This window comes from Streptomyces sp. NPDC039462 (assembly GCF_055639375.1).
Genome location: NZ_JBVKAO010000001.1, coordinates 798258 through 855150 on the forward strand (window position 1 = coordinate 798258; position 56893 = coordinate 855150).

Consider the following 56893-nt stretch of genomic DNA (forward strand, 5'->3'; position numbering starts at 1 on the left):
GTAGTCGCGGACGAACCAGTCGTCGCCGCCCGAGTCGATGCCGTTGAGCCGGGCGTCCAGCTTCACCTTGGTGCCGGACTTCCAGTACTCCTTGGGACGCCAGTCGACGCGGTCCTTGCCGTCGTAGTTCTTGATCCAGCCCCAGGAACCCGTCGTGTTGTTCGAGGTCGTCACCTTCAGGTGCTTCTCGACCTCGGCCTTGTTCCGCACCGGGTGGTCGAAGGTGATCGACAGGGGCTGGGCGACGCCGACGGTGCTGCCCTTGCCCGGGGTGAGCGTCACCTTGTTGACCTGCTCGGGCGCGGCCGTCTTGAAGGACGCCTTCGCGCTGCCGCCCTTGTCGGTGCTCGCCTCGACCCGGTACGCCGTGCCGGGCGCCGCCTTGCGCTCCGAGGTCCAGGTGGAGCCGTTCGCCGACACCTTGCCGGGCAGCTTCGTGCCCTTGTCGTCGGCGACGGTGACCTGCTTCAGGCGGCCGTCGGCCAGGCTGACCTTCACGGGCTTGCCCGCCTCCGCCTGCTGACCCGAGAGGTTCACCGAGATCTTCGGCTTCTCGGCGGCCTCGGCGGCGCCGGACGAGCCGCTGCCGCCCGAGCAGGCGGTGAGTGCGGCGGCGAGCACCGCGAGGCCCGCGGTCGCCGCGTGGCGGGTGCGAAGGGGGCGTCGGCGGCTCGAAGAGCTCTGGGGGGTCAAGGAACGTACCTCCGTGCGAATGTGGACTGCACGGTGAGAGGGGCGATCGGTCGGACGGGTTGCCTGTTGTCCGGAAATTCCCCGCTAGATCACATAAGACCCCGGATCGTGTCGGCGCACGGTGAGGGGCAGGTCACTTGGCGCGATGGGAGGTGCGGGCCGACGGGGTGGGGAGCGGGGTCCGCGCCGCGCGCGTCACGTCTCCGACGAGCTCGACGACGTCGGGTCCGTACGCCTGCGAATTGACGATCTTCAGGAGCAGCACGAAGGAGTCGTTGCCGTGCTTGCGCGCCAGCTTCTCGTGGTGGCGGGCCAGATAGCGGGTGGCCGCCTGGCTGGTGACCGCGCGCTGGCCGCAGAAGAGGAAGACGGGCCGCGCGTCCTGGTCCTGGTCGGCGGTGAGGCGGGCGAGGATCACGTACTCCGTGAGCCCGGGCTCCAGGCGGTAGCGCTCGGAGCCGATCTGGAAGGCGCCGCGGTCGGGCGCCGGCTCGGGCTCGGTGTTCACGCGGACGCCCGGCAGCAGGGAGTGCATGTGCGCGGCCATCCGGCGGTTCGCCACCGGGTTGCCCACGCAGAACTCGGTGCGCTCGCCGAAGCCCTGCTGGGCCGTGTCGTGCGCGACGAGCTGGGCGTGCGCGCCGCACTCCTTGACGACCGCGGCCAGCTCCAGGAGCGCGAACACGTCCTGGCGCACCACGGTCGGCTCGGGGCCGCCCGCGTCCCGGTTCACCACGAGCAGCGACTCGGCGTTGTCGGGCAGCCCGAAGAAGGTCTGCTTGCGGCGGAGCCTGCTCTTCGACAGCCGGCCGCGGGCCAGCCAGCCCAGCGCGGCACCGATCGCGACCGCGAGCAGGCCGGCGCTCAGGCCGAGAACGATGGTGCGCACGTCGTCACTCATGGGGGCGCATGCTAGCGGCCCGCCGGACCCGTGTTCGAGGAGGTCCTGTCGCGACGGTGCATCCGAAGTTACGCTGCGCAGACCGTTGTTGACAGGAGGTACGAATGCGTCGCGCTGTCGTACGGAATCTGACGCTATGGGCGGTCGGAGGGGTGCTGGTGTCGGTGGGTGCGGCCGCGCCCCCTTCGCCCACGCGCTCGGCGGAACCGGCCGCACCGGAGAAGACGCCCGTCGCCGTCGGCCACGGCGGAGCCGTCGCCAGCGTCGACCCTGACGCCTCGGCGGCCGGCATCGAGGTCCTGCGGAAGGGCGGCAACGCCGTGGACGCGGCCGTCGCCACCGCCGCCGCGCTCGGCGTCACCGAGCCGTACTCGGCGGGCGTCGGAGGCGGCGGGTACTTCGTCCACTACGACGCCAAGACCCGCAAGGTCAGCACCATCGACGGCCGCGAGACGGCCCCGCGCACCGCCGACTCCGGGCTCTTCCTGGAGAACGGCAAGCCGATCCCCTTCCAGGAGGCGGTCACCAGCGGCCTCGGCGTCGGCACCCCCGGCACCCCCGCCACCTGGCAGTCGGCGCTCGACCGGTGGGGCACCAAGCGCCTCGGCACGCTCCTGAAGCCCGCCGAGCGCCTCGCCCGCGACGGCTTCACGGTCGACCCGACCTTCCGCGCGCAGACCGCGTCGAACGAGCAGCGGTTCAAGGACTTCCCCGCCTCGGCGAAGCTGTTCCTGCCCGGCGGCGAGCTGCCGGTGGTCGGCTCGACGTTCAAGAATCCCGACCTGGCGCGAACCTACCGGGAGCTGGCCCGCGAGGGTATCGGCGCGCTCTACCGCGGCGACCTCGCCGAGGACTTCGTACGCACGGTGAACAAGCCGCCGGTCGACCCGGACTCGGACCGCGTCGTGCGCCCCGGCGACCTCTCCCTCAAGGACCTCAAGGCGTACGCGGTCAAACGCCAGGCCCCGACGAAGACCACCTACCGCGGCCTCGACGTCTACTCCATGGCGCCCTCGTCCTCCGGCGGCACCACCGTCGGCGAGGCGCTGAACATCCTGGAGCGCACCGACCTCTCCAAGGCGTCGAAGACCGCGTACCTGCACCGCTTCATCGAGGCGAGCCGTGTCGCTTTCGCCGACCGGGGGCGCTGGGTGGGCGACCCGGCCTTCGAGGACGTACCGACGAAGCAGCTCCTCTCGCAGAGGTTCGCCGACTCGCGGGAGTGCCTGATCAAGGACGACGCCGTCCTCAAGAGCCCGCTCGCGCCCGGTGACCCGCGGAACCCGCGGCCGTGCGCCACGGGCGGCAAGGCGGCCCCGACGACGTACGAGGGAGAGAACACCACGCACCTGACCGCCGCCGACAAGTGGGGCAACGTCGTGGCGTACACCCTCACCATCGAGTCGACGGGCGGCAGCGGCATCACCGTCCCGGGCCGGGGCTTCCTGCTCAACAACGAACTGACCGACTTCTCCTTCGCGCCCGCCAACCCGGCCGTGCACGACCCGAACCTGCCGGGCCCCGGCAAGCGGCCGCGCTCCTCGATCTCCCCGACCATCGTGCTCAAGCACGGCAAGCCGGTGGTGGCGCTCGGCTCGCCCGGTGGCGCGACCATCGTCACGACCGTCCTCCAGACCCTGACGGGCTTCCTCGACCGGGACCTGCCCCTGGTCGACGCGATCGCCGCGCCGCGCGCCAGCCAGCGCAACGCCGCGCAGACCGAGCTCGAACCGGGGCTCTGGAACAGCCGGACGAGGCAGTCACTGGAGTCGATCGGGCACTCCTTCAAGCAGAACCCGGAGATCGGCGCGGCCACGGGCGTGCAGCGGCTGCCGGACGGCAGGTGGCTCGCGGCGGCGGAGAAGGTCCGCAGGGGCGGCGGCTCGGCGATGGTGGTCCGCCCCACGGAATGACGTCCGGCTAGGCGGCGGGTGAGGCCGCGCAGTTCTGCTCCAGCTCGTTCGCCGCCCAGCGGATCGACGACTCCGGGTCGTCGTGCAGGTACCGCAGCGCGGGCAGCGCCTCGCGGACGGCGGCGAGCTGGGCGTCGCCCCGGCCGCCGCGCGCCCGGCGGACGTCGGCGAGGTCCGCGATGAGCAGCAGGAGCGTGGAGCGGGCCTGGTTGTCCGGGTCGGTCATCAGCTCGACGAGGAACGGGATGGCGGGGACCGCGGCGGTCGAGGAGGCCTCCTTGGAGACCAGGAGCCGGTAGAGGTCGTGGACCGCGTCCATGGCGGTCTTCTTGTCGTCGGACGCGACCTTGCCGATCAGGTCGGGGATCATGCGGCCGGGGCCGCGCGCGGTCCACAGGGAGCCCCAGTCGACGCCGTCCAGGCGCAGCTGGAGGTCGCGGTGCGGCCACAGCTTCGCGAGGTCGAGGCGGAGCACGGACGTGCCGTCCGCGTCCGTGACGCGCAGGGTGCCGTCCGCGTCGAGGCCGAGGAACGTGATGCCGGTGCCGAGGCGCAGGCCGGCCACCGCGTCGGAGCCCAGGTCCCAGACGCGGACCAGGCCGTCCGCCCATGCCGCGGCGAGCGCGGGCCCGGTCTCCAGCTGTGCGGCGGCGAGCGCCCTGACGGGTGTGCGGCGCCGTGCGAAGGGGGCCCGCCGCGGCTTGCGGCGGGTGCTCCAGTAGCGGATCACGCCGTTCTCGTCGCCGCTCAGCACGAGGCGTCTGCCGCTGTCGAGCCTGACGCAGGCGAGAGCGGTGACCGGGGCGCGGTGCAGGGTGAGGCTGATGGTCTCGGGGGACTCGTCGTCGGTCTCCAGGACGTGCACGGAGCCGTCCGCGTCGCCCGCCACGAGGGTCGTCGCGTCCTGGTCGGCGGCGACCGACCGCAGGCTCTCCGGCGCCTCGACGAGCGCGGCGGCGGCGCCGGGCACCGACGGCGGCGCGCCGGGCCCGCGCGAGAGGACGGTCCAGCGCCCGCGCGGATCGGTGTCGCCCGCCGCGAGGGAGACAGGACCGAGGTCCTCCAGGGGCGCGGGCACCTTGGCGGGCGGGCTGATCGCCTTGTCGCCCGACCAGTCGACGCCGAGGGTCTCGGCGACCGCGACGAGCGCCTCGCGCGTCCGGGCGTTGATGACGATCGCGAAGTCGGCGCCGGGCCCGCGGCCATGACGTACGACGGCGTCCGGCGCGCCGTACGACAGGGCGTCCGTGCCCATTTCCTGCCAGGGCAGGAGCCCCAGTTCGCGGTACGAGGACGTCAGGCGCCGGACGATCTCCGGGTCGGCGTCGACGGCCGCCCTGCGGACCCGCAGCGTCCAGCCGTAGTGCGCAGGCAGCCGCTCGAAGGCCAACTGCAGCAGGAACTCGGAGAGCGACCGGCTCTGCACGACCCACTCGCCGCGCAGGCTCACGACGACGCGGGGGTCGGGCAGTTCGGCCTCGGCGGCGAGGTAGCCCCACTCGTGGCTGTAGTGGTACTCCGACATGAAGACACAGACACGACGGTCGCCGCCGGGACCCACGAGGCCGCTGTCCGCGGCCGGTTCGAGCTCCGAGATCCTCGGCGGCCACTGGGTGTGGACCCAGTACAGACGCGGATCGAAGGCGAAGGAGTTGACGGGGGAGTCCCACCACTCGGTCAGGGCGGCGGGGACGGGCAGCTCCCAGTCGATGCCGTCCGTGCGGTTCTCCCCGCCCCACCGGGAGTGGCCGGGCTCGCCGCCCGGGTCCTCGTAGCCCCACTCGCGCTGGACCGCGTCGAGCAACTCCCAGCGGGGGCGGCCCTGTTGGCGCTCTCTCAGCCGGTCCGCGAACTGTCCGTAGTCAATGATCTCTGGTGTCACCGGGGAATCGTACGGATGATCTACGTCGGGGTATGTCCCCGCCGGGTCACAGTGCCGTGAGGATCCTGGGACCGTCCTCGGTGATCGCGACGGTGTGCTCGGCGTGCGCCGCGCGGCTGCCGTCGTTCGTCCGCAGGGTCCAGCCGTCCGGCGCGGGGTGGTAGCCGTCGCCGCCGCCCGCGATCACCATCGGCTCGATGGCCAGGACCATGCCGGGGCGCAGCGGCATGCCGCGGCCCGGGCGGCCCTCGTTCGGGACGCCGGGGTCCTCGTGCATCTGGCGGCCGATGCCGTGGCCGCCGAAGTCCTCCGGGATGCCGTACCCCGCCTTTCTGCACACGGTGCCGATGGCGTGCGCGATGTCGCCGATGCGGTTGCCGACGACCGCCGCCGCGATGCCCGCCTCCAGGGCGCGCTCCGCCGTACCGATGAGGCGGACGTCCGCGGGGCGCGGGGTGCCGACGGTGAAGCTGATGGCCGAGTCGCCGGCCCAGCCGTCGAGGTGGGCGCCGCAGTCGATGGAGACGAGGTCGCCGTCGCGCAGCCGGTAGGCGTCGGGGATGCCGTGCACGATCGCGTCGTTGACCGAGGCGCAGATGACGGCGGGGAAGGGGGTCGGGGCGAAGTGCGGCCGGTAGCCGAGGAAGGGGGAGGAGGCGCCGGCCTCGCGGAGCACGCCGCGCGCCACCGCGTCCAGGTCGAGCAGGGAGACGCCCACGGCCGCGGCCTCGCGGACGGCGGTGAGGGCCTGCGCCACGACGCGGCCCGCCTCGCGCATCGCTTCGATCGATTTCTCTGTCTTGAGTTCCACCATGCCAATTACTATACCGGTATTTGAATGCCGGTATAAAAATCGGGGGTCGGGTAGGGTGGGGGCATGGTTCGGACTCCTTTGACCCCGGAAGAGCGTGAGCGCGGCGAGCGTCTCGGGGTGCTCCTGCGGGAGGCCCGGGGCGAGCGGAGCATGGTGTCGGTCGCGGCGGAGGCCGGTCTCTCCGCGGAGACGCTGCGGAAGATCGAGACGGGGCGGGCGCCGACGCCCGCGCTGTTCACCGTGGCGGCGCTCGCTTCCGTGCTGGGGCTCTCGCTGGACGAGCTGGTGGTCCGGTGTGAGCTGACCCCCGTCTGAGCGCTCCGTCCCACGCCGCCGGAAAACTGCATGTAGTCGTCCCGTAACACGTCTGGTGTTATCTTCCGGACCGGAAGACTCCAGTCTCCATGGGGCGGTGCCGGTCGGATGGTAGTGGAACAACTCCCGCAGCAGGTAAGGGAGTTCGCGAGGTACTTGAGGGACCTGCTGGGACGTTTGGACCAGGAAGCAGGCTGGTGCGGCGTGTTCTGGCAGCGCGACCCGGACGGCATGCGTGCCTGTCTGGACGGCGCCGAGGTCCCGCCCTGGGACGTGGTGCAGGCGCTGCTCCACGACCTCGCGGCGGACCGCGGCCTCCCGGAGGCCGAGCGCGAGGCGGCCGTGGCGCGCGCCCTGCACCGCGCGTCGATCGCCGCGTACGACGCGAGGCCCGGCGGCCGGGAACTGCTCAGCGACCGGCTCGACATGATGCTCACGGAGCAGCGCATCGCCCTGGAGCGGCAGGCCGACCTGACGCACCGGCTGACCGCCGCTGCCGACGCCGACGAGGCCGACCGCATCAACCTCGACCTGGCCTGGGTGCGCGACGACCACGAGCGCGCGACCGCCCGCTGCGCCGAACTGCAGGAGCGGATGGACCGCCTGGCCGAGGCGGCACGGCCGTCGTGGGTGGACCTCGGCGCGGCGGCGGACGACGGGTTCGGGGTGTCCCCGTCCTCGGGAGGGGCGTCCCCTTCTCGGGGCGACGAGTCGCGCGTGCCCCGGCAGGGCTCCGCATCCCGCGCGGCGGAACCGGCATACCCCAGAGGCGCACGGTTCGCCGGGCTCGGCGACGGCGGGCGGCACGCCGGTGCCCCCGACACCGCGCCCGCGCAGGAACCGCCGCACTTCCCCGACGAGGACCCCGCCGAGCGCGCCACCTCCGACGCCGTGCGGAAGATCGTCGAACTCCGCCGCGAGGGTCGCAGCGGCGAGGCGCACGGCGTGCTCGTCGAGGCCGCCGGCTGGCCCGCGGCCACGCTGCCGCAGTTCGCCGTCGAACTGCACCGCGCGGGCCTCGGCGCCGACTGGGCCACGCTGCTGTGGGAGGCCGCCTCGCTGCCGCCGGACCGGCTCGTCGCCCTTGCGGACGCGCTGGCCGGCTCCGGCCGCGCCGACGACTGCAGGAAGCTGCTGCGGCAGGGCGTCGCGCGCCCCGCGCCGGAGATCGCCGAGGCGGTCGTCGCGCTGATCGACGCGGGCCGCGAGCGGGAGGCCCGCGCGCTCCTCGACTCCTACGTCCGCGTCCGCACCCCCGAGGACGTGGCCCACTGCGCGCACACGGACCCGCACCGCCTCATACCCCTGCTCCTCGACACGGCCCGGCAAGTCTCGGACGCGCACCACTGGGACCTCGTGCACGCGCTGCGCGTAGCCGGATTCAACGCCTGACCGGGATCGTCCCCGCCCGTTTCTGGCCCGCTCGGGTGCGAAACATGATCGACTCCACCGGTTGACGGCGATGGTCTTGCTCAGCCCCTCGGCGGAGGCTTACGTTTTCCTGATCCACGCAGCAGGTCTACGTGCGTAGACGCTCATCGGTGCCCTCCCACGGGCCTACGAAGGAGCAGCTCATGGCCAACGTCGTACGCGCCGCACTGGTTCAGGCCACCTGGACGGGCGACACCGAATCAATGATCGCCAAGCACGAGGAGCACGCCCGCGAGGCCGCCCGGCAGGGCGCGCAGGTGATCGGCTTCCAGGAAGTCTTCAACGCCCCCTACTTCTGCCAGGTCCAGGAGGCCGAGCACTACCGCTGGGCCGAGCCCGTCCCCGACGGGCCCACGGTCACCCGCATGCGGGAACTGGCCCGCGAGACCGGCATGGTGGTCGTCGTCCCCGTCTTCGAGGTCGAGCAGTCCGGCTTCTACTTCAACACCGCGGCCGTGATCGACGCCGACGGCAGCTACCTCGGCAAGTACCGCAAGCACCACATCCCCCAGGTCAAGGGCTTCTGGGAGAAGTACTACTTCAAGCCGGGGAACCTCGGCTGGCCCGTCTTCGACACCGCGGTCGGCAAGGTCGGCGTCTACATCTGCTACGACCGCCACTTCCCCGAAGGCTGGCGGCAGTTGGGCCTCAACGGCGCCCAGCTCGTCTACAACCCCTCCGCCACCCATCGCGGCCTGTCCGCGCACCTGTGGCAGCTCGAACAGCCCGCTGCCGCCGTCGCCAACGAGTACTTCATCGCCGCGATCAACCGCGTCGGCCAAGAGGAGTACGGCGACAACGACTTCTACGGCACGAGCTACTTCGTCGACCCGCGCGGCAAGTTCGTCGGCGAACCCGCGAGCGACAAGGCCGAAGAACTCGTCGTCAGGGACCTCGACTTCGGCCTCATCGAGGAAGTACGCCAACAGTGGGCGTTCTACCGCGACCGCCGTCCCGATGCCTACGAAGGGCTGGTGCAGCCGTGACCGATCTGTACGACCGCCACCGGGCAGTGCTGCCCGACTGGCTCGCGCTCTACTACCAGCGGCCGATCGAGCTCACCCACGGCGAGGGCCGCCATGTGTGGGGCGCCGACGGCAGGAAGTACCTCGACTTCTTCGGCGGCATCCTCACCACCATGACGGCGCACGCACTGCCCGAGGTCACCAAGGCGGTGAGCGAGCAGGCGGGCCGGATCATCCACTCCTCGACCCTCTACCTCAACCGGCCGATGGTCGAACTCGCCGAGCGCATCGCGGCGTTGTCCGGCATCCCCGACGCGCGCGTCTTCTTCACCACATCGGGCACCGAGGCCAACGACGCGGCGCTGCTCCTCGCCACCGCCCACCGCCGCTCGAACCAGATCCTGGCGATGCGCAACAGCTACCACGGCCGGTCCTTCACCACCGTCGGCATCACCGGCAACCAGTCGTGGTCGCCGACCAGCCTCTCGCCCCTCCAGACGCTGTACGTCCACGGCGGCGTCCGCAGCCGCGGCCCGTACGCCGCACTGAGCGACGCCGAGTTCACCGCGGCCTGCGTCGCCGACCTGCGGGACATGCTCGGGCAGACCCGCGGGGGAGTGGCCGCGCTGATCGCCGAGCCGGTGCAGGGCGTCGGCGGCTTCACCTCGCCGCCCGACGGCCTGTACGCCGCGTTCCGCGAAGTCCTGGCCGAGCACGGCATCCTGTGGATCGCCGACGAGGTGCAGACCGGCTGGGGCCGCACCGGCGACCACTTCTGGGGCTGGCAGGCGCACGCGCAGCACGGCCCGCCGGACATCCTCACCTTCGCCAAGGGCATCGGCAACGGCATGTCGGTCGGCGGCGTCGTGGCCCGCGCCGAAGTCATGAACTCCCTCGACGCCAACTCCATCTCGACGTTCGGCGGCTCCCCGGTCACCATGGCGGCCGGCCTCGCCAACCTCACGTATCTCCTGGAGCACGACCTCCAGGGCAACGCGCGGCGCGTCGGCGGGCTCCTCATCGAGCGGCTGCGGGCCATCTGCGCCCAGCTGCCCGTCGTACGCGAGGTGCGCGGACGCGGCCTGATGATCGGCGTCGAACTGGTCGAACCGGGCACGGACCGGCCGAACCCGCAGGCGGCCGCCGCCGTCCTCGAAGCGGCCCGCGAGGGCGGCCTCCTCATCGGCAAGGGCGGCGGGCACGACACCAGCGTGCTGCGCGTCGCCCCGCCGCTCTCGCTGACCGTCGCCGAGGCGGAGGAGGGCGCCGCGATCCTCGAACGGGCGCTGCACAGCGCCTAGTCGGGGACCGCCCCGGTGCATGCGTGCAAGGACCCCGCAGGCCCGCAGGAAAGGGAGCGCACCACATGAGTACCCGCACTCTGATCACCGGCGGCCTGGTCATCACGGCCTCCGACGAACTGCCCGTCGACGTCCTGATCGCGGACGGCCGGGTCGCGGCGCTGGCCACCCCGGGCAGCCACGGGTGGACCGCCGACCGCGTGCTCGACGCCACCGGGAAGTACGTGATCCCGGGCGGCGTCGACGCCCACACGCACATGGAGATGCCGTTCGGCGGCACCCTCGCGGCGGACACCTTCGAGACCGGCACCCGCGCCGCGGCCTGGGGCGGCACCACCACCATCGTCGACTTCGCGATCCAGCCCAAGGGCGGCACGCTCGCGGAGGGGCTCGACACCTGGCACGAGAAGGCGGCCGGGCGGTGCGCCGTCGACTACGGCTTCCACATGATCATGTCGGATGTGAACGAGTCCTCGCTCAAGGAGATGGACACCCTCGTCTCCTCCGGTGTCACCTCGTTCAAGCTGTTCACCGCCTACCCGGGCGTCTTCTTCTCCGACGACGGGCAGATCCTCCGGGCCATGCAGCGCGCCGGCGCGAACGGCGGTCTCGTGATGGCGCACGCGGAGAACGGGCTCGCCATCGACGTCCTCGTGGAACAGGCGCTGGCGCGCGGCGAACGGGACCCCCGCCACCACGGCGAGGTCAGGAAGGCACTGCTCGAGGCGGAGGCGACGCACCGGGTCATCAAGCTGAGCCAGGTGGCGGGCGCGCCGCTGTACGTGGTGCACGTGTCGGCGCGGGAGGCCGTCGCCGAACTGACCAGGGCCAGGGACGACGGACTCCCGGTCTTCGGCGAGACCTGTCCGCAGTACCTCTTCCTGTCGACCGACAACCTCGCGGAGCCCGACTTCGAAGGCGCGAAGTACGTCTGCTCGACCCCGCTGCGCCCGCGCGAGCACCAGGAGGTGCTGTGGCGCGGGCTCCGGACGAACGACCTCCAGGTGGTCTCCACGGACCACTGCCCGTTCTGCTTCAAGGGGCAGAAGGAGCTGGGCCGGGAGGACTTCTCGAAGATCCCGAACGGCCTGCCGGGCGTGGAGAACCGCATGGACCTGCTGCACCAGGCGGTCGTCGAGGGGCACATCAGCAGGCGCCGCTGGATCGAGGTCGCCTGCGCGACACCGGCCAGGATGTTCGGCCTCTACCCGAAGAAGGGCACGATCGCACCGGGCGCCGACGCCGACATCGTCATCTACGACCCGCACGCCGAACAGACCATCTCCGCGCAGACGCACCACATGAACGTCGACTACTCGGCCTACGAGGGCAAGAGGGTGACGGGACGCGTGGAGACGGTGCTGTCCCGGGGCGTGCCGGTGATCGACGACCGCGTGTACACGGGCCGCGCGGGGCACGGGTCGTTCCTGCGGAGGGACATCTGCCAGTACGTGTGAGGCGTACCGGCCGTACATCCGGGCAGTGCTGACAGTACGTCTGAGCTGCGCCGACCGGGGCCCCGCCCAACTGGCGGGGCACCGGCGCGACTTCACCCGATGTGACCCGGGTCACTTCAGAGGGGCCTTGGCTCGAAGGCGCCGCCCGTGTCACTATTTCTGCACGCCGACTCTGCCCAAAACCCGCCGCGAGGCCGTGGGTCGAGTGCCGTAGCCGCCGGTTCGTACCGGCGAGGCCGAGTCCGCGCTCGACGCAGTACCGATTCCCCTTCGCATTCCATCGCGTGATGGTGCCCCCTCCTTTTTGCTGCGATTTTCGCGGGCGGTGGGGGGATTGACGACCTTAAGTTGTGATGTAACCCGGCGAATTCGCCAAATTCGATCATTCGATCAGTGGAGGAACCATGTCGGAAAGCGCCGACCTGACCGAGCTTTACTCGATCATCGAGAAGACGGCCCAGGTGGTGGACGTCACCGCTTCGCACGACAAGGTGTGGCCCATCCTGAATGCCTTCCAGGACGTGATCGCGGATTCCGTGATTTCCTTCCGGGCTTCCACCGGCAGCAGCGCGGACGACCTCGACTGCCGCTTCACGATGCTCCCGAAGGGCCTCGACCCGTACGCCCGCGCCCTGGAGCACGGTCTCACCCCGAAGACGGACCACCCCGTCGGCAGCCTGCTGAAGGAGGTCCACGAGAACCTCCCCATCACCAGCTGCGGTGTCGACTTCGGCGTCGCCGGCGGCTTCACGAAGACCTGGTCCTTCCCCAGCGCCGAGAAGCTCGGCAAGGTCTCCGAGCTGGTGAAGCTGCCGTCCATACCGGACGCCGTGGCCGCGAACCGCGACTTCTTCGAGAAGTGGGGCATCGCCGACATGGTGAGCACGGTCGGGATCGACTACTCGAAGCGCACGATGAACCTCTACTTCGGCGGTGGCGTGGGCGACCGCGTGCCGGCCGGGGTCTTCGAGGAGAAGGGCGTCCGGGCGATCCTCGGCGAGCTCGGCCTCGCGGCGCCGAGCGAGGAGCTGCTCAAGTTCTGCGAGCGCTCGTTCGTCATCTACGTCACCCTGAGCTGGGACTCGCCGAAGATCAACCGGTTCACGTACTCCGTCATGACGCCGGAGCCGCTGGGCCTCCCGGTGGACCTCGCCCCGACGTTCGAGCGGCTCATCAAGAGCGCGCCGTACGACACCGAGGGCCGCAACTACGTCTACGGCATCGCGTCGACGCCGAAGGGCGAATACCACAAGATCGCGTCGTACTACCAGTGGCAGAAGCGCGTGGAGAAGCTGCTGCGTTCCGACGGCTGACCACGCTCCCGCCCGCCGGGGCGGGCATTCAAAAGGGCTTGCGGAGCGGCGTTTCCATGCCGCTCCGCAAGCCCTTTTTCTGGAACGGTTGGGGTTCAGACGGCACCCGGCCAGCTTCATTCCTTCCTAGAAATCTGGATGATGCGATCTCCATGCAGAAAAGACAAAGGGAGCTGAGTGCGTTGACGCCACCGACCTCGGCGGAGGGGGTGTCAGAAATCCGTCGGGCCCGCTCGGTCGGAATCGGCCGCGCCCATGCGAAGACCATTCTGCTGGGGGAGCACGCGGTGGTCTACGGCGCTCCCGCACTCGCGCTCCCAGTGCCCCAGCTGACGGTCACGGCGAGCGCCGGATGGTCGGCCAAGGCCCCGGGCGACACCGGCGACGTGTCGCTGACGATGACCGGCTCCGCCTCGCGCCCCGTCGCCACCCAGGCCTCCGACTGGCTGCGCCGACTGACCGCCGAATTCCGGACAACCATGAACGTCGCCGAGGACGTGCACCTCGACGTGATCCTCGACTGCGCCATCCCGCCGGGCCGCGGGCTCGGCTCCAGCGCGGCATGCGCGCGGGCCGTCGTCTTCGCGCTTGCCGACCTCTTCGACCGCGAGGTCACCCCGCAGACCGCCTTCGACCTGGTGCAGACCGCCGAGAACGTGGCCCACGGCCGCGCCAGCGGCGTCGACGCCACCGCCGTCGGCGCCCCCGGACCGCTGCTGTTCCAGCAGGGCCGCTCCGAGGAACTGCCCATCGGCTGCGAGGGGTTGTTCATCGTCGCCGACAGCGGCGAGGTGGGCCGCACCAAGGACGCCGTCGGCCTGCTGCGCGAGGGCTTCCAGCGCCACGAAGGGGCACAGGAGCGGTTCGTGCGCCGCGCGACCGAGCTGACCGACGAGGCCCGGCACGCCCTGGCCGACGGAAAGCCCGAAGAGCTCGGCTCCCGCATGACGGAGTATCACGAGCTGTTGCGCGCCTCCGGGTTGAGCACCGAGCGGATCGACGCACTGGTCGACGGAGCGGTCTCTGCGGGCAGCCTCGGCGCCAAGATCACCGGAGGCGGCATGGGCGGCTGCGTGCTCGCACTGACCCAGTCGGAGCAGGCGAGCGCGGTCACCCGGCAGCTGCACGAAGCCGGTGCCGTACAGACATGGGTCGTACCGCTGAGGGGGTTTGCCGGTCATGGGCGCTGAACAGCAGGCCACCGCCGTGCGCACGGCACCGACGGGCGCGACGGACACCGCGACCGCCGTGGCGCACCCGAACATCGCACTCATCAAGTACTGGGGCAAGCGCGACGAGCGGCTCATCCTGCCGCGCACCGACAGCCTGTCCATGACCCTGGACATCTTCCCCACGACCACCCGCGTCCACCTGGCCCCCGGGGCCGGCCACGACGAGGTGACGCTCGGCGGCACCCCGGCGGAAGGCGAGGCGCGGCGGCGCATCGTCACCTTCCTCGACCTGGTGCGCGAGCGGTCCGGCATCGCCGACCGGGCCGTCGTCGACACCGAGAACACCGTGCCCACCGGGGCGGGCCTCGCGTCCTCCGCGAGCGGCTTCGCCGCCCTGGCGGTGGCGGCGGCCGCCGCCTACGGCCTCGACCTCGACGCCATCGCGCTGTCGCGCCTCGCCCGGCGCGGCTCAGGATCGGCCTCCCGGTCCCTCTTCGGGGACTTCGTGGTCTGGCACGCGGGCCGGGAGACCGGCACCGACGAGGAAGCCGACCTGAGTTCGTACGCCGAGCCGGTGCCCACAGGACCCCTCGCCCCCGCCCTGGTCGTCGCCGTCGTCAACGCCGGACCCAAGGACGTGTCCAGCCGCGCCGCCATGCGACGCACCGTCGACACCTCGCCGCTCTACGAGCCGTGGGCCCTCTCCAGCAAGGACGACCTGGCCGACATGCGCCGGGCACTCGGCCGCGGCGACCTCGAAGCCGTCGGCGAGATCGCCGAACGCAACGCGCTCGGCATGCACGCCACGATGCTGGCGGCCCGCCCCGCCGTGCGCTACATGTCACCGGCCTCGCTCACCGTCCTCGACAGCGTGCTGCAGCTCAGACGCGACGGCGTGGCCGCCTACGCCACCATGGACGCCGGGCCCAACGTCAAGGTGCTCTGCCGCGCCGCCGACGCGGACCGGGTCGCCGACACCGTGCGGGCCGCCGCGCAGGGCGGCGCCGTCCACATCGCCCGCCCGGGCCCCGGCGCCCGGCTGCTGACCGAGGACGGCCGGTGACCGCTCGGCCGACGGTCGTCCGGCGCGCGCCGGGCAAACTGTTCGTCGCCGGCGAGTACGCGGTCGTGGAGCCGGGCAACCCGGCGATCCTCGTCGCCGTCGACCGGTACGTCACCGTCACCGTGTCCGACCCCGGCGAGCCCGGCGTCGCACTCTCCTCCGACCTCGCCCCGCGCACGGCACACTGCCGATGGCGCGACGGCCGGCTCGGCGGGGCGGAACCACCGGACGAACAACTGCTCCGCGAGCGCTTCGCCCACGTGGCGGCGGCCGTCGAGACCGTCGGCCGGCTGCTCGCCGAACGAGGCCTCCCCGAGCCCGCGCTCGACCTCTCGGTCAGCAGCGAACTGCACGACAACGGCACCAAGTTCGGCTTCGGGTCCAGCGGAGCGGTCGTCGTGGCGACCGTCGCCGCCGTGGCGGCCCACTGCGGCCTCCGCCTGACCCGCGACGCCCGCTACCGCCTCGCGATGCTCGCCACGGCGGCCCTCGAACCGAGAGCCTCCGGCGGTGACCTCGCCGCAGGCACCTGGGGCGGCTGGATCGCCTACCGGGCACCCGACCGGGCCGCCGTCCTCGACCTGGCCGCGAGAGCGGGCGTCGAGGAGGCCCTGCGCGTGCCCTGGCCCGGCCACGACGTACGCCCACTGCCGCAGCCCGCGACCCTCTCACTGGAAGTCGGCTGGACCGGGACCCCCGCCTCCACCTCCTCCCTCGTCTCCGGCCTGGACCGGAAGACCTGGCGGGGCAGCGCCTCCCACCGGAGGTTCGTGGAGACCAGCAACGACTTCGTGCACGCCTCGGCCGACGCACTGGACCGCGCCGACCACGACGGCCTGCTGCGCCAGATCCGCCGCGCCCGCCAGGAGCTGGCGCGCATCGACGAAGAAGCCGGGCTCGGCATCTTCACGCCCCGGCTGACCGCGCTGTGCGACGCCGCCGAAGCGGTCGGCGGCGCGGCCAAGCCCTCCGGGGCGGGCGGCGGCGACTGCGGCATCGCACTGCTCGACGCCGAAGCGGCACCGGACATCGCCCAAGTACGGAAACGGTGGACCACGGCGGGGGTGCGGCCCTTGCCGATCCGCCCCGCCATGGAAGGGAACGAAGCATGATCTCTCAACGCAAGGACGACCACGTCCGCCTCGCTGTCGAGCACCAGCGGCAGCACAGCGGACACAACCAGTTCGACGAGGTGTCGTTCGTCCACCACGCCCTGGCCGGCATCGACCGGCCCGACGTGTCCCTGGCCACGACCTTCGCCGGCATCTCCTGGCCGGTGCCGCTCTACATCAACGCGATGACCGGCGGCAGCGTCAGCACCGGCATCATCAACCGGGACCTCGCCATCGCCGCCCGCGAGACCGGCGTGGCCGTCGCCTCAGGGTCCATGAGCGCCTACTTCAAGGACCCGTCCTGCGCCGACACGTTCAGCGTGCTGCGCAAGGAGAACCCCGACGGGTTCGTCCTGGCCAACGTCAACGCGACGGCCTCGGTCGACAAGGTGCAGCGCGCCATCGACCTCGTGCGGGCCGACGCCCTGCAGATCCACATCAACACCGCGCAGGAAACACCCATGCCGGAGGGCGACCGGTCATTCGCCTCCTGGGTCCCGCAGATCGAGAAGATCGCGGCGGCCGTCGAGGTCCCCGTGATCGTCAAGGAGGTCGGCAACGGCCTGAGCCGCGAGACCGTCCTGCTCATCGAGAGCCTCGGCGTCCAGGTCGCGGACCTCGGCGGCCGCGGCGGCACCGACTTCGCCCGCATCGAGAACGGCCGGCGCGAACTCGGCGAGTACGCGTTCATGCACGGCTGGGGACAGTCCACAGCGGCCTGCCTCCTCGACAACCAGGACGTCGGCATCCCCGTCCTCGCCTCCGGCGGCGTACGCAACGCCCTCGACGTCGCCCGCGCGCTGGCGCTCGGCGCGTCCGGCGTCGGCGCCTCCGGCGGATTCCTCCGCACCCTGAAGGACGAGGGCGTCTCCGCGCTGATCGCGCAGATCTCGACCTGGCTCGACCAGCTCGCCGCGCTGCAGACCATGCTCGGCGCCCGCACCCCCGCCGAGCTGACCCGCTGCGACCTGCTGATCCACGGCGAACTCCGCTCCTTCTGCGCCGACCGGGGCATCGACACGGCGCAGTTCGCGCAGCGCTCCCGCTCCGTACCGGCCGCCCACGAACTGACGGGAAGCACCCGATGACCGAGACACACGCGATCGCCGGCGTCCCGATGCGCTGGGTGGGCCCCCTGCGCATCTCCGGCAACGTCGCCACCACCGAGACCCAAGTACCCCTCGCCACCTACGAGACGCCGCTGTGGCCCTCCGTGGGCCGCGGCGCCAAGGTCTCCATGCTCGCCGAGAACGGCATCGTCGCCACCCTCGTCGACGAGCGGATGACCCGGTCCGTGCTCGTCGAGGCGACCGACGCGCAGACCGCGTACGTGGCCGCCCGCGCCATCGACGCCCGCATCGACGAACTGCGCGAAGTGGTGCGCGGCTGCAGCCGGTTCGCCCAGCTCATCAACATCCGGCACGAGATCAACGCCAACCTGCTCTTCATCCGGTTCGAGTTCACCACCGGTGACGCGTCCGGGCACAACATGGCGACCCTCGCGTCCGACGCGCTCCTGAAGCACCTCCTCGACACCATCCCGGGGATCGCCTACGGCTCGATCTCCGGCAACTACTGCACGGACAAGAAGGCCACCGCGATCAACGGCATCCTCGGCCGCGGCAAGAACGTGGTCACGGAGCTCCTGATCCCGCGCGACGTCGTCACCGACGTCCTGCACACGACGGCCGCCAAGGTCGTCCAGCTGAACATCCGCAAGAACATGCTCGGCACGCTGCTCGCCGGCGGCATCCGCTCGGCGAACGCCCACTACGCCAACATGCTGCTCGGCTTCTACCTCGCCACCGGCCAGGACGCGGCCAACATCGTCGAGGGCTCCCAGGGCGTCACCATGGCCGAGGACCGCGACGGCGACCTCTACTTCGCCTGCACGCTGCCCAACCTGATCGTGGGCACGGTGGGCAACGGCAAGGGCATCGAGTTCGTCGAGACCAACCTCGCCCGGCTCGGCTGCCGCGTCGAGCGCGAGCCCGGCGAGAACGCCCGCCGACTCGCCGTGATCGCGGCCGCGACGGTCCTGTGCGGCGAACTCTCGCTGCTCGCCGCGCAGACGAACCCCGGCGAACTGATGCGTGCACATGTCCAGTTGGAGCGCGACAACAAGACGGAAAAGGTCGGTGTGTAGGGCATGGCCAGTGGTTCAGGCATAGGAATTCACGATCTGTCGTTCGCGACGACGGAGTTCGTGCTGCCGCATACGGCGCTCGCCGAGTACAACGGCACGGAGATCGGCAAGTACCACATCGGCATCGGCCAGGAGTCGATGAGCGTCCCGGCCGCCGACGAGGACATCGTGACGCTGGGCGCGGCGGCCGCCGCGCCGATCGTCGCCCGGCACGGCAGCGAGAAGATCCGCACGGTGGTCTTCGCCACCGAGTCCTCCATCGACCAGGCCAAGTCGGGCGGCGTGTACGTCCACTCGCTGCTCGGGCTGCCGTCGGCGGCGCGGGTGGTGGAGCTGAAGCAGGCCTGTTACGGAGCGACCGCGGGGCTGCAGTTCGCGCTGGGCCTGGTGGCGCGTGACCCCTCGCAGCAGGTCCTCGTGATCGCCAGCGATGTGTCCAAGTACGAGCTGGACAGCCCCGGCGAGGCCACCCAGGGCGCCGCGGCGGTGGCGATGCTGGTGAGCGCGGACCCGGCGCTGGTGCGGATCGAGGGCCCCTCCGGGCTGTTCACCGCGGACGTGATGGACTTCTGGCGGCCCAACTACCGCGACGCGGCGCTGGTGGACGGCCAAGAGTCGATCAACGCGTATCTCCAGGCGGTGGAGGGCTGCTGGAAGGACTACAGCGAGCAGGGCGGCCGCGCCCTGGAGGACTTCGCGGCGTTCTGCTACCACCAGCCGTTCACGAAGATGGCCTACAAGGCACACCGCCACCTGCTGAACTACTGCGGCCTCGACACCGACAAGGACGTCATCGAGGGACACCTCGGCCTGACCACGGCGTACAACAGGGTCATCGGCAACAGCTACACCGCCTCCGTGTACCTGGGCCTGGCCGCGCTCCTGGACCAGGCCGACGACCTGACAGGACGCTCGATCGGCTTCCTGAGCTACGGCTCGGGCAGCGTCGCGGAGTTCTTCGCGGGCCAGGTCGTGGCCGGCTACCGCGAGCAGCTGCGCACCGCCGAGCACCAGCAGGTCATCGAGCAGCGCAAGCCGCTGGACTACGCCGGTTACCGCGAGCTGCACGAGCGGTCCTTCCCCACCGACGGCGGGGACCACCCCACGCCGGTGCAGACCAGCGGCGCGTTCCGGCTGGCCGCCCTGCGCGGCCACAAGCGGATCTACGAGCGGCGGTAGCGGCATCGTGCGAGTACGGAGGTGCGTGGGCGGCCGGTCGGTGCCGCCCACGCACACCGCGCGCGAGTGCGGAGGTGCCGGACGGGCGCCGGAGAGACACAGAATCCATTCACGTCGCGTTGAGGGTGGGGCAGGCGAATGACCGGTATCGCAGCCGATATCGCAGTTCTCGGTACGGGCGCCTATGTGCCGGACCGTATCGTCTCCAATGACGAGGTCGGCGCGCCGGCCGGCGTCGACGGCGAGTGGATCGTGCGCAAGACCGCGATCCGGGAGCGGCGTTGGGCCGCGCCCGGCCAGGCCACCTCCGACCTCGCGGTGGCGGCCGGGCGGGCGGCACTGGAGTCGGCGGGCATCACCGTGGGCCAGCTGTCGCTGATCGTGGTGGCGACGTCCACGCCGGACCGGCCGCAGCCGCCGACCGCGGTCTATGTGCAGCAGCAGCTCGGTGCCCTCGGGGCGGCGGCGTTCGACGTGAACGCGGTCTGCTCGGGCAGCGTGTTCGCGCTGTCGGTGGTCGAGGGCATGCTGGCCCGCCAGGGCGGTCACGCGCTGGTGATCGGCGCGGACGTCTACTCGCGGATCCTGAACCCGGCCGACCGCAAGACGGTGGTGCTGTTCGGGGACGGGGCCGGGGCGATGGTGCTCGGCCCGGCCGGCGGCGGGCACGCGGCCGGGGCGCGGGTGCGGCACGTCACCCTGCACACCGTCGGCGAGCTCGCCGGGCTGATCCAGGTGCCCGCGGGCGGCAGCCGGCAGCCCGCCGACCAGGCGGTCCTCGACGCGGGGCTGCAGTACTTCGCGATGGACGGGCGCGAGGTGCGCCGGTTCGTTGTGGAGCAACTGCCGCAGCTGACCAAGCAGTTCCTGCACGAGGCCGGCGTGGTGCCGGACGACGTCGCGCACTTCGTGCCGCACCAGGCCAACGGCGTCATGCTGGACACGGTCATCGAGGACCTCGCGCTGTCCCGGGCCACCACGCACCTGACCCTGGAGCGGTACGGCAACACCGGCGCGGCGTCGATCCCCATCACGCTGGACGCGGCCGCCCGCGAAGGGGCCTTCCGGCCCGGCGACCTGATCCTGCTCGCGGGCTTCGGCGGCGGCATGGCCGCGGGCCTCGCCCTGCTCGAATGGTGAAGGGACCACGGGCCTGACGCCGTGGTCCCGGAGCCACGGGCCTGACGCCCCGGGCCCTGACGTGACCCCCTCTGACCGGGCCGGGGAGCTCCTTCCCCCAAGAGCGCTCCCCGGCCCTAACCCCCCGCCGTATGGAGGCACCCGCGTGATCACGGAGAAGGAGCCGGGCACCGGCCTGGCCGCCCGCGTACCGGGATCGAAGAGTCTGACCAACCGACTGCTTCTGCTGGCCGCCGCCGCCGACGGCACGAGCACCCTCCGCGCCCCGCTGGTCAGCGAGGACACGGTCGCGTTCCGCGAGGCGCTCGGCGTGTCCGGCATCCCGGTGAAGAGCGGCCCCGACGACGCGTTCTGGCAGGTGACCGGCACGGGACGCGGACCCGAGGGCCCCGCCAGGCCGTGGTGCGCGGACGCCGGGACGGCGGCCCGCTTCCTGCCCCCGTTCGCCACCACCGGCCACGGCACCTTCCTCTTCGACGGCTCGTCCCAGCTGCGCGCCCGCCCACAGCGCCCCCTGATCGAGGCGCTGCGCGCCCTCGGCGCCGACCTGGAGCCAGGCCCGGGCAACGGGCTCCCGCTGCTGATCCGCGCGCACGGCATCGACGGCGGCGAACTCTCGGTCGACTCGTCCCTGAGCAGCCAGTACCTCAGCGGACTGCTGATGGCGGCCCCCCTGATGCGCCGCGGCCTCCAGGTCCGCACGGGAAGCAGCCTGGTCAGCCGCCCGTACGTCGACATGACGGTGGCCCTGATGCGGCGCTTCGGAGCCCGGGTCGACGAGAGCGCGGACGGCACCCTCCGCGTCCGGCCGGGGGCGTACGACGCGACGGACGTCGTGGTCGAACCCGACGCGTCCTCCGCCTCGTACATCTTCGCCGCGGCGGCCGTCACCGGACGAACCGTCACCGTGCCCGGCCTCGGCACCGACAGTCTGCAGGGCGACCTCCGCTTCGTCGAGGTCCTCGAACAGGCGGGTGCCGAGGTGCAGGTGGGGCCGACGGCCACCACCGTGTCGGGCACCGGCCCGCTGCGCGGCGGCTTCACCGTGGACATGGGCGAGATCTCCGACACGTTCATGACACTCGCCGCCATCGCGCCCCTCGCCGACGCGCCCATCACGATCCGCGGCGTCGCGCACGCGCGGCTGAAGGAGTCCGACCGGGTCGCCGCCATGGCGGAGAACCTGCGGGCCTGCGGCATCGAGACCTCCGAAGGGAAGGACTGGATCACCGTCCGGCCCGGAGTGCCGCGTCCCACCCGCATCGCGTGCCACCGCGACCACCGGATCGCGATGTCGTTCTCCGTCCTCGGACTCGCGGTTCCGAACACGATCTCGCTGGACGACCCGGCTTGCGTGGCGAAGACCTTCCCGGACTTCCACGACGAGCTGCGACGCCTGTTCACCGGCGACGCCACCTCGTAGAGCACCGAACCACGCAGGGCAAAGGAGCACACCGTTGAGCAGGTTGCGTTGGCTGACCGCGGGGGAGTCGCACGGACCCGCGCTTGTCGCGACGTTGGAGGGTCTTCCCGCCGGCGTGCCGATCACGACGGAGATGGTGGCGGATCATCTGGCGCGGCGGCGGCTGGGGTATGGCCGTGGTGCGCGGATGAAGTTCGAGCGTGATGAGGTCACGTTCCTGGGTGGTGTGCGGCACGGGCTGACCATGGGTTCGCCGGTCGCGGTGATGGTGGGCAATACGGAGTGGCCCAAGTGGGAGCAGGTCATGTCGGCCGATCCGGTGGATCCGGCGGAGCTGGCCGAGCTGGCGCGCAATGCGCCGCTGACCCGGCCCCGGCCCGGTCACGCGGACCTGGCGGGGATGCAGAAGTACGGCTTCGATGAGGCGCGTCCGGTGCTGGAGCGTGCTTCGGCACGTGAGACCGCGGCCCGGGTCGCGCTGGGTGCGGTGGCGCGTTCGTACTTGAAGGAGACGGCGGGGATCGAGATCGTCTCGCACGTCACGGAGCTGGCGGCGGCGAAGGCGCCCTACGGCGTCTACCCCACGCCGGCGGATGTGGAGAAGCTGGACGCGGATCCGGTGCGCTGTCTGGACGCGGATGCGTCGAAGGCGATGGTCGCGGAGATCGATCAGGCCCACAAGGACGGCGACACCCTGGGGGGTGTGGTCGAGGTGCTCGCGTATGGGGTGCCGGTGGGGCTTGGCTCGCATGTGCACTGGGACCGGCGGCTCGATGCCCGTCTGGCGGCGGCGCTGATGGGTATTCAGGCGATCAAGGGTGTCGAGGTCGGGGACGGGTTCGATCTGGCGCGGGTGCCGGGGTCCAAGGCGCACGACGAGATCGTCACCACGGACGAGGGCATCAAGCGCACCTCGGGCCGATCCGGTGGCACCGAGGGTGGGTTGACCACGGGTGAGCTGCTGCGCGTACGTGCTGCGATGAAGCCGATCGCGACCGTGCCGCGCGCGCTGGCCACGATCGATGTGGCCACGGGTGAGGCGGCGAAGGCGCACCATCAGCGTTCCGATGTGTGTGCGGTGCCGGCTGCCGGGATCGTGGCGGAGGCGATGGTGGCGCTGGTCCTGGCGGATGCGGTGGCGGAGAAGTTCGGTGGCGACAGTGTGTCCGAGACGCGGCGCAATGTGGAGTCGTACCTCGACCACCTCCAGATCCGGTGAGCGGTCGGCTCACCGCCCCGACGCGGGCGCAGTCGACGGAGGCGGCCACGGCACGCGGTGGAATTTCGCGCGTGCGTGACCGCCTCGGCCTTCGCCTTCGCCTACGGCTCCTTCAGCTCCTCCAGCCCTTCCCTGCTCTCTCCCGCTGAGCAGGCCGGGCGTTCCGTGGAGCCGTCGTCAGGCCTAGGCGGCCTCCTTGCGCCGGCGATCCATGAGGTGCCGCAGGACGAGCCATTCCCGTACCTCCCAGGAGTGTCCCGCCGAACAGCTGATGCTGCTGCTCTTCTGCGGTGCGGCGACGATCGTCCCCGTGCAGCTCTCCACCACACACCGCCTGGTGAGCGGGTTAGCGTCGCCGTGGTCGGGTTCGATGACACGGAGCAGTTCGACGTGGAGGCTCCGGATCTCCTCCGCGAAGTCCAGGGCCGGGGGCTGGGCCGTGAGCCACTCCAAGTGGAGCAGCAGGAAACACGCGAGGTGGGGTACGGAACGAGTCGGGGGAGTGGTCCCGAGTTCGTCCGCGACATAGCCCGCCCATGACTCCAGGATGGCGGCGATATTGCTTCGGGCGTCGAGTGCGGAAACGTTCAGGTGGTCCCGCCTGCGGCTCCCGGACACCTTCGTCGGATTCCGTCGCCTGGACGTCGCCATGACGTGGTGCAGGCCTTCCTGGTGGAGGCCGGGGAGCGCGCGCAGATCGAGCTCCAGCTTTTCGACGCAGGGGTCACAGAGCAGGGAATCGGTGGCGGCCCGAATTCCCTGTCTGTGCTTCTGTGAGCATGAGTGAATCTCCATACTGAATCTCTCCTCAGCTGATTCTGTTCTCGATGTCGTGCTGAACGCGGAAAGTGACGAATTCGGCCGGCCGCACGACGGCAAGGCCGACGTCGAGGTTCACCCGGCCCCGCGCCGTGTCCTCACGGGTGTTGTTGGTGTCGTCGCAGACGACCTCGAACGCCTCGGCCGCGGACCGGCCGGGCAGCGCCCCCTGACGCCACAGGCCCTTGAGGAACGTGGTGGTGGACTGGCGCATCAGCGCCCGCAGTTGGGCGCTGTTCGTGTCGAAGGCGGCCCACCGGGTGCCCTGTTCGAGTGAGGCGCGGGCGTAGTTCACCAGACGGCGGACGCTGAGCTCGGCCCAGTCGGGGTCGGCGGACAGCGTGCGCGCCCCGAGCACCCGGATGCCCTGCCCCTGGACGAACCGCAGGCAGTTCACCCCCAGCGCGCCCACCGACTCCCGCTCGGCCTCGGTGAGTTCCCGCTCCTGCTTGACCACGCCCACCAGGGCTCCCACGGGCGCCGCGTGCACACCCCGCTCGGCGTCGACGCGGCAGCACATCCCCGACACATGACCGGAGGGCGGGACCAGGCGTTCGCGTCCGTCGGCCTCGGTCACGGTGATCCACGGATAGTGGACGGCTGCGAACTGCGCCTCGGGCTCCGGCAGTTCGAAGGGCCGTCTTCGTACGTCGGCGGGTTCGAGGCCCTGCCGGGTGTGCAGCAGAGCGACCCGGTGGCCCACACGGCCGCAGTGTCGGGCGATCTCCCGCGCGACGCCGTGCGCGTCCCTCTCCACCCGCCACAGATCCGGCGCCACCACGAGGGTGATCTCCGGCAGGCGCTCCAGCTTGGCGAGGGCGGACCGGTAGGCCGCCACCCGGTCCGCGTCGTCGCCCGTTCCGAGGACCCAGGCCCCGCCACCTCCGTTGCGGAAGTGGCCGAGCACGGCGTCGTGGACGAAAGAGGGCGGCTCCCCATGGGCCCTGCGCTGCGAGAACGCCTCGATGAATTCCTGCGGGTGACGGACGAAGGCCGGCTTGCCCGGCAGGCTCGGCGCGTCCCCGACGAAGGCCGCCACCGACGTGTGCACGCCGTGGATGAAGGGCGCGCCGTGGCCCGCTCCCCGGATGCCGTCCGCCTCCCGGAGGCGGATCCCCGGGCCGAGGGGCCCGGCGTCACTCAGGGCGCGTGCTGGATTCGGCTGCTGTTGTGGCATGCGGTCTCCTCGGTCACGACGGAATGTCGGATGCGGCGGTGAGTACCAGTGCCGAGGTCTCCATGGGGAGTTGTACGGAACGCTCGATGGCCAGACCCGACTGGTCCGCCAGTTCGTGGTACTCACCGATCGAGCGCTGGTGACCGCCGTTGACGACCATCAGGTGGAGGTCCCACAGCGGGGCCAGCAGGCCGGCCTTGCCGTCCTGGACGACCATCTCGATGATCACCAGACGCGAGTGCGGGCCCATGGCCCCGCGTATGGAACGCAGGAGGCGTACGCAGTCGCCCTCCGACCAGTCGCCGAGGACCCGGGACAGGAGATAGGTGTCGGCGCCCTGCGGGATCGGGCTGGTGAACATGTCCCCGGCGACGAGCTCGGCGCGGTCGAGGCCCACGGTCTGCTCCAGGTGCGCGCGGGCGATGGGGATGTTGTGTTCCAGGTCGAGCAGGGTGCCGCGGGCCTCCGGCGCCGCACCGAGGACCGTGGCAAGGAGCTGGCCGCTGCCGCCCGCGATGTCGACGACGTGCTGGTCGGCGGTGAAGTCGATGTACCGCGGCACCGCGTCGAAGGCGAAGTTGTTCGCCTGGGCCTGCATGGCGCGCTGGAAGCGCTGCGCGGCGTCGGGGTCCTCCCCGAGATAGCCGACGAGCGAGCGCCCGTACGCCTTCTCGAAGCCGCTCTTGCCGGTACGGAACGTCTCGATGGACTCCCCCCAGGCCTGGTAGAACTCCTCCCCGTAGAGCAGACACACGTCGCGCAGCGAGCCGGGCCGGTCGCGCAGCAGGTCGCCCACCTCCGTGTTGCGGTAGCCGCCGCTCTCGTCACCGTCGACCACGCCCAGGCGGAGGAGCAGACGCAGCAGGCGCCGGACGGCGTCCGGGTCCGCGTCCGCGGCCTTGGCGAGCTCCGCGGGACCTGTGTGGCCCGCCGCGATCAGATCGGGCAGACCCAGCCTGGCCGCCGCGTGGACGGCCTGGGTGTGCCAGGCGGCGGTGATGAGATCGATGGTGGCGCGGGCCGCGGGGCGGGGGGCGTTGTCCGTGCTCATGGATTCTCTCTTCGCGCGTAGGAACGTGGTGGGGGGTGCTGCGGGTTGGCCGGTGGGTTCAGGAGGGGATCCAGTCCCGTTGGATGTGGGGGGTGGGGATGCTCAAAGCCCGCATGTGTTCGATGGGGTTGGTGTATTCGCGGCTGGCGGCGATGAGGCCGTCGTCGAGGGTGAAGCCGTGGATGAAGTGGTTGCGGTAGCGGCCCTCGGGATAGCCGGGGAAGCGGATGGTGCCCTCGCCGTCGCACTCCACCCAGATGACGGCCGGGTCCTGGGTCTCGTAGAGGTGGACGTCGGACCACTCCCAGTCCGGCAGGACCTGCAAGGACAGCTCGCCGTGGCGCTGGAGGTTGTCGCGGCCCTGGACGGTGATGGGCCGGCCGATGTCGGTGTTGAACAACGACGCGGTGCCGTCGGGGGTGTAGAGGGTGTAGCGGCGCAGCCGGGCCTGGGGCCCGGTTTCCATGTACTGCTCCACGGCCCGCCGGTTGCGGGCGCGCAGCTCCAGGTGGCTGGTGAACACCGGGCCGTCGGCCACGTGGTGGGGGGTGGTCAGGGGGGTGCTCATGGCGTCTCCGAACAAGGGAAGGGCGGGGGTCAGGGCTGCAGGCGGGTGGTGGTCCAGCCGTGTGGGGTGCGGTCGTAGCGCAGCCGCTCGTGCAGCCGGTCGGTGCCGTTCGCCCAGAACTCCACCGCGTCGGGTTCCAGGCAGAAGCCCACGAACGCCTCGGGGCACGGCAGCGGCCGCTCCAGGGCGCCCAGTTCCAGGGCCTGGGCGCGGATGGTCTCGAAGTGTTCGAGGTCGCGCAGGGGTTCGCTTTGCAGGGAGACGGTGGACATGGCGTGGGTGAACACCGCGCGGGCCGCCCACAGGGCTTCGGCCTCGGCGCGCGGGAGTTGGCGCACGGGGCCGGCCAGGGTGATCTGCTGGCTGGTCTCGCGCCAGTACAGCACGCCCGAGGCGTAGGGGTTGGCGGCCAGTTCGCGGCCCTTTTGGCTGCCGGTGTGGGTGATGAAGACGATGCCGTGCTCGGTGACCTGGTTGACGGCCAGGATCCGTGAGGAGGGCCGGCCGCGCTCGTCGGCGGTGGCAAGGGCCAGGGCGCGTGGTTCGCGCACGCCGTGGGCGGTGGCTTGGGCCAGCCAGTCGTTGAGCAGTCCCATCGGCTCGGCGGGCGGGGTGCGGAACTGGGGGAAGTCCACCTCCACGGTGCCCGTCAGCGTCTCCGAACGCCGCGAGGGAGTACGGCCGTTGGTCTTCTGGGACAGCTCAGACATGAATCGTTCCTTCGATCGTGACGACGCCGTGGCCCGAGACCTCGACCGAGTCGACCCGGTCGCCCTCGCCCTGGACCAGCGCCCTCATGGGGGAGGGGCGACCGATCTCGATGCCCTGGGTGATCTCGATGAGCTGCCCGTACGAGCCGAGGCCGTGGCGGGCGATGTGGATCGCGATGGGGCCGGCGACCGAACCGGTGGCGGCGTCCTCCACGACCCCGTACGCGGGCGAGAACATGCGGTTGCGCCACGTGGTCCCGGACCCGGCGATGCAGTTGGTCGCCATGTCGGGGAAGCTCGCGAGAGCGCGGTGGTCGGGGTCCACCTTCGACAGGGCCTCGAAGCTCTCGAAGCCGACGAGGACGTGCCGCGGACCGTTGCGGTAGATCTCGACCGGCAGCGTCGACTCGCGGACGCCCAGCGCCTCCAGGAGCTCCTCGGCACGGTCGAAGGGCTCCCAGACGGGCACCGGCTGGCGCATGCTCGTCGAGACGACCTGCCCGCCGACGCGCTGCAGCTCGAAGGGGATCACGCCCATCGCGGTCTCGATCCGCAGCTGGTCCGCGTCGGTGCGCCGGCCCAGGGCGATGGCCGTGCCCAGCAACGGGTGCCCGGCGAAGGGGAGTTCGTTGACGGGCGTGAAGATCCGTACGTGTACGTCGCCGCCCTGCTTGGGGGCCAGCACGAACGTGGTCTCCGAGAGGTTCATCTCCCGTGCGATGCGCTGCATCTGTTCGGCCGTCAGGTCGTCGGCGTCGAAGAACACGGCCACCGGATTACCGGTGAGGGGCTCTCGCGCGAACGCGTCGACGACTACGTAGTTGTGCATCTGCTCTCCACTGTCATTGGGGGGCGGCCGTGAGGTGCCGGGACGACGACCACGATGCGCGGTCCATCTTTGGTTGACCCTGATTCCAGCTGGAATGGCACCGAAATCCCCGGCTCCGGGGCCGGACGGGCCAGGTGGGCCGGGCCGGGCGGGTCAGGTGGGTCAGGCGGGCCAGGCGTTGACGGCGTGCAGGGCCTGGGTGGGGTTGAGACGGGGGTCGCAGCACGAGGTGTAGCGCTCGCCCACCCGCTCCAGGTCGGCCTCGGTGCTGGCGCACTCGGTGACGTCGTCGGGGGTGGTCTCCAGGTGCAGGCCGCCGGCGATGCCGCCGCCGTCCTGCACGGCCCGCACGAAGCCGGTGATCTCGCGGGCGACGGTGTCGACCATGCGGGTCTTGTAGCCGCCGGGCGCGGTCACCGTGTTGCCGTGCACCGGGTCGCTCAGCCAGATCGCCGGGTGGCCGGCCTCGCGGACCGCCTCCACCAGGCGCGGCAGCCGCTCGGCGACCGCGTCCGCGCCCATCCGGGCGATCAGCGTGAGCCGGCCCGGATCACGCCAGGGGTCCAGCTTCTCGCACAGCGCCAGCAGCTCGGCCACCTCCATGGCCGGCCCCACCTTGCAGGCCACCGGGTTGCTCACCTCGGCCAGCAGCGCCACATGGGCGCCCTCGACCTGGCGGGTGCGCTCCCCGATCCAGGGCCAGTGCGTGGACCCCAGGAACAGGCGGCCCTTGTCGTCGGTGCGCAGCATGGGCATCTCGTAGTCCAGCAGCAGCGCCTCATGACTGGTCCACACCGGCGGGCCCGCGATCTCGCGGCCTGCGGCCCGCTCCCGCCAGCCCAGATTCTCCAGGATGTCCCCGGCCGCCATGTATCCCGTGATGATCCTGAGCGGGTCGGGGCGGCGGCTCTCGGCGTCGGGTTCGGGGCCGTTGACCATGTGGCCGCGGAAGACGGGCAGTTCGAGGCCGTCGATGATTTCGGTGGGCTTGGAGCGGGGCTTGGCGAACTGGCCCGCGATGCGTCCCACCCGCAGCACCGGTCTGCCGGTGATCAGGCCGAGCTGGCCGGCCAGCAGGTCGAGCAGGGCGGCCTTGCGGGCCACGTGGCGGGGGGTGCATTCCTGGGGGTCCTCGGCGCAGTCGCCGGACTGCAGGACCATCGCCTCGCCGCGGGCGACCTTGCCGAGCAGGGTGCGCAGGGTGGCCAGGTCATCTCCCTGGACGAGCGGCGGGCGGGCGGCCAGGGCCTCACCCACCCGGTTCAGCTGAGAAAGGTCGCTCCACTCGGGTTGCTGCAGTGCCCCGCGGATACGAATCTCCCGTATAACGTCTTCCATGACGTACTCCGATCCAGCGGTGAAGTGATACTCGGGCGGGTATTCCCGTGCGCTTGATCTCCCGGTAACGGAGTCTTCGGCAACGGAATGCCGAGCGCGTGCATCTGCTGGAACGAATTGCGCAGGCGCCGAAAGCCCCCCGTTGGCCTGGAGCGATCCTGCCTGATTCAACGAAGCAAATCAACAGCGTTTCGATGTTTTATCAGTGAACGCAATGCAACAAGATTCAACCATAAAAAGGGCGCACTGAGATAAACTCAGTGCGCCCTTTTTGTAATTCACTCGCGGCGAATCCCCGCGCGATATCCGCCGGTGTCAGAGAGGCACCGGTGCCTCCGTCCCGCGCCTGGCGAGGCTCCGGAGGTGTTCCCTGAGGCTGAAGCCCGGCGCCGACGCGTCCTCGGGCGTCAGGGCGGCGCCCTGCGTCAGGAGGCGGCGGGCCGCGAGGTGGTCGGCGGGCCGGTTGACGGACTCGACGGCCTGCAGATCCTGCCCGTGGAAGAGCAGTACCGAGAAGGCGTCGGGATCGTCGCCGAGCACGACCTCGGAGTCGTGCCCTTCGTTGAACCCCGCGATCTGCACGGTGGTGGCGAACTGGTCGCTCCAGAACCACGGCAGTTCGTCGTACGCACGGGGTGACCCGGTCAGCCGCTCGGCGACCAACTGGGCGTGCCCCACGGCGTTCTGGACCGATTCGAGCCGCAGCCGGCTGCCGGAGCGCACCTGCGGGAACGCGGCGCAGTCGCCGATGGCCGAGATGTGCGGATCGTCGGTCAGCAGCCGGGAGTCGACGGTGATGCCGCCGTGCACGGGGAGCCCGGCCGCGGCGGCCAGCTCCGTGCGCGGGGTGACGCCGACGCCGACCAGGACCAGGTCGGCGGGGAGCCGGCGGCCGTCGGCGAGCTCCACCGCCGTGACCCCCGAGCGGCCGTCGCCGTGCAGGGCCGTGACGCCCTGGCCGAACAGCAGCTCCGTGCCCTTGCCGCGGTGCAGCCGGGTGAAGTGCTCCGCGGTCGGCGCCGACACGACCCGGGCGAGCGGCCGGTCGAGCGCTTCGACGACGGTCACCTCGACGCCCGCCTCCCGCGCCACGGCGGCGAATTCGAGACCGATGAACCCGGCCCCCACCACCACCGCGCGCCGCGCCCCCGCCAGCGACGACTGCAGCGCGGCGGCGTCCTGCGCGGTGCGCAGGGTGTGCACGCCGCGCAGCTCCGCGCCCGGCACGGAGAGCGTGCGGGGCGTGGCGCCGGTGGCCAGGACGAGGTGGCCGTAGTCGTACGTGGAGCCGTCGGTGAGGCGTACCGTGCGGGCGGCCGGGTCGATCTCCGTCACGGTGCCCGCGACCAGGTCGATGGACTGGCGTACGTAGTACGTCGCGGGCCGCAGCCACAGCTCCGCCTCGTCCGCCTCGCCCTTGAGGTACGCCTTGGACAGCGGCGGACGCTCGTAGGGCAGCGCGTCCTCGGCGCTGATGAGCGTGATGCGTCCGGTGTAGCCGTGCTCCCGCAGGGACGCCGCGGTCTGGTAACCGCCCTGGCCGGCGCCGACCACGACGACCGAGTCGGGCTGGGTCTGCTCCGTCATCAGTTCTGCCGTTCGGGGGTGTGGACGATGAGGCCGTCCAGGGCGTCGCTCGACTTGAGCTGGCAGCTCAGCCGGCTGTTGGGCTTGCGCGGGCACGCCGTGAAGTCGAGCATCTCGTCCTCCCGCTCCTTCGGCGGCTCCAGCTTGTCGAGGGTGGTCTCGTCCACGTAGACGTGGCAGGTGGCGCACTGCATGTTGCCGCCGCACTGGGCGACGATGCCGTCGATGTCGTTGAAGACGGCGCCGCGCATGACGCTCGTGCCGGCCGGGACGTCGATCGTGGTCTGGTTGCCGTCGACATTGACGTACGTGATTTTGGGCATGACGGAACTCCTTGATGGCATCCGGACGTGCGTGCGCGAGGGCGGGTCGTGGTGCGGATTGCCTGGCAAGTGGAAAACGGAAGGGTGAGATGGCGTGCCGACGGCCGGGAGGGGGAACGCGGACACCCCTGCCGACTCGACATCACTCGCTGGCCGTCGGGACACGCGACGTCCTGGGCCAGGGCTGTGGCAGCGCTTGGAGAGTACCAAACCGATTCAGGCCGAGCCAGGACCGGCCGGGTGCCCGGGGGTTGACTCAGCCTTGACTCAGGGGTGACTCAAGGTCGGCGTCCGCGGCGCTTGTCGGGCAGCCGGTGCGTCATGAAGGGCCGACTGCGCGTGAACTCCCGGAACTTCACCGCGGCGTCGGACAGGTAGGCGTCGCGGCTCCACACCAGCGTGAGCACCCGGCTGCAGTCCGGCGCGTTCAAGTGCACCCAGGCGACCGGCACTTGGGAGTCCGTGCCGGCCTGCCGGGAGATCGCCGGGATCAGGCCGATGCCGAGCCCCGCGCTGATCATGTCCTGGCTGGCGCCCGGCTCGTCGCCCTCGCAGGAGATCATCGGAGTGAGGCCCTCGGAAGCGAAGAGGCGGTCCAGGAGCGTGCGTTGCCACTGGCCGACGCGGGTCGTCACGAACGGCTCGGTGGCGATCTCACGGATCGTCACGCTCTCCTGGCCGTCGAGCCAGTGGCCGCGCGGGACGGCGAGCAGCACCTCCTCGCGGGCCAGCTCGATCATCTCCAGGTTCGTGCCGGTCAGCGGCTGTGAGGCCACACAGAAGTCGACCTCCCTGGCGCGCAGCTGACGGTCCATCTCCTCCGCGTTCGACTGGTAGAGCCGGACGTCCGCGCGGGGGTAGGCGGCGCGGAAGCTGCCGAGGAGATGGGTGATGGTCAGGAGGGTCTCGGAGGCGACGCTGACCCGGCCGAACGCCGTGTCGCGGGCGTCGCTCAGGACCCTGCGGGCGTCGTCGAGTTCACTCAGGGCGCGGTCCACGTGGTGCAGGAAGACCACGCCGTACTGGTTCAGCCGGATGCGGCGGCCCTGCCGGTCGAAGAGGGGGGTGCCGAGCTCGGCCTCCAGGCGCGCGATGGTGCGGCTCAGCGAGGGCTGGGCGACGTGCAGCTCCTCCGCGGCACGGCTGATGTGCTCGTAACGGGCGACCGTCTGGAAGTAGCGCAACTGCAGAAGATCCATGATCCACCTTCACTTATGCCTTCCTGGACATCATCACATGGCTAAACCGGTCTTGGATTGCATAAGGATTTCTCTCTACCGTCTTCATCGAGGTCACCGCACAGGTGGCGGGCAACGCGGCCCGGCACCTGCACACGCGAAGCGGCGGCCCCACCGTCCACCGTCCGTCACGACCGGCACACCGAACCCCCCCAACCGGCCACCGTCCCCCAGGAAGGTCGCATCATGAGCGCTGCGGATCTGGCCCGACTCCAGTTCGCGGCCACGACCGGCATCCACTGGCTGTTCGTGATCCTCACCATGGGACTCGTCCCCATCGTGGCGATCATGCACACCCGGGCCGCGTTCACCCGTGATCCCGCCAAGAGAGCAGTCCGGGAGCGTATGACCCGCTTCTGGGGCCAGCTCTACGTCATCAACTACGCGGTCGGCATCGTCACCGGCCTCGTCATGGAGTTCCAGTTCGGGCTCAGCTGGAGCGGCCTGAGCAAGTTCGCGGGCAACGTCTTCGGCGCCCCGCTGGCCCTCGAAACCCTCATCGCCTTCTTCGCCGAGTCCACCTTCCTCGGTATGTGGATCTTCGGCTGGGGCCGGCTGCGCAGAGGCGTGCACGTCACCCTCATCTGGCTGGTCGCCCTGACCGCGTACGCCTCCGGATACTGGATCCTGATCGCCAACGGCTTCATGCAGCACCCGGTCGGCTACGAGGTCCGCGACGGCGCCGCCTACCTGACCGACTTCGGGGCGCTGCTCACCAACTCCAGCGCTCTGATGGCCCTCTTCCACCTCTCGCTGGGCGCCCTCACGACGGGCGGCTGCTTCGTCGCCGGCGTCAGCGCCTGGCACTACCTGCGCGGCACCAAGGAGACCGAGCTCTTCCGGCCCTCCCTGAAGCTCGGGCTCTGGGTGTCGACCGTCGCCTCCTTCTTCGTGGTCGTCGTCGGCGAGATGCAGCGCCCCATCATCGAGCGCACCCAGCCGATGAAGGACGCGGTCCTGGAGAACCACGGCGTCGCCGAGCTGCAGGCCGAGCTCGTCAAGGAGCACGGGCCCGGCAACTACGTGCCCTGGCAGGACACGATGCGGATCTCGATGGACGTCATGACGCTCATCGGCAACACCGTCTCCACCATCACCTTCATCGCCCTCATCCTTCTGTGGAAGGACCGGCTGATGCGCTGGCGCTGGGCCTCCTGGGTCCTGGTCGCGACGATCCCCTTCCCGTTCATCGCCTCCGTGGGCGGCTGGATCGTCCGAGAGGTCGGCCGCCAGCCCTGGATCATCTACGGCGAGCTGACCGTCGAGGACGCGCTGTCCCACGTCGGGAAGACCTCGCTGCTCCTGTCGTGCGTCCTGTTCATCGCCATCTTCGTCGCGCTGGCCGTGACGAACTGGACCCTGATCACTCGGTTCGCGCTCCGCGGCCCCGACGCCACCCAGCTCGGCGTCAGCGATCCCCTGCCGGACGACCTGCCCGAGGGACCGGGCGGCAGCACCAGCGAGAAGCAGCCGGTGCCCGCGCTCTGAGCCGGGCAGCACCGGCACCCCCACCGAGATGACCTCCCCTGCTGTAACGGAAAGTTGAGCGAGATGAGTCTGGAGACCGTCTGGCTGGCCCTCCTGGGCCTGCTACTCGCCGGGTACTTTGTGCTCGGCGGCTACGACTACGGCGCACAGATGCTGCACCCCTTCCTCGGCCGCGGCCGAGACGGCCAGGAGGAGAAGCGCACCAGCGGAAACGCCGCCCTCGACGCCATCGCGCCGTTCTTCCTGGGCAACGAGGTCTGGCTGGTCGCCTTCGCCGGAGTCATGTTCGGCGCCTTCCCGCACCTCGAAGGCACCCTCCTGTCCGGCATGTACCCGCTGATCGTGGCGATCCTCGCCGGCCTGGTCCTCGGCAACGCCGCGGTCCAGCTCCGCCGCCGCTCCCACAGCGCCCGCGGCCGCCGGACGTGGGACGCCCTGATCGTGTTCGGCGGCGTCGTCCCCGCCGTGGCGTGGGGCCTGATCGTGGGCCTGCTGCTGCACGGCGTGCCCCGTCGCGCCGACGGCAGCTTCCACATCGGGTTCGGCGACGTGTTCACGCCGTTCGTGCTCGCCTGCGGAGCCACCACCGTGCTGCTCTTCGCGGCCCACGGCGCGACCTTCGTCGCCCTCCGCTCGGAGCCCGAACTCGCCGCACGGGCGCGGCAGCTGGCCGGCAAGCTGCTCGTCGGGGTCGCCGCCGCGGGCGCCCTCGCCCTGCTCCTCACGCTCTTCGGAGCGGGCGCCTCGATGACGAACCGCGCGACCTCGGCAGTCATCGCCGTCCTGCTCGTCGCGGCCCTCGCCGCCGCCCGGTGGTACCTCGACCGCGGACGCAACGTCCTCGCGTTCGCCGCCACCTGCGCCGCGACCGCGCTGCCCGTACTGCTCATCGGCGCCGGCCACTACCCGTACCTCCTGATCACCGACGCGGGCGCCGGCCTCGACATCGACCACGCCATCACCGACGACGCCACGCTGAAGATCCTCAGCGGCTTCGGGATCCTCGTGATCCCGACGATCCTCGCCTACCAGTTCTGGAGCTGGTGGGCCTTCCGGGGGCGGACGGGACAGCGTCACCCCAGCTACTTCTGACCCCCGGAAAGCGACGAGAGGGACCCCACGATGAAGCCCGTCGAACGCCGTCTGACGCGGGAAATACCGGCACTTCGGCGCCACATGACGTACTCCTCGGTGCTGGCCCTGGCGGGCGCCGGGCTCATCGTCACCCAGGCGGTCCTGCTGGCGACGGCGCTCGCGGACGGCTTCGCCGGACACGGCCTGCGCACCGGCACACTGGCCGCGCTCGGCGCCGTCATGGCGCTGCGCGCACTCTTGACCTGGCTCCGCGGCGTGCTCGCCCAGCGCGCCGCGGCCGACGCCAAGCGCACCCTGCGCAACCGGATCACCGGACGGCTGCAGCGGACAGGACCGCTGCGGCTGACCGCCCGCCGCCACGGCGAGACGGCCACCCTGCTCACCCGCGGCCTCGACGCCCTCGACCCCTACATCGTCGGCTACCTGCCCACGATGGCGGCCACCGCGGTCGTCCCCCTCACGGTCGTCGGCTGGGTGTGGTGGACCGACTGGACCTCCGCGCTGATCATCGTCATCACCCTGCCGCTGATCCCCGTGTTCGGCGCGCTGGTCGGCATGCACACCGCCCAACGCACCGCCCGCCAATGGCGGTTGCTCTCCCGCCTCGGCGGCCACTTCCTGGACGTGGTGGCCGGCCTGCCGACCCTGCGCGCCTTCGGCCGCGAGCGGCACCAGACCAAGGTCGTGCACGAGATGGCGGACGCCCACCGGCGTGCCACCATGCGCACCCTCCGCGTCGCCTTCCTCTCCTCTCTCGTCCTGGAGACCGTCGCCACCCTCTCCGTGGCGCTGGTCGCCGTCCCCGTCGGACTGCGGCTGCTCCACGGCGACGTCGGACTGCACACCGCCCTGGTCGTCCTCTTCCTCGCCCCCGAGGCGTATCTGCCGCTGCGCGCCATGGGCGCCGCCTTCCACGACAGCGCCGAGGGCATCGCCGTGGCCGAACGCGTCTTCGCCGTCCTCGACGAAGAGGACACGTCCCCGGCACCCGCCGACCGCGTCCCCGCCCCCGACGCCCGCACGGCCCCCCTCACCCTCGACGACGTCACCGTCCACTACCCGGGCCGCACCGAACCCGCCCTCCGCAACGTCTCCCTGAGCGTCCGCCCCGGCGAGCACATCGCCCTGGTCGGCCCGAGCGGCGCCGGCAAGTCCACGCTGCTCTCGCTCCTCCTCGGCTTCGTCACCCCCGCTTCGGGCCGGGTCGAGGCCGGCGGCACCGACCTCGCGGGACTCGACCCCGACGACTGGTGCACCCAGGTGGCGTGGGTGCCGCAGCGCCCCCACCTCGTCGCCGGGTCCGTCGCCGAGAACATCCGCCTCGGACGCCCCGAGGCGAGCGACGCCGAGGTGCGAGAGGCGGCCCGCGCCGCGTCCGCCGACCTCTTCGTCGACGAGCTGCCCCAGGGATACGACACGGTGCTCGGCGAGCACGGCGCCGGGCTCTCCGCCGGTCAGCGCCAGCGGATCGCGCTCGCCCGCGCCTTCCTCAAGGACGCCCCCGTACTGCTCCTCGACGAGCCGACCGCACACCTCGACCCCGAGAGCGAGGCCGCCGTCACCCGCGCCACCGTCGCCCTCATGCGCGGCCGCACGGCGATCGTCGTCGCCCACCGCACCAGCCTCCTCCCGCACGCGGACCGCGTCATCACGGTACGAGGGGGTGGCATCTCCGTACCCGGGGCGACGCTCGCACCCGAGGCCGCACCCGCGCACGAAGCCACGCCCGCGCCCGAACCGGCGCCGGAATTCGGGCTGGCGCCCGCCCCCGATCCGGTGCCCGCGCACGCACAGCCACCCACCCCCGGGGCAGCCCCCGCTCCCGAACTCACCCCCACCGAAAGGCTGGTGGCCTCATGAGCGTGTACACCGAGGCCGTCGTCCCGCGCGCCGACGCCCCCGGGCGGCCCGCCCGGGAGACCCGCCCCACCGTGCGGCTCCTGCGCCACCTCCTGCCGTACTGGCGCAGGCTGCTGCCCGCCGCGCTCGCCGCAGCCGGCAGCGAACTCGCCGCCGCCGCGCTGATGGCCACCGCCGCCTGGCTCATCACCCGCGCGGCCGAACAGCCGCCCCTCGCCGCGGTGAGCGTCGCGATCGTCGCCGTGCGGGCGCTGGCCCTCGGGCGTGGCGCGCTGCGCTACATCGACCGGCTCCTCGGCCACGACGGCGTGCTGCGGGCCGTCGCGGGGTTCCGCGCCCGGGTGTACGAGGCGCTCGTGCCGCTCGCCCCGGCCGGCACGCCCGCCTTCCGGAGCGGCGACCTGCTGACCCGCCTCGTCGACGACGTGGACGCCGCCCAGGACCTGCTGCTGCGCGTCATGATCCCGGCCACGGCGGCCTGCGTGGTCGCCGCGAGCGCCACCGGCCTGACCCTGGTGCTGCTGCCGGAGGCCGGTCTGCTCCTCGGACTGCTGCTGGCCGTGGCGGGGCTGCTCGTGCCCGCCCTCGTGCTCGCCCTGTCCCGCCGCGCGGGCCGGGACGAGAAGACGGCGCGCGCCGAACTCGCCGCCGTCACCGTCGACCTGACGCAGGGAGCCGCGGACCTCGCCGCGTACGGCGCCCGCGGCCGCACCCACGACCGGGCCCGCCGCGTCACGGCCAGGATCGCCGAACTGGAGCGCCACAAGGCCCTGACCACCTCGCTCGCCCAGGCCGTGGTGCTGGTGCTGCAGGGCGCGGCGACGGTCGGCGTCACCTGGCTCGCGCTGCGCGCCCACGCGGCGGGCGACCTGCCCGCCGTACAGCTCACCGTCCTCGCGGTCCTCGCGCTCGTCTCCTTCGAGGCCCTCGCACCGCTGCCCGCCGCCGCCCGCCGCTTCGCCGAGGTCCGGGCCTCCGCGCGGCGCCTCGCCGACCTGTTCGACACACCGGCGCCCGTCGCCGACCCCACAGCCCCGGACCCGCTGCCCACCGACGCACCGCTCGACGTGACCATCACCGACCTGCGGGTCCGCCACGTCCAGGACGGCCCCCCGGCCCTGGACGGGGCGAACCTGCGGCTGCCGGCCGGTCACCGGGTGGTGCTCCTCGGGGCCAGCGGGTCCGGCAAGTCGACGCTGATCGCCGCGCTCATGCGGTTCGTACCGTACGAGGCCGGCAGCATCCGCGTCGGCGGCCGCGAACTGAGCCACTGCTCCGGCGCCGACGCCCGCCGCGCGATCACCGGCATGACCCAGGACGCGCACGTCTTCCACGCCACCATCCGCGCCAACCTGCTCCTCGCCGCGCCCGACGCCACCGACGCCGACCTCCGCGAGGCGGCCCGCAGGGCGCGCATCCTGGACTGGATCGAGTCGCTGCCGGACGGCTGGGAGACCGTGCTCGGCGGGGACGGCGCCACCGTCTCGGGCGGCCAGCGCCGACGCCTGCTGCTCGCCCGCGCGCTGCTCGCCGACCCGCCCGTCCTCGTCCTCGACGAACCCACCGAGGGCCTCGACCCGGACACCGCCGCCGAGGTGCTCGCCGACATCCTCGACGCCACCCGCGGCCGCACCACGCTCCTCGTCACGCACGAGCGCTCGGGCCTCGCCGGGGCCGACGAGATCGTGACCCTGGACCGGGGCCGGATCCGTCCCGCCACCCCTGAGGACCTCGACTCCACGGCGGACGCCCCGGCCGTCGCAGCGCTCTGAGTCCCTCTTGCCAAGCTCCGGCGGGCGGCCGAAGATTGTCCCTCCTCGGACGACCTTCGAGGGGCGCTCGTGCCAGGAGTCTGAGGGCGCTCGACCTGAGTGAGGAGCGAAGGCCATGGATTTTGGGCTCGTACTGCAGACCGACCCGCCCGCCTCGGAGGTCGTCGGACTCATGAGGCGCGCGGAGCGCAACGGCTTCGACTACGGCTGGACCTTCGACTCGTCGGTCCTGTGGCAGGAGCCGTTCGTCATCTACAGCCGCATCCTCGAACACACCTCGCGGCTGACCGTCGGCCCGATGGTCACCAACCCGGGCACCAGGACCTGGGAGGTCACCGCCTCCACCTTCGCCACGCTCAACGACATGTACGGCAACCGCACCGTGTGCGGCATCGGGCGCGGCGACTCCGCGATGCGCGTCGCCGGACGCAAGCCCAACACCCTCGCCCGCCTCGCCGAGGCGATCGACGTCATCCGTGATCTCGCCGAGGGCCGCGAGGCGGACGTCGGCGGGCAGCGGCTGCGGCTGCCGTGGGTGCGGGACGGGAAGCTCCCGGTGTGGATGGCGGCGTACGGACCGAAGGCGCTCGCGCTCGCCGGGCAGAAAGCCGACGGGTTCATCCTCCAGCTCGCCGACCCGTATCTGACGCAGTGGATGGTCAAGGCCGTGCGGGACGCGGCCGCCGACGCCGGGCGCGACCCGGCGGACGTCAAGATCTGCGTGGCCGCGCCCGCGTACGTGGGAGACGACCTCGCGCACGCCAGGGAGCAGTGCAGGTGGTTCGGCGGGATGGTCGGCAACCACGTCGCCGACCTCGTCGCCAAGTACGGCGAGCACTCCTCGATGGTGCCCGAGGCCCTCACCTCGTACATCAAGGCCCGCCAGGGCTACGACTACAGCCACCACGGGCGGGCCGGGAACCCCGACACGGCCTTCGTGCCGGACGAGATCGTCGACCGGTTCTGTCTGCTGGGACCCGTCGAGGCGCACCTCGAACGGCTGGGGGAGCTCCGGGAGCTGGGCGTCGACCAGTTCGCGGTGTACGCGATGCACGACGCGCGGGAGGACGTCATCGACGCGTACGGCGCCTCGGTCATTCCCGCGCTCTCCTGAGCCGTCCGCGCGCGGCGCGGATCAGGGCACGCGGGCCGTCCACTCGGCGGTCGTGAACTTGGTCCGCACGAGGTCCTCGGCGCGCGCCATCTCCTCGTCGGTGACCTTCCCTTCGACGAGGCCGTAGCGGCCGCGGAACGAGTCGACCATGCGGTCGATGACCGCCTCGCGGGGCAGCCCGGTCTGGCGGCGCAGCGGGTCGACCCGCTTCTTGGCGCTCCGCGTGCCCTTGTCGGACAGCTTCTCCTTGCCGATGCGCAGCACTTCGAGCATCTTGTCCGCGTCGATGTCGTACGACATCGTCACGTGGTGCAGCACCGCGCCCGGGCCGCCGCCCGGCGCCACCATGCGCTTCTGCGCGGCACCCGCGATCTTCCCCGCGTCCGTCGCGATGTCGTTCAGCGGCTGGTACCACGCCTTGATGCCCATGTCGGCGAGCGCGCCGAGCACCCAGTCGTCGAGGTAGGCGTAACTGTCCTGGAAGGAGAGCCCCTGCACGAGGGCGTCCGGGACGGACAGGGAGTACGTGATGGTGTTGCCCGGCTCCACGAACATCGCCCCGCCGCCGGAGATTCGGCGCACCACGTCGATGCCGTGCCGCGCCGCGCCCTCCGCGTCGACCTCGTTGGCGAGCGACTGGAAACTGCCGATGATCACCGAGGGCGAGGCCCACTCCCACACGCGCAGCGTCGGCGGCCGCCGGCCCGCCGCGACCTCCTGCGTGAGGACCTCGTCGAGGGCCATGTGCAGCGCGGGCGGCTGCGGCGCCTCGTGGATCAGCTGCCAGTCGTAGTCGGTCCAGTCCGTCGCGTGCGCGAGGGCGCGGCGGACGGCGATCCCGACGCCCTCCGACGTCAGGCCGTACATGACCGTGCCCTCGGGGAGCGCGGCGTCGACGCGGGCGGCGAGACCCTGGGCGTCCGTGTCGGCGGGGGCGCCGTCCAGCGCGCCGTTGATCGCGTCGAGCGCCTCGTCGGGCTCCAGGAAGAAGTCACCGGCCACGCGCGTGTTCCGCAGCTCACCGCCCTCGACGTCCAGATCCACCACGACGAGCTTGCCGCCGGGGACCTTGTACTCACCGTGCACCGTGCTGCCTCCATGCCCTGTTCCGAATCGTCCCCCAACGCTAGCCCAGCGCGGGAATGTCCCGTTGTGTGCGCCGTGCGGGGGACCGCACCCCGTACGGCGCATCCCCGCACTCCGGACCGGCCGAAGGACAGGAGGAAGGAACCGCAACGGCCCGGCCCACGCCCCCTGGAGTACGCACCATGCACATCTCGGTCGTCCTGTTCACCTCCGACCTGCGGGTGCACGACCACCCGCCGCTGCGTGCCGCCCGCACGGGCGCGGACGCCGTGGTGCCGCTCTTCGTCCGCGACCGGGCCATCGCGGGCCTCGGCCTCGCGGGGCCGAACCGGGAGGCGTTCCTCGCCGACTGCCTGGCCGACCTCGACCGGATGCTGCGGGACCGCGGCGGCAGGCTCGTGGTGCGCGAGGGCGACCTCGTCGAGCAGGTGCGGTCCGTCGTCGAGGCGGCGGACGCCGACGAGGTCCACATGGCGGCCGGCGTCAGCCGGTACGCGCACGCCCGCGAGCAGCGGCTCCGCGAGGCGCTGGAGCGCGACGGCAGACGCCTGTACGTCCACGACGCCGTCGTCACCGCGGTCGCCCCCGGCGCGGTGACCCCCGCGAGCTCCGACCACTTCGCCGTCTTCACCCCCTACTTCCGTCGCTGGTCGGCCCAGGGCGTACGAGCCGTGCTCCCCGCCCCGCGCACCGTGCCCGTCCCGGACCACATCCGCTCCGTCCCTTTCCCCGCCCGCGACGCCATGGACGGCCTCTCGCCGGGGCTCGCCCGGGGCGGCGAGAGCGTCGGCCGCGCACTCTGGAAGGCCTGGCTGCGCGACGGCATCGACCGCTATACGGAGACCCACGACGACCTCGCGGCCGACGCCACATCGAAGCTCTCGCCGCACCTGCACTTCGGCACGCTGTCCGCCGCCGAACTCGTCCACGCGGCCCGCGACCGGGCGACCGCGGGCGCCGAAGGCTTCGTCAGGCAACTGTGCTGGCGCGACTTCCACCATCAGGTGCTCGCCGCCAGACCGGCCGCGGCCACCGCCGACTACCGTCCGCGCGGCGACCGCTGGCGCTCCGATGAGTCGGCGCGGGACGACATCCGGGCCTGGCAGGAGGGGCGCACGGGCTACCCCATCGTCGACGCCGCCATGCGCCAGCTGCGCCACGAGGGGTGGATGCACAACCGCGGCAGACTGCTGACCGCGAGCTTTCTGACCAAGACGCTCTACGTCGACTGGCGGGTGGGCGCCCGGTACTTCCAGCGGCTCCTCGTCGACGGCGACACCGCCAACAACCAGCTCAACTGGCAGTGGATGGCGGGGACCGGCACGGACAGCCGCCCCAACCGGGTGCTCAACCCCGTGCTCCAGGCGAAACGTTACGACCCGGACGGCACCTACGTACGCCGTTGGGTGCCCGAGCTCGGCGCGCTGCGGGGTGCGGCGGTCCACGAGCCCTGGAAGCTGCCGGACCGGGAGCGGGAACGCTACGACTACCCCGAGCCGCTCGTCGAACTGGCCGACGGACTCAGCCGGTTCAAGCAGGCTCGGGGCATCGCATGACGGACGGCAGCGGCGGGTGCCGGGTCAGGCCGTGGCGATCCTCTCGACGAGGGAGCGCACCGTCTCCAGCGCGTCGGCCGGCGGCGCGAGCGGCTCGTCCAGGTAAGGGAAGCCGATGTCGTGCACCGCGACGGCCCGCGGCGCGAGCTCCTCGGCGAGCACGCGGAGCCAGCTGCCCAACGCCGCCTTGGATGCGGTGTAGTCGGCGGTTCCCGGCTCGGGCCCGGGCGGTTCCGTACGCGACCGGGGTGCCCTCACCCCGCCGGTGGCCGCCAGCAGGAACCCCTTGTCCGCCACCACGGGAGCCGCGCCCCGCAGCACGGCCATGGGGCACAGCGCGTTCACCGTCAGGAGATGCCCGGCCACGTCGTTCGACACGTCCTCGACGGCGCCGAAACCCGTGGCCCCGACCGTCACGAGCACCCCGTCGAGCCCCAGGAGCATCCGCTCCGCCCATGGGCCGAGCGCGGAACACTGGTCCAGGTCCGACGCCTCGAAGCACCGGGCCGGTACCCCGCCGAGATCCCGCGCGAGCGCGGTGAGCCGCACCGGGTTGCGCCCGGCCAGGGCGACTTCTCCGCCGAGCTCGGCCAAGGCGCGGGCCGCTAGGCCACCGAGGACGCCGGTGGCCCCGACCACCAGAACGCGGGCACCCGAGATTTCCATGTCTGCCTCCCAACGCCTGCGCGTGTTGCCGGATGCACGGGACTTCACGCTGAACGGGCCGGACGGATGCAGCGCGCGGCGGGCCGGGAGGACGCGGCGGGCAGAGCGGGTGCCGCGGTTCCCAGGCAGCTCCGCAGGGTCCGCAGCCCGCGCCGCATGTGGCTCTTGACGGTGCCGAGCGGCAGGCCGGTCCGCTCGGCGATCTGGCTCTGCGTCAGGTCCCCGTAGAACGCGAGACGCAGCACCAACTGCTGTGCGGGCGGCAGGTTCGCGAGTTCGCGCTGGACGAGGAGCCGGTCCAGGATCTGCTCCGGACAGGAGCCGGCGGCGACGGGGGCCGCCTCCTGCCGGGCGCCCACGGCCGCCACGAGCACGGCGCGCCGGGCCCTTGCGGTGAGCGCGTCGGCGACCTTGTGCCGCGTGATGCCCACCAGCCAGCCGCCCAGGCCGCCCGCGCCCGGACGGTATCCGCGCCGCCCGCGCCAGGCGGCGAGGAACACCTGCTGCGTCACGTCCTCGGCGTCCGCGCCGTCGCCCAGCGCCCGCCCGGCGAGCCGGTGGACGAGCCGGCCCCAACGGCGGTAGGCGGCGGCGAGACAGAGCTCGTCACCGGCGGCGAAGCCCGCCGCGAGCTGCTCGTCCCCGAGCAGGTCCTCGGGGTGCCGGATGCCGTCGTGGGTCCCGGGGACGACCGTCACCATGATGCGTACTCCTCGTGCGGGGGCCGGAGTTGACCCACACTGGTGACAGTCCGTGAGAGACGACAACTTGCAGCGATTGTGCGTCGTATCGTCGCGGTATGGGAGCTACCCGGCGACCGGGCCACGCCCGGCAGAACGACCAGGACCCCGCGCTGACCACCGGGACCGTCGCCCGCAGACTGGGCGTCGCACCGACCACGCTGCGCTCGTGGGAACGGCGGTACGGAATCGGGCCCGCCGACCGCGAACAGGGCCGCCACCGCCGCTGGACCGCCGTCGACGTGGCGCGGGTGGAGGAGATGTGCCGGCTGACCGCGCTCGGCGTGCCGCCCGCGGAGGCGGCGCGCGTCGCCCTGCGGGAGACCGAGACCGAGGCCGCGATCCCGGCCCCCCGGGCCTCCCGGCGCGGCGGCGGCAGGGAGGTACTCTCCCTCCCCCTCGGCAACGTCCGCCAGGAGTGCCGCGGCCTGGCCAGGGCCGCGGTGCGCCTCGACGCCCCCGCCGTCGAGTCACAACTGCGGCTCACATTGGGCGAGTACGGCTTCATCACGGGCTGGCAGGAGGTCATGGCGCCGGCCCTGCACGCCGTCGGACGCAAGTGGGCGTCGTCCGGCGAGCGGTATGTGGAGGTCGAGCATCTGCTCTCGTGGCATGTCTCGTCCGCCTTGCGGCGCGCTCCCGGGGCGGGAGCGGGCCGGGACGCGGGCGCGTCGAGGGCCGCTCCGCCGGTGGTGCTGGCCTGCGTACCGGGGGAGCAGCACACCCTTCCCTTGGAGGCACTCACCGCCGTGCTCGGCGAACGCGGCCTGCCCACGCGGATGTTCGGTGCCGCCCTCCCCGCGGAGGCGCTGTACGAGGCGGTGCGGCGCATCGGCCCTTCGGCGGTGGTGCTCTGGGCGCACTCGCGCAACACCGCGGACCGCGCGCTGGTCCACCTGGTCGCCGACACCGAGTGGGGGGTGCGAGGGGCCCGGACCCACCCCGCCGTGCTCGTCGCGGGGCCCGGCTGGTCGCCGACGGCGGGCGCGTACGCACCCGGGGTCGAGCGCCTGACGGGGCTGCGGACGGCGGCGGACCGGATCGAGTCGCTCCTGGCGGCCTGAACCCCGACGGGGGTGGGCCGGGCCCTCGGTCACGCCGTCGTGGCCGCCACGGTCACGCGGCAGGAGAACGCCTCGTTGTCCTCCTGGAGGGCGGTGACCGACACGCTGGGGTGGCCTCCGGGGCGGGCGGCGGGCTCGACGCACGCGGTGATCACGCAGGGGGCGTCGAACTCGACGTAGCGGAAGAACGCCGACTCGAAGCGGACCGGGACGACGGTGTCCGCGCGGGGGCCCTGGACGGCGTGGGCCGCCTGCCGGGCAGCCTCAAGGAGCAGCATGCCCGGGGCGTGGTCGACGGGGTGGTCGAACAGGATGGGGTGCGACTGGTCGACCCGCAGCTGCCACTGGTCCGGTCTCGCGGTGGGCGAGAGCACGACGTCAGCGGCGTGTTCGCGGTTCACGAGAGCGGGCGGGACCACCGGAGCCGAGGCGCCGGGCGGCACGGGGGCCGCACCGGCGAGATCGCTCGGTGCCGTGTACCGGTCGCCCCGCAGCCTGCGGTAGATCGACGGGGCGTGGCTGCTGAACCGCGTGTGCGCGGTGCCGAGGTGCAGGCCGTCCCGCAGGATCTCGACGTCCATCGTGAGGGCCGCGAGACGACCGCCGCGCCGGACGATGTCGTTGCAGCTGATGCGGAGTTCGACGTCCATCGGTCCGCCGTCCGCCCACATCGCCTCGTGCGCCACCTCGTAGGTGAAGTGCTGCCAGATGAGGTGGTGGCCGAGCGGCACGTCGTAGCAGGCGTGGGAGATCAGCGGGATGCTCTGCCGCAGGGTCTCGGCGAGCAGCATCGGATCGTGCCGCCCGGCGACGGACGCGTAGAAGGAGTGGGTGCGCGGCCACCGGGCGGTGACCGTCACGCGGTCCTCGCCCACGGGCGCCCAGCCGGTGAGCAGGACTTCGGCGCGGGCGAGCTTGTGGGTGAACTCCTGTGGAACGGTCCGCAGTTGGGCTGTGCGCGTGGTCTGTGCATACGAAACGAGAGTCATGGGTCCCCCCCAGGGATGAGTGACGTCGCTGCCCGAACGGTTGCGCGAGCTCTGGTGTCCCAGAACCATGCGGAGTAAAGTAACGTGCGTTCTTTTTGTTTGTCGAGAGAGGCCGTCCGAATGCCGGAACCGAAGCAGGAGCGGGCCCAGAAGACGCGCGACGAGATCCTTCGCGCCGCTGCTGAGGTCTTCGACGAGCGCGGGTACAGCGGCGCCAGCATGCGGGAGATCATGAACCGCGCCGGTGTGACGCTCGGAGCCGTCTACTTCCACTTCCCCAACAAGGAGGCGCTGGCCCTGGCCGTCATGCGGGCTCAGCCGGCGAGCATCGTGCCCGCCCTGAAGTCGCGGGGCCTGCAGCGCCTGGTGGACATCACGTTCGTGTGGGCGCACAAGCTGCAGACGGACCCGACGCTCCGCGCGGGCGTCCGGCTCACCAGCGAGCAGACGGGTTTCGGCCTCGACGACGCCACTCCGTACCGCGAGTGGGCCCAGATCATGGAGGAGTGCCTGGCCGACGGGCTCGCGGCGGGCGACGTCCGCCCGGACGTCGACGTCCGCACGCTGGCCGAGTTCGTCGTGTCGGCGTGTACGGGCCTCCAGGCGTACTCCCTCCTGGCGACCGGCCGCGAGGACCTGCCCGAGCGGACCCGGGCGATGTGGCGACTGCTCATGCCCGCCATCGCCACGGACGAGGCCGCCCACAGCATCGACGTGAGCGAGGCGCGGGAGGCCGCCGTCAACGCCTGACGGCGCGCCCCGGCCGACGGCCGCACCCCTTGTCACCATCCATCCGCCCGACCCAACAGCAGCCAAGGACGTTCCATGCACCAGCACTTCGACCGACTGCGTCTCGTGGCGCTCAACATCGACGGTGTTCTGCTCAACGACACGTTCAGCCCCGTCATCGGCAACTTCATCACCAGTCGCGGGGGCGTGTACGACGCGGGGACCGAGCGCCGCATCCTCTCCCAGCCGCGCCGCGTCGCGGGCGTCGAGATGGCCCGCGCGGCCGGCCTCGACGTGACGGGCGAGCAGGCGCTGGAGCTCTACTTCGCCGAGCGCGACCGCTACGTCGCCGACCACCCGGTGCGGCCGAACCCCGGCGCCGCCGAACTGCTCCGGCGCGTACGCGACCTGGGGCTTCGAGTCGTCTGCTACGGAGGCCTGAGCAAGCCCCACTTCGACACCCACCTGGGGGCCTGGTCCCACCTCTTCGACGGCCCCGGTTACGTCTGCACCGACTCGTTCCGGCCGGGCATCAAGGAGATCGCCGGGGACGTCTTCGGCCTTCGCCTCGACGAGGTGTTGTTCGTGGACGACGTCGCCAGGGTCGCCGAGGCGGCCAAGGGGCTCGACGTGCCGTTCATCGGCCACCCGTGCAGCTTCCAGCGCACGTTCATGGAAGAGCTGGCGACGCGGCACATCGTCGACTCGCTGGACGCGATCGACGAGGAACTGCTGCGCACGGTCGACGCGGAGGCCGCGGCGGGCACGGTCTGGCGTTCCCCGGTGCCGAGTTGAGCCACGGACAGGAACTCACGATGAACGACACCACCACGGTCGGCACCACGAGAGACGGCGCGATGACGAACACCGGACACGGCCTGCTGGCCGGCAAGACGATCATGATCACGGGTGCCTCCAGCGGCATCGGCGCGGCGGCGGCCCGGCTCTTCGCCGCCGAAGGGGCGGCCGTGGTCGTCACGGCGCGCAGGGAGGGGCACATCGAGAAACTCGCCGCGGAGATAGCGGAGGCCGGGGGCCAGGCACTCGCGGTTGCCGGGGACGTGACGGTCCCGGCGGACGTCAAGCGCGTGGTCGACGCGGCGGTGGAGACGTACGGCCGGCTCGACGCGGGCTTCAACAACGCGGGATGGGCCACGGCGGGCACGCTGATGCACGAGACCGACGACGCCGTCTTCGACCGGGTCATGGACGTGAACGTCCGTGGTGTCTGGAACTGCATGAAGGCCCAGATCAGCGCGATGCTGGCCGACGGCCGAGGGGGAGCCGTCGTCAACACCGCGAGCGCGGCGGGCGTGGTCGCGACCGGCGCCACGGCGTCCTACATCGCGGCGAAGCACGCGGTGATCGGTCTGACGAAGGCGGGCGGCGACGAGTACGGCCGCCGGGGGATCCGGGTGAACGCCCTGGTGGTGGGGAGCACCCGGACCGAGCTCATGGACCAGGTGCTGACGGAGACGCCCTCGCTGGAGGAGAGTTTCATCTCCCGCTCCATGCAGAAGCGCATGGCCGAGCCGGTGGAGGTGGCGCAGGCCGCCGCGTGGCTGCTCAGCGACCGGTCCTCCTTCGTCACGGGCGGCTCGGTACCGGTCGACGGCGGGTGGACGGCGGCCTGACGCCCCGAGGACGGCGCGCGCGGGCGGGATCGAGCGGCCCTCGCCCGAACGCGTCCGCGTTGTCGGTGAGTTGCCAAAGGCGGGAGCGGTTCGGGCGCAAAGGCCCGGTGGGGCGGCGCGGGGCCAGTAACGTCCGGTCCGAAGCTGTCCGTCCATGGATTCGGAAGGTCTCACCGGTGCCCCTGCTCATCTCTCCCGTCCCGACGTCCTCCCCGCTGGCGGTGCCCGCGGAGGCTCCCGACCGCAATCTCGCCCTGGAGCTCGTCCGGGTCACCGAGGCGGCCGCCATGGCCGCGGGCCGCTGGGTCGGCCGCGGCGACAAGAACGGCGCGGACGGCGCCGCGGTCCGGGCCATGCGGACCCTGGTCCACACCGTCTCGATGAACGGCGTCGTCGTCATCGGCGAGGGCGAGAAGGACGAAGCCCCGATGCTCTTCAACGGAGAGCGCATCGGCGACGGCACCGGCGCCGAGGTCGACATCGCCGTCGACCCCATCGACGGCACCACCCTGACCGCCAAGGGCATGCCCAACGCGATCGCCGTGCTGGCCGCCGCCGACCGCGGCGCCATGTTCGACCCCTCCGCCGTGTTCTACATGGACAAGCTGGTCACCGGCCCCGAGGCCGCGGACTACGTCGACATCAACGCGCCCGCCTCGGTCAACATCCGCCGCGTCGCCAAGGCCAAGAACTCCTCGCCCGAGGACGTCACGGTCATGATCCTGGACCGCCCCCGCCACGAGGGCATCGTCAAGGAGATCCGCGAGACCGGCGCCCGCATCAAGTTCATCTCCGACGGCGATGTGGCCGGATCGGTCATGGCCGTGCGCGAGGGCACCGGCGTCGACCTGCTCATGGGCATCGGCGGCACCCCCGAAGGCATCATCTCCGCCTGCGCCATCAAGTGCCTGGGCGGCGTCATCCAGGGCAAGCTGTGGCCCAAGGACGACGCCGAGCGCCGGCGCGCCCTGGACGCGGGCCACGACCTGGACCGCACCCTGTCCACCGACGACCTGGTCAAGGGCGACAACGTCTTCTTCGTCGCCACCGGCATCACCGACGGCGAACTGCTCCAGGGCGTCCGCTACCGCGCCGCCACCGCCTCCACGTCCTCACTGGTCATGCGCTCCAAGTCGGGCACCATCCGCAAGATCGACTCCGACCACCGCCTCTCGAAGCTGCGCGCCTACAGCGCCATCGACTTCGACCAGGCGAGCTGAGGGCCCGGGCCGACGGCCCCGGGGGCCCGGCCTCCCGCGATGAGCCGGTGGTACGCGTACGCGGCGGAAGCCAGCGTCATGTGGTGGTGCCAGCCGGGATACGAACGCCCCTCGAAGTCGCGCAGGCCGTAGTTCTCCGTGAGGTCCGCGAGGGCGGCGACCGTGCCGGACTGCGTCTGCACGAGGGGCAGCAGGTCGTGCAGCGGCGGGCGCACCAGGCTGGTGAGCCAGACGCGCCCGACCCCCTGGGCCCCGGGGCGCCGCCGGGCGAAGAGGCGGTAGACGCCGGGGGAGACACCGCGCCGTCCCGGCAGGCGCACCAGGGCGGAGACCAGGCGGTCGCCGCGCTGCGGGCCGTGCCGGAGTCCGGCCGCGGTGGCCACCGCCCCCTTGGGAGCGAGGAGTTGGAGGAGCCGGCCGGCGGTGAGCACCCCGTCGGGCGAGCCCGGCGCGACCACGCGCTGGCCCTCCGGCACGATCCGGAGGCCGTGCGGCACGGCGATCACGCAGTCGCGCCCGCGCGCGGTCAGCTCCGTGGCCAGGTGCGCCCCGGACGTCGGGTGGTGGCTCGTGTCGGCGACGACCGGCACCGGTTCACGGCGGCTGAAGGGGGCGAGCGAGTCGATGAGGTCCAGGGCGTGCTCCGCGGCGGAACAGTGCCGCACGGTCTCCGGGATGCGCGTCCGCGCACGCAGCTCCTCGTCCTCGTGCCACTCCTTGGAGAGCCGCAGCCGCCAGTCCACGGGGACGTGCGCGGTGTCCGACGAAAGGAACAGGCCTATTCCCATCTGGCAGTTGACCGTACGGCCGGTGGATCGCTCGAAGCGCTGGTGCACCCCGCAGGAGTGGCTGCCGCGCTTGGGCAGCACCGCGACGCCGATGGTCCAGGCACGCACCCGCAGGCGGCTCTCGGTCAGGCGCAGCAGCTCACGGCGGGCCGGCTCCCAGTCCCAGGGGCTCGCGTTGGCGAACTGGTGCAGGGACTGGGCGGCCGTCGGGCCCGCGTGCAGCTGGGCCGCGAGCCGCCTGACCGACTTCCTGCCGGGCGTGGTGAGCAGTCCCAGCACATAGGCGGCGGCCCAGCGCCGCTGATCGGCGCGGCGCAGGTGCCCGAAGACGGTCTCCGCGTACGAGCTGATCGACGTGTCCGCGATCAGCTCGGGCAGCCGGTGGTCCTGGAGCTCTGTCATGGCTTTCCCTCCCCGTGATGGCGCCTGACTCCGGCAATAATAGAGAACGTTCGTTTTCTTTTGAAGTCCCGGGGGCAGGTGGTCGCTACTTGGCCAACTTCAGTGCCCCCCGACAACCGGAGGGGCGACTTTCGGAAGTCGGCGTTGTCGGCGCTCCGCCCAGTGCCCACAGTGGCTGTGGCGTGCAGGACCGGAGCGGGATCTGGGACTCCGGGGAACAGGGAAGGGCGCGATGGTGAAGCAGGAACGGGCCGCGAGGACCAGGGAGGCCCTGGTCCGCGCGGCGGCCCGCGAGTTCGAGCACACGGGGTACGAGGGCACATCCCTGGGCCGCGTCGCCCGGTCCGCCGGCATCTCGGTCGGCGCCCTCACCTTCCACTTCGCCTCCAAGGCAGGTCTCGCCCAGGCGGTGCGGACGCGCGGGGACGCCGCCGTCCGCGCGTGTGTGGCACAGGCGAGCACGGCCACGACGCCGCCGCTCGACACCGTGGTCGCGCTGACGCTCGATCTGGCGCGGCTGCTCGAACGGGACGAGGTGGTGCGGGCGGCGACCCGGCTGTGGCGCGAACTCCCCGACGAGGACGGCACGTGGTCCGCGCTCTGGCTGCCCACGGTGGCCGAGACCCTGGCCCGCGCGGACCGGGGCGGACTCGGCCCCGCCGTCAACGAGGACGACGTGGTCCTCCTCGCCGAATACCTCCTGGCCGGCGCGGAGTCCCGCCTCTCGGGGCGGCTGCACGGTGTGCCGGGCGGTGGCGAGGACGCGGGTGCGGGTGCCGGCGAGGGGGAGAGCGGCGGCAGCGTGGAGCGGCACCTCTCCCGCCTCTGGGCGCTCGTCCTCCCGGGGCTCTCCGCCTCGTCGTAGTACGGCGGACGCGCGCAACCGCCGCCGCGAGCACGGCTGTTGACCCGAGTGGTCGACGCGCGGGCGGCGACGCGCAAGCGAAGAGATCCAAGACCCGGCGGGCCGACGTGGCCCCGCCACCGTGCGGCCGCGGCGCGCACGGCAGTTGGTCCGGCACGTATCTGGAAGGTGGGTCGGTGAGCAGACGGAGTGAACCCGCTGTCCTCGCACGCGAGTCGGCTGTCCCCTGGGGCGGACCCGGCGGCGGACCGGCATGGGGGAGGGGTGGCGGACTGCCGCGACGGGCGTCCGGCGGCCTGCTGCGGGCGACGGGGCACGGGGTGCCGCACGAGCGCCCGGGCGGACGCGACCGCGACGTGCTCGCCGTGGACGACCTCCTGGAACGGCTGCGGGAGGACGGTGACACGGACGCCGTCGGACTGCGCTTCCTGCCGGCGCTCGACCGGCTCCTGCGCTCCCTCGACACCGAGGCCGACCTGCACGCCGAGGGCCGCAGGGCCGCCCGCTCCGAGCTGCTGTCGGCCCTCCAGAAGCAGCAGCAGATGATCCGGCTGCTGCGGGACCGGCCCGAGATCACGCTGAACGACATCCGGGCCCCGCTCTTCGTCACCGGACTCCCGGGCAGCGGCGCCGCGATGCTGCACAACGCCCTCGCGGAGCACCCCTGCCTCGACGCCCCGACCCTGGCCGAACTGCACGACCCGGCAGGCCGCCCCACCACCCTCCGGCAGCGCCGCGCCGCACTGGACCGCGCCGGGAGCATCGCGCGGAACCTGACGCGCGCCACCGCGGGGCGGGGCTCCGGGCTCCTCGTCGGCGCCACCCGGCCCGGCGGCTGCCACCGGCTTCTCGGCAACGCGTTCCACGGCATGGCGGCGACACTCTCCTGGCGCGTCCCCGGCTACGCCGCATGGCTGGAGACCGCGGACCCGACAGAGGCGTACGCGTTCCACCGCGCCCAGATCCAGGCGGTCACCTGGCGGATCCCGGCCTCCAGGCTCGTCCTGCGCGACTCCTTCCACGCCCGCGGTCTGAAGCAGCTGCTGCGGGTCTACCCCGACGCCAAGGTGGTCCAGGTGCACCGTGATCCGGCGGACACCGTCGCCGCGTGCGCCGGCATCGCCACGGCCCTGCGCGGACGGACGGCCCGTCAAGTGCGGCCCGCCGGGCAGGAGTGGGCCGACCGCGTCGAGCGCCATCTCGTGGCGGCCGAGCGGGCGCGGCTCGACGTGCCCCGGGGGCGGCTGCTGGACATTCGCTTCGACGACCTGGTGGCGGACCCGGCCGGGCAGGTGCGTGCCGTGCTCGCCTTCGCCGGCGTCACCGCGACGCCGATGTTCGACCGGGTGGCGTCGACGTTCATCGACGGAACGGCCCGCGAGGCACGCCGTGCCCGCCCCTTCCAGCCCGCCGAATTCGGTCTCTCCCGGCGGGAGTTGACCAGCCGCTTCGCCCTGTACCGGGCGAGGTACGGGGTCTGAGACCCCCCTGAAGCCCCTACACGTACGCAGATACACATATGCAGACTCGAGAAAGCGAGTGCCGTCGGTGACCGTGGAAATTGACCGGGCGACGACCCTGGACTTCGACCAGGCGACGCGACCGCCCCTGCGGGCGGCGCCCGAAAGCGCCGAACCGGCCGTCCCGCCCTGGCGGCTGGCTCTCACCGTGGGCGTCGTCGCCCTGGGCGGGCTGCTCTTCGGCTTCGACACGGGCGTCATCTCGGGCGCCCTGCTGTTCCTCAAGGAGGACTTCCACCTCACGTCGTTCCAGGAAGGCGCGGTCATCTCGTCCCTGCTCCTCGGCGCGGCGGCCGGCGCACTCTGGAGCGGTGCCCCCGCCGACCGCTGGGGGCGCCGCAAGACGCTGATCGCCGTCGCCGCCACCTTCACCCTGGGGCTCGCCCTCGCCACCCTGGCCACCGGCTTCTGGACCCTGGTGGCCGCGCGGGTGATCCTCGGCGTCGCCGTGGGCTCCGCGTCCTCGCTCGTACCGCTGTACCTGGCCGAGGTGGCGCCGCCCAGGCTGCGCGGCCGCCTCATCACGGTGAACCAGATCCTGCTCACCGCGGGCATCCTCGTCTCGTACCTGATCAACCTCTGGTTCGCCGGGGACGCCAACTGGCGTGCGATGTTCGGCGTGGGCCTGGTCCCGTCCGTCCTGATGCTGGCCGGCCTCTTCTTCGTGCCCGAGAGCCCCGTGTGGACCGAGCGGAGGCGCCGCGCCGGGCTCCGGGACCAGGGGGTGAGCCGGAGTGAGGGGCCCGCCGCGTCGGGCGCAGGCCCCGCCGCCCCGCGCGGGATGCTGGCCGAGCCCGTCGTGCGGCGCGCGCTGCTGATCGGCGTCACGATCGGGGCGGTGCAGCAGTTCGCCGGGATCAACACGATCATCTACTACGCCCCCAGCATCATGCAGCGGGCCGGCCTGCCGGCCACCAACTCGATCCTGTACTCCGTCGCCATCGGCGTGGCCAACCTGCTCATGACGGTCGCCGCGATCCCGCTGGTCGACCGGGCGGGCCGCAAGCCGCTCCTCGTCTTCTCCCTGATCGGCATGGCGGCGGCGCTCGTGCCGCTCGGCTGCGCCCTGAACGGGGCGTTCGGCGGGGCCTCGCACGGGGTCAGCCTGGTCTCCATGGGGCTCTACGTGTCCGCCTTCGCGGTCGGCATCGGCCCGGTCTTCTGGATCCTCGCCGCGGAGATCTTCCCGCCGGCCGTGCGCGCCAGGGGCGTGGCGCTGTGCGTCCTCGTCAACTGGTCCGCCAACTTCGTCGTGGGCCAGCTCTTCCTGCCCGCGGCCGACCTGTTCGGCGAGGCCGCCGTCTTCTGGTGCTTCGCCGCGGTCTGCGCCGGTGCCCTGGTCTTCGTGGTGCGCGTGGTCCCCGAGACGAAGAACCGCTCCTTCGCCGCGATCCAACGGGACCTGACGGCACGCGCAAAGCAGCTTTAACCCTTGCATCAGCATGCATTGACCCATGCATTGACCCTTCGGAGGTTTCCATGTCGACGAACGTCGCACCCCTGGGCAGTACGCCCCTCGGCAGCAAGCTCCCCGTCCCGCCCACCGACCCCAGGGGCTTCGCCCGGCTGCCGTCCCTGACCGGTCTGCGCTTCATCGCCGCGATGATGGTCTTCCTCTTCCACGCGTCCCTGACGACGGAGCCGCCCCTGAACCCCTTCAGCGGCGGGGTCTCCGACTTCTTCCACGCGGCCGCGAGCAAGACGGGGTGGATGGGCGTCACCTTCTTCTTCCTGCTCAGCGGCTTCATCCTCACCTACTCCGCACGCCCGGACGACACGCCCCGCAGATTCTGGCGCCGCCGTCTCGTCAAGCTCTACCCCAGCCACGTGGCCGGCTGGATCGGGGCGATGGTGCTGTTCGCCGCGGCGACCGCGACCTGGCAGCAGTGGCTGCCCAACCTGCTCCTGCTGCAGACGTGGATCCCGGACTACCACACGTACCTGAGCATCAACCCGCCGAGCTGGTCGCTGTCCTGCGAGGTCTTCTTCTACCTCTGCTTCCCCCTGCTGCACCGGTGGATCGCGCGCATCCGCCCCGAGCGGCTGTGGGCGTGGGCCGGCGGCCTCGTCGTCACCATCACCGCGATCCCGGCCCTCGGCTACCTCCTGCTGCCCGACGGCACCATGTCCAACGGCTTCCCGGTCTCCGAGGTCCAGTACTGGGCCGTCTACATGCTGCCGCCGGTGCGCACCCTCGACTTCGTCCTCGGCATCGTCATGGCGCGCATCCTCATGACCGGCCGCTGGATCGGCCTGGGGCTGCTGCCCGCCTGCGGTCTCGTCGTCGTGGGCTACGCGATCGCCAACGCCACGCCCTGGCTCTTCGGGCTCAACGCGGCGGCGCTCGTCCCGTTCGCGCTGCTCATCCCCGCCGTCGCCGCCACCGACCTGCGCGGCGACCGCTCGCCCTTCCGGGGCCGCGCCATGGTGTGGCTGGGCGAGGTGTCGTTCGCCTTCTACATCGTGCACAACGTCCTGCTCGTGTACGTCCGTTCGCTGATCGGCGAGACGCGCCAGTTCGGGCCCGCCGGGGGCCTGGGCGTCATGGCCCTGTACTTCGTGGTGTGCCTCGGCTTCGCGTGGCTGCTGCACAAGGGCGTCGAGATGCCGATGATGCGCAGGTTCGCCAAGCCCCGCGCCGAGCAGCGGCCCCGCGCCGTCCCGAAGTAGGCGCGTCTTCCGGCGAGCGAGCCGGCGCACCCCGCTCAGGGGAGCGCCGGCTCGCTCGTTTTTCCGCGCGCCCTGGCCCTTGCCGCCCCGCTGTCCTATGCTTGCAAAGGCAAGTATTCACTGCTGTGACGACACCGTGGGGCGCGGAATCGCCTCAAGGGGGCCGGGGTCCGGGCGCAGGCGGAGGACAGGACGGTGAGGGACGGCATGGCGACTGCCGCACGTGGACGACTCGGTGGCGAACTCGAGCTGTGGAGGCAGCTGCTGCTTCTGGTGAACGGGGTGAGTACGACCCTCGACAAGAAGCTGCAGCGTCAGCACGGCGTCACCGCTTCGGAGTTCACGGCCCTGTCGGTCCTGGCCCGTGGCGCGCTGCGCATGCAGGAGCTGGCCGACTCGGTGGGCTCCAGCCAGTCCACGATGAGCCGCCTCGTCAGCCGCCTGGAGAACGAGGGCCTCGTCGCCCGTACGGTCGGCGAGGAGGACCGGCGCGTGATGTTCGCGCACCTCACGGCGGAGGGCCGCAGACTCGTCGGCCAGGCGCAGGGCACGTTCG

51 protein-coding genes (2 of these 51 only partly in view) are annotated in these 56893 nt (G+C 71.8%); 32 read left to right on the forward strand and 19 right to left on the reverse strand.

The features are described from left to right. Nucleotides 1-693, reverse strand: partial view of a L,D-transpeptidase gene (locus ACZ7LU_RS03320; protein WP_398309100.1) — the 5' portion only. Its footprint begins 501 nt before the window's first position; 693 of the gene's 1194 nt are visible here — the first part of the coding sequence; it begins with the start codon at nt 691-693; its stop codon lies beyond the left edge, outside the window. A 133-nt stretch (nt 694-826) separates the two neighbouring features. Continuing rightward, entirely contained in the window at nt 827-1594 is a 768-nt protein-coding gene (locus ACZ7LU_RS03325; protein ID WP_471915520.1) for a hypothetical protein, read from the reverse strand. A 104-nt stretch (nt 1595-1698) separates the two neighbouring features. Between ACZ7LU_RS03325 and ggt the strand changes: the two genes are divergently transcribed. Beyond that, nucleotides 1699-3507 (forward strand): gamma-glutamyltransferase, encoded by a 1809-nt coding sequence (gene ggt / locus ACZ7LU_RS03330; protein ID WP_471915521.1) that lies wholly within the window; start codon nt 1699-1701, stop codon nt 3505-3507. 7 nt (nt 3508-3514) lie between these two features. On the opposite strand, the gene ACZ7LU_RS03335 is transcribed toward ggt, so the two are convergent. Together ACZ7LU_RS03335 and map are read right to left on the reverse strand one after the other, a co-directional pair. Then, nucleotides 3515-5389: a WD40 repeat domain-containing protein gene (locus ACZ7LU_RS03335; protein ID WP_471915522.1), complete on the reverse strand. Its 1875-nt coding sequence runs from the start codon at nt 5387-5389 to the stop codon at nt 3515-3517. 46 nt (nt 5390-5435) lie between these two features. Next, a complete protein-coding gene (gene map, locus ACZ7LU_RS03340; RefSeq protein WP_468312448.1) occupies nt 5436-6203 on the reverse strand; it encodes a type I methionyl aminopeptidase in 768 nt (255 codons plus the stop codon). A 63-nt stretch (nt 6204-6266) separates the two neighbouring features. Here map and ACZ7LU_RS03345 point away from each other — a divergent pair, with 63 nt between their 5' ends. The 15 genes from ACZ7LU_RS03345 (at nt 6267) to aroC (ending at nt 23439) form a co-directional block, all read left to right on the forward strand. Beyond that, on the forward strand, nt 6267-6518 hold the full coding sequence (locus ACZ7LU_RS03345; protein ID WP_398309085.1) for a helix-turn-helix domain-containing protein: 252 nt from the start codon (nt 6267-6269) through the stop codon (nt 6516-6518). Between the two features lie 177 nt (nt 6519-6695). Beyond that, a complete protein-coding gene (locus ACZ7LU_RS03350; RefSeq protein WP_471915523.1) occupies nt 6696-7910 on the forward strand; it encodes a hypothetical protein in 1215 nt (404 codons plus the stop codon). A 182-nt stretch (nt 7911-8092) separates the two neighbouring features. Further along, a complete protein-coding gene (locus tag ACZ7LU_RS03355; RefSeq protein ID WP_468712857.1) occupies nt 8093-8935 on the forward strand; it encodes a nitrilase-related carbon-nitrogen hydrolase in 843 nt (280 codons plus the stop codon). After that, nucleotides 8932-10215: an aspartate aminotransferase family protein gene (locus ACZ7LU_RS03360; RefSeq protein WP_470986240.1), complete on the forward strand. Its 1284-nt coding sequence runs from the start codon at nt 8932-8934 to the stop codon at nt 10213-10215. The genes ACZ7LU_RS03355 and ACZ7LU_RS03360 overlap by 4 nt, the downstream gene beginning before the upstream one ends. A gap of 65 nt (nt 10216-10280) precedes the next feature. After that, on the forward strand, nt 10281-11672 hold the full coding sequence (hydA, locus tag ACZ7LU_RS03365; RefSeq protein WP_471915524.1) for a dihydropyrimidinase: 1392 nt from the start codon (nt 10281-10283) through the stop codon (nt 11670-11672). Nucleotides 11673-12076: 404 nt separating this feature from the next. After that, entirely contained in the window at nt 12077-12985 is a 909-nt protein-coding gene (locus ACZ7LU_RS03370; protein WP_468312464.1) for an aromatic prenyltransferase, read from the forward strand. Between the two features lie 209 nt (nt 12986-13194). Then, a complete protein-coding gene (gene mvk, locus ACZ7LU_RS03375) occupies nt 13195-14175 on the forward strand; it encodes a mevalonate kinase (RefSeq protein ID WP_471915525.1) in 981 nt (326 codons plus the stop codon). Further along, nucleotides 14165-15220 (forward strand): diphosphomevalonate decarboxylase, encoded by a 1056-nt coding sequence (gene mvaD / locus ACZ7LU_RS03380; protein ID WP_471915526.1) that lies wholly within the window; start codon nt 14165-14167, stop codon nt 15218-15220. Before mvk ends, mvaD begins: the two co-directional genes overlap by 11 nt. Next, a complete protein-coding gene (locus ACZ7LU_RS03385; RefSeq protein ID WP_471915527.1) occupies nt 15217-16332 on the forward strand; it encodes a phosphomevalonate kinase in 1116 nt (371 codons plus the stop codon). Before mvaD ends, ACZ7LU_RS03385 begins: the two co-directional genes overlap by 4 nt. Then, nucleotides 16329-17420: a type 2 isopentenyl-diphosphate Delta-isomerase gene (fni, locus tag ACZ7LU_RS03390; RefSeq protein WP_471915528.1), complete on the forward strand. Its 1092-nt coding sequence runs from the start codon at nt 16329-16331 to the stop codon at nt 17418-17420. Before ACZ7LU_RS03385 ends, fni begins: the two co-directional genes overlap by 4 nt. Beyond that, entirely contained in the window at nt 17417-18478 is a 1062-nt protein-coding gene (locus ACZ7LU_RS03395; RefSeq protein WP_362989245.1) for a hydroxymethylglutaryl-CoA reductase, read from the forward strand. Before fni ends, ACZ7LU_RS03395 begins: the two co-directional genes overlap by 4 nt. Before the next feature lie 3 nt (nt 18479-18481). Continuing rightward, on the forward strand, nt 18482-19657 hold the full coding sequence (locus ACZ7LU_RS03400) for a hydroxymethylglutaryl-CoA synthase (RefSeq protein ID WP_468085648.1): 1176 nt from the start codon (nt 18482-18484) through the stop codon (nt 19655-19657). 138 nt (nt 19658-19795) lie between these two features. After that, nucleotides 19796-20797, forward strand: a complete 1002-nt coding sequence (locus ACZ7LU_RS03405) for a 3-oxoacyl-ACP synthase III family protein (protein ID WP_471915529.1) — start codon at nt 19796-19798, stop codon at nt 20795-20797. Between the two features lie 145 nt (nt 20798-20942). Continuing rightward, nucleotides 20943-22220 (forward strand): 3-phosphoshikimate 1-carboxyvinyltransferase, encoded by a 1278-nt coding sequence (aroA, locus tag ACZ7LU_RS03410; RefSeq protein WP_471915530.1) that lies wholly within the window; start codon nt 20943-20945, stop codon nt 22218-22220. A gap of 34 nt (nt 22221-22254) precedes the next feature. After that, the gene (gene aroC / locus ACZ7LU_RS03415; protein ID WP_471915531.1) at nt 22255-23439 is read left to right on the forward strand and encodes a chorismate synthase; all 1185 of its coding nucleotides are present in this window, start codon (nt 22255-22257) and stop codon (nt 23437-23439) included. 183 nt (nt 23440-23622) lie between these two features. Here the strand turns inward: aroC and ACZ7LU_RS03420 are convergent, their stop codons facing one another. The 10 genes from ACZ7LU_RS03420 to ACZ7LU_RS03465 all read right to left on the reverse strand — a co-directional run bounded on the left by ACZ7LU_RS03420 (nt 23623) and on the right by ACZ7LU_RS03465 (nt 33040). After that, nucleotides 23623-24234 (reverse strand): hypothetical protein, encoded by a 612-nt coding sequence (locus ACZ7LU_RS03420; protein WP_471915532.1) that lies wholly within the window; start codon nt 24232-24234, stop codon nt 23623-23625. A 13-nt stretch (nt 24235-24247) separates the two neighbouring features. Beyond that, complete coding sequence (locus ACZ7LU_RS03425; protein WP_471915533.1) at nt 24248-25435, reverse strand: phage tail sheath family protein; 1188 nt, start codon at nt 25433-25435, stop codon at nt 24248-24250. 13 nt (nt 25436-25448) lie between these two features. Then, nucleotides 25449-26486, reverse strand: a complete 1038-nt coding sequence (locus ACZ7LU_RS03430; RefSeq protein ID WP_398312959.1) for a methyltransferase — start codon at nt 26484-26486, stop codon at nt 25449-25451. Nucleotides 26487-26544: 58 nt separating this feature from the next. Next, nucleotides 26545-27054, reverse strand: a complete 510-nt coding sequence (locus ACZ7LU_RS03435) for a PhzA/PhzB family protein (protein ID WP_471915534.1) — start codon at nt 27052-27054, stop codon at nt 26545-26547. A 29-nt stretch (nt 27055-27083) separates the two neighbouring features. Continuing rightward, nucleotides 27084-27764, reverse strand: coding sequence for a phenazine biosynthesis FMN-dependent oxidase PhzG (gene phzG / locus ACZ7LU_RS03440; RefSeq protein WP_471915535.1), 681 nt, complete (start codon nt 27762-27764; stop codon nt 27084-27086). Beyond that, nucleotides 27757-28593 (reverse strand): PhzF family phenazine biosynthesis protein, encoded by an 837-nt coding sequence (locus ACZ7LU_RS03445; RefSeq protein WP_471915536.1) that lies wholly within the window; start codon nt 28591-28593, stop codon nt 27757-27759. The genes phzG and ACZ7LU_RS03445 overlap by 8 nt, the downstream gene beginning before the upstream one ends. Nucleotides 28594-28755: 162 nt before the next feature. Next, on the reverse strand, nt 28756-29931 hold the full coding sequence (locus ACZ7LU_RS03450) for a 3-deoxy-7-phosphoheptulonate synthase (RefSeq protein WP_471915537.1): 1176 nt from the start codon (nt 29929-29931) through the stop codon (nt 28756-28758). Nucleotides 29932-30246: 315 nt separating this feature from the next. Beyond that, nucleotides 30247-31518, reverse strand: a complete 1272-nt coding sequence (locus ACZ7LU_RS03455; protein WP_471915538.1) for an NAD(P)/FAD-dependent oxidoreductase — start codon at nt 31516-31518, stop codon at nt 30247-30249. Beyond that, complete coding sequence (locus tag ACZ7LU_RS03460) at nt 31518-31841, reverse strand: 2Fe-2S iron-sulfur cluster-binding protein (protein ID WP_398312926.1); 324 nt, start codon at nt 31839-31841, stop codon at nt 31518-31520. The genes ACZ7LU_RS03455 and ACZ7LU_RS03460 overlap by 1 nt, the downstream gene beginning before the upstream one ends. Before the next feature lie 278 nt (nt 31842-32119). After that, complete coding sequence (locus ACZ7LU_RS03465) at nt 32120-33040, reverse strand: LysR family transcriptional regulator (protein WP_398312923.1); 921 nt, start codon at nt 33038-33040, stop codon at nt 32120-32122. 225 nt (nt 33041-33265) lie between these two features. Here ACZ7LU_RS03465 and ACZ7LU_RS03470 point away from each other — a divergent pair, with 225 nt between their 5' ends. The 5 genes from ACZ7LU_RS03470 (at nt 33266) to ACZ7LU_RS03490 (ending at nt 40408) form a co-directional block, all read left to right on the forward strand. Continuing rightward, complete coding sequence (locus ACZ7LU_RS03470; RefSeq protein WP_471915539.1) at nt 33266-34567, forward strand: cytochrome ubiquinol oxidase subunit I; 1302 nt, start codon at nt 33266-33268, stop codon at nt 34565-34567. A 63-nt stretch (nt 34568-34630) separates the two neighbouring features. Further along, on the forward strand, nt 34631-35659 hold the full coding sequence (cydB, locus tag ACZ7LU_RS03475; protein WP_471915540.1) for a cytochrome d ubiquinol oxidase subunit II: 1029 nt from the start codon (nt 34631-34633) through the stop codon (nt 35657-35659). A gap of 30 nt (nt 35660-35689) precedes the next feature. Then, a complete protein-coding gene (gene cydD / locus ACZ7LU_RS03480; protein WP_471915541.1) occupies nt 35690-37522 on the forward strand; it encodes a thiol reductant ABC exporter subunit CydD in 1833 nt (610 codons plus the stop codon). Beyond that, nucleotides 37519-39294 carry a thiol reductant ABC exporter subunit CydC gene (gene cydC / locus ACZ7LU_RS03485; protein ID WP_471915542.1) on the forward strand — a complete coding sequence of 592 codons (1776 nt, stop codon included), beginning with the start codon at nt 37519-37521 and terminating at the stop codon, nt 39292-39294. Before cydD ends, cydC begins: the two co-directional genes overlap by 4 nt. A 115-nt stretch (nt 39295-39409) precedes the next feature. Continuing rightward, complete coding sequence (locus ACZ7LU_RS03490) at nt 39410-40408, forward strand: TIGR03842 family LLM class F420-dependent oxidoreductase (protein WP_471915543.1); 999 nt, start codon at nt 39410-39412, stop codon at nt 40406-40408. Between the two features lie 21 nt (nt 40409-40429). Here ACZ7LU_RS03490 and ACZ7LU_RS03495 read toward each other — a convergent pair whose 3' ends face one another. Continuing rightward, nucleotides 40430-41494 (reverse strand): lipoate--protein ligase family protein, encoded by a 1065-nt coding sequence (locus ACZ7LU_RS03495; RefSeq protein ID WP_470982908.1) that lies wholly within the window; start codon nt 41492-41494, stop codon nt 40430-40432. A 182-nt stretch (nt 41495-41676) separates the two neighbouring features. Between ACZ7LU_RS03495 and ACZ7LU_RS03500 the strand changes: the two genes are divergently transcribed. Continuing rightward, nucleotides 41677-43050 carry a cryptochrome/photolyase family protein gene (locus ACZ7LU_RS03500; protein ID WP_471915544.1) on the forward strand — a complete coding sequence of 458 codons (1374 nt, stop codon included), beginning with the start codon at nt 41677-41679 and terminating at the stop codon, nt 43048-43050. Between the two features lie 24 nt (nt 43051-43074). Here the strand turns inward: ACZ7LU_RS03500 and ACZ7LU_RS03505 are convergent, their stop codons facing one another. Continuing rightward, complete coding sequence (locus ACZ7LU_RS03505) at nt 43075-43716, reverse strand: SDR family NAD(P)-dependent oxidoreductase (RefSeq protein WP_471915545.1); 642 nt, start codon at nt 43714-43716, stop codon at nt 43075-43077. A gap of 44 nt (nt 43717-43760) precedes the next feature. After that, entirely contained in the window at nt 43761-44417 is a 657-nt protein-coding gene (locus tag ACZ7LU_RS03510) for an RNA polymerase sigma factor (RefSeq protein ID WP_471915546.1), read from the reverse strand. A gap of 98 nt (nt 44418-44515) precedes the next feature. On the opposite strand from ACZ7LU_RS03510, the gene ACZ7LU_RS03515 reads away from it, so the two are divergent. Beyond that, nucleotides 44516-45520 carry a MerR family transcriptional regulator gene (locus tag ACZ7LU_RS03515; protein WP_471915547.1) on the forward strand — a complete coding sequence of 335 codons (1005 nt, stop codon included), beginning with the start codon at nt 44516-44518 and terminating at the stop codon, nt 45518-45520. 29 nt (nt 45521-45549) lie between these two features. Here ACZ7LU_RS03515 and ACZ7LU_RS03520 read toward each other — a convergent pair whose 3' ends face one another. Beyond that, a complete protein-coding gene (locus ACZ7LU_RS03520) occupies nt 45550-46509 on the reverse strand; it encodes a ScbA/BarX family gamma-butyrolactone biosynthesis protein (RefSeq protein ID WP_471915548.1) in 960 nt (319 codons plus the stop codon). Nucleotides 46510-46629: 120 nt separating this feature from the next. Between ACZ7LU_RS03520 and ACZ7LU_RS03525 the strand changes: the two genes are divergently transcribed. The 4 genes from ACZ7LU_RS03525 to glpX all read left to right on the forward strand — a co-directional run bounded on the left by ACZ7LU_RS03525 (nt 46630) and on the right by glpX (nt 50092). Beyond that, complete coding sequence (locus ACZ7LU_RS03525; RefSeq protein WP_398312889.1) at nt 46630-47259, forward strand: ScbR family autoregulator-binding transcription factor; 630 nt, start codon at nt 46630-46632, stop codon at nt 47257-47259. Nucleotides 47260-47334: 75 nt separating this feature from the next. Beyond that, nucleotides 47335-48033 carry an HAD family hydrolase gene (locus ACZ7LU_RS03530; RefSeq protein WP_471915549.1) on the forward strand — a complete coding sequence of 233 codons (699 nt, stop codon included), beginning with the start codon at nt 47335-47337 and terminating at the stop codon, nt 48031-48033. A gap of 62 nt (nt 48034-48095) precedes the next feature. After that, a complete protein-coding gene (locus ACZ7LU_RS03535) occupies nt 48096-48872 on the forward strand; it encodes an SDR family NAD(P)-dependent oxidoreductase (RefSeq protein WP_471916470.1) in 777 nt (258 codons plus the stop codon). 188 nt (nt 48873-49060) lie between these two features. After that, nucleotides 49061-50092 carry a class II fructose-bisphosphatase gene (glpX, locus tag ACZ7LU_RS03540; RefSeq protein ID WP_470982946.1) on the forward strand — a complete coding sequence of 344 codons (1032 nt, stop codon included), beginning with the start codon at nt 49061-49063 and terminating at the stop codon, nt 50090-50092. Here the strand turns inward: glpX and ACZ7LU_RS03545 are convergent. Then, a complete protein-coding gene (locus ACZ7LU_RS03545) occupies nt 50059-51282 on the reverse strand; it encodes an IS701 family transposase (RefSeq protein WP_471915550.1) in 1224 nt (407 codons plus the stop codon). The genes glpX and ACZ7LU_RS03545 overlap by 34 nt on opposite strands. Nucleotides 51283-51514: 232 nt before the next feature. On the opposite strand from ACZ7LU_RS03545, the gene ACZ7LU_RS03550 reads away from it, so the two are divergent. The 5 genes from ACZ7LU_RS03550 to ACZ7LU_RS03570 form a co-directional block, all read left to right on the forward strand. Next, a complete protein-coding gene (locus ACZ7LU_RS03550; RefSeq protein WP_398299932.1) occupies nt 51515-52147 on the forward strand; it encodes a TetR family transcriptional regulator in 633 nt (210 codons plus the stop codon). A 176-nt stretch (nt 52148-52323) separates the two neighbouring features. Further along, complete coding sequence (locus tag ACZ7LU_RS03555) at nt 52324-53628, forward strand: sulfotransferase family protein (protein ID WP_471915551.1); 1305 nt, start codon at nt 52324-52326, stop codon at nt 53626-53628. Nucleotides 53629-53695: 67 nt separating this feature from the next. Further along, nucleotides 53696-55096, forward strand: a complete 1401-nt coding sequence (locus tag ACZ7LU_RS03560) for an MFS transporter (RefSeq protein WP_471915552.1) — start codon at nt 53696-53698, stop codon at nt 55094-55096. Nucleotides 55097-55146: 50 nt separating this feature from the next. Then, nucleotides 55147-56337, forward strand: a complete 1191-nt coding sequence (locus tag ACZ7LU_RS03565) for an acyltransferase family protein (RefSeq protein WP_471915553.1) — start codon at nt 55147-55149, stop codon at nt 56335-56337. Nucleotides 56338-56544: 207 nt separating this feature from the next. Continuing rightward, nucleotides 56545-56893: the 5' portion of a MarR family winged helix-turn-helix transcriptional regulator gene (locus ACZ7LU_RS03570; RefSeq protein WP_471915554.1), read on the forward strand. Its footprint extends 101 nt past the window's final position; 349 of the gene's 450 nt are visible here — the first part of the coding sequence; its start codon is at nt 56545-56547; its stop codon lies beyond the right edge, outside the window.

Bases quoted from the DNA above. Each gene is read 5' to 3' on its own strand.
- ACZ7LU_RS03515 (WP_471915547.1), top strand. From the start codon at position 44,516: ATGGGAGCTACCCGGCGACCGGGCCACGCCCGGCAGAACGACCAGGAC.
- cydB (WP_471915540.1), top strand. From the start codon at position 34,631: ATGAGTCTGGAGACCGTCTGGCTGGCCCTCCTGGGCCTGCTACTCGCC.
- ACZ7LU_RS03445 (WP_471915536.1), bottom strand. From the start codon at position 28,593: ATGCACAACTACGTAGTCGTCGACGCGTTCGCGCGAGAGCCCCTCACC.
- ACZ7LU_RS03435 (WP_471915534.1), bottom strand. From the start codon at position 27,054: ATGAGCACCCCCCTGACCACCCCCCACCACGTGGCCGACGGCCCGGTG.
- ACZ7LU_RS03470 (WP_471915539.1), top strand. From the start codon at position 33,266: ATGAGCGCTGCGGATCTGGCCCGACTCCAGTTCGCGGCCACGACCGGC.
- cydD (WP_471915541.1), top strand. From the start codon at position 35,690: ATGAAGCCCGTCGAACGCCGTCTGACGCGGGAAATACCGGCACTTCGG.
- ACZ7LU_RS03325 (WP_471915520.1), bottom strand. From the start codon at position 1,594: ATGAGTGACGACGTGCGCACCATCGTTCTCGGCCTGAGCGCCGGCCTG.
- fni (WP_471915528.1), top strand. From the start codon at position 16,329: ATGATCTCTCAACGCAAGGACGACCACGTCCGCCTCGCTGTCGAGCAC.
- ACZ7LU_RS03505 (WP_471915545.1), bottom strand. From the start codon at position 43,716: ATGGAAATCTCGGGTGCCCGCGTTCTGGTGGTCGGGGCCACCGGCGTC.
- phzG (WP_471915535.1), bottom strand. From the start codon at position 27,764: ATGTCTGAGCTGTCCCAGAAGACCAACGGCCGTACTCCCTCGCGGCGT.
- ACZ7LU_RS03400 (WP_468085648.1), top strand. From the start codon at position 18,482: ATGGCCAGTGGTTCAGGCATAGGAATTCACGATCTGTCGTTCGCGACG.
- ACZ7LU_RS03545 (WP_471915550.1), bottom strand. From the start codon at position 51,282: ATGACAGAGCTCCAGGACCACCGGCTGCCCGAGCTGATCGCGGACACG.
- ACZ7LU_RS03345 (WP_398309085.1), top strand. From the start codon at position 6,267: ATGGTTCGGACTCCTTTGACCCCGGAAGAGCGTGAGCGCGGCGAGCGT.
- ACZ7LU_RS03565 (WP_471915553.1), top strand. From the start codon at position 55,147: ATGTCGACGAACGTCGCACCCCTGGGCAGTACGCCCCTCGGCAGCAAG.
- ggt (WP_471915521.1), top strand. From the start codon at position 1,699: ATGCGTCGCGCTGTCGTACGGAATCTGACGCTATGGGCGGTCGGAGGG.
- ACZ7LU_RS03550 (WP_398299932.1), top strand. From the start codon at position 51,515: ATGGTGAAGCAGGAACGGGCCGCGAGGACCAGGGAGGCCCTGGTCCGC.
- ACZ7LU_RS03520 (WP_471915548.1), bottom strand. From the start codon at position 46,509: ATGACTCTCGTTTCGTATGCACAGACCACGCGCACAGCCCAACTGCGG.
- ACZ7LU_RS03450 (WP_471915537.1), bottom strand. From the start codon at position 29,931: ATGGAAGACGTTATACGGGAGATTCGTATCCGCGGGGCACTGCAGCAA.
- ACZ7LU_RS03430 (WP_398312959.1), bottom strand. From the start codon at position 26,486: ATGAGCACGGACAACGCCCCCCGCCCCGCGGCCCGCGCCACCATCGAT.
- ACZ7LU_RS03490 (WP_471915543.1), top strand. From the start codon at position 39,410: ATGGATTTTGGGCTCGTACTGCAGACCGACCCGCCCGCCTCGGAGGTC.
- ACZ7LU_RS03355 (WP_468712857.1), top strand. From the start codon at position 8,093: ATGGCCAACGTCGTACGCGCCGCACTGGTTCAGGCCACCTGGACGGGC.
- ACZ7LU_RS03405 (WP_471915529.1), top strand. From the start codon at position 19,796: ATGACCGGTATCGCAGCCGATATCGCAGTTCTCGGTACGGGCGCCTAT.
- ACZ7LU_RS03425 (WP_471915533.1), bottom strand. From the start codon at position 25,435: ATGCCACAACAGCAGCCGAATCCAGCACGCGCCCTGAGTGACGCCGGG.
- cydC (WP_471915542.1), top strand. From the start codon at position 37,519: ATGAGCGTGTACACCGAGGCCGTCGTCCCGCGCGCCGACGCCCCCGGG.
- map (WP_468312448.1), bottom strand. From the start codon at position 6,203: ATGGTGGAACTCAAGACAGAGAAATCGATCGAAGCGATGCGCGAGGCG.
- ACZ7LU_RS03420 (WP_471915532.1), bottom strand. From the start codon at position 24,234: ATGGAGATTCACTCATGCTCACAGAAGCACAGACAGGGAATTCGGGCC.
- ACZ7LU_RS03460 (WP_398312926.1), bottom strand. From the start codon at position 31,841: ATGCCCAAAATCACGTACGTCAATGTCGACGGCAACCAGACCACGATC.
- ACZ7LU_RS03535 (WP_471916470.1), top strand. From the start codon at position 48,096: ATGACGAACACCGGACACGGCCTGCTGGCCGGCAAGACGATCATGATC.
- ACZ7LU_RS03500 (WP_471915544.1), top strand. From the start codon at position 41,677: ATGCACATCTCGGTCGTCCTGTTCACCTCCGACCTGCGGGTGCACGAC.
- hydA (WP_471915524.1), top strand. From the start codon at position 10,281: ATGAGTACCCGCACTCTGATCACCGGCGGCCTGGTCATCACGGCCTCC.
- ACZ7LU_RS03455 (WP_471915538.1), bottom strand. From the start codon at position 31,518: ATGACGGAGCAGACCCAGCCCGACTCGGTCGTCGTGGTCGGCGCCGGC.
- mvaD (WP_471915526.1), top strand. From the start codon at position 14,165: ATGGGCGCTGAACAGCAGGCCACCGCCGTGCGCACGGCACCGACGGGC.
- ACZ7LU_RS03465 (WP_398312923.1), bottom strand. From the start codon at position 33,040: ATGGATCTTCTGCAGTTGCGCTACTTCCAGACGGTCGCCCGTTACGAG.
- ACZ7LU_RS03530 (WP_471915549.1), top strand. From the start codon at position 47,335: ATGCACCAGCACTTCGACCGACTGCGTCTCGTGGCGCTCAACATCGAC.
- ACZ7LU_RS03395 (WP_362989245.1), top strand. From the start codon at position 17,417: ATGACCGAGACACACGCGATCGCCGGCGTCCCGATGCGCTGGGTGGGC.
- ACZ7LU_RS03510 (WP_471915546.1), bottom strand. From the start codon at position 44,417: ATGGTGACGGTCGTCCCCGGGACCCACGACGGCATCCGGCACCCCGAG.
- ACZ7LU_RS03525 (WP_398312889.1), top strand. From the start codon at position 46,630: ATGCCGGAACCGAAGCAGGAGCGGGCCCAGAAGACGCGCGACGAGATC.
- ACZ7LU_RS03370 (WP_468312464.1), top strand. From the start codon at position 12,077: ATGTCGGAAAGCGCCGACCTGACCGAGCTTTACTCGATCATCGAGAAG.